Origin of the sequence: Hymenobacter amundsenii (genome assembly GCF_002204745.1) — a bacterium.
Lineage (GTDB): Bacteria > Bacteroidota > Bacteroidia > Cytophagales > Hymenobacteraceae > Hymenobacter > Hymenobacter amundsenii.
On sequence record NZ_NIRR01000009.1, the window covers coordinates 57,672 to 115,342 of the forward strand.

Annotated in this window: 37 protein-coding genes (2 of these 37 cut by a window edge); 13 read left to right on the forward strand and 24 right to left on the reverse strand. The window is 60.8% G+C overall.

Annotated elements, in window-relative coordinates:
• The 18 genes from CDA63_RS21070 to CDA63_RS07825 all read right to left on the reverse strand — a co-directional run.
• Window positions 1–389 carry the 5' end (the start) of an aldehyde dehydrogenase family protein gene (locus CDA63_RS21070; RefSeq protein WP_199797512.1) on the reverse strand. Its footprint begins 1,429 nt before the window's first position, so the window shows 389 of its 1,818 coding nt (coding positions 1–389); the start codon lies at window positions 387–389; the stop codon falls past the left edge of the window.
• A 339-nt stretch (window positions 390–728) separates the two neighbouring features.
• Window positions 729–2,087, reverse strand: coding sequence for an MFS transporter (locus tag CDA63_RS07750; RefSeq protein WP_088463880.1), 1,359 nt, complete (start codon window positions 2,085–2,087; stop codon window positions 729–731).
• Between the two features lie 57 nt (window positions 2,088–2,144).
• The gene (locus CDA63_RS07755) at window positions 2,145–2,798 is read right to left on the reverse strand and encodes a beta/alpha barrel domain-containing protein (RefSeq protein WP_088463881.1); all 654 of its coding nucleotides are present in this window, start codon (window positions 2,796–2,798) and stop codon (window positions 2,145–2,147) included.
• A 116-nt stretch (window positions 2,799–2,914) separates the two neighbouring features.
• Window positions 2,915–3,925 carry a sugar kinase gene (locus CDA63_RS07760; RefSeq protein ID WP_088463882.1) on the reverse strand — a complete coding sequence of 337 codons (1,011 nt, stop codon included), beginning with the start codon at window positions 3,923–3,925 and terminating at the stop codon, window positions 2,915–2,917.
• Window positions 3,926–4,022: 97 nt separating this feature from the next.
• Window positions 4,023–5,459 carry a glucuronate isomerase gene (gene uxaC, locus CDA63_RS07765; protein ID WP_088463883.1) on the reverse strand — a complete coding sequence of 479 codons (1,437 nt, stop codon included), beginning with the start codon at window positions 5,457–5,459 and terminating at the stop codon, window positions 4,023–4,025.
• A gap of 339 nt (window positions 5,460–5,798) precedes the next feature.
• Window positions 5,799–6,629 (reverse strand): 5-dehydro-4-deoxy-D-glucuronate isomerase, encoded by an 831-nt coding sequence (kduI, locus tag CDA63_RS07770; RefSeq protein WP_088463884.1) that lies wholly within the window; start codon window positions 6,627–6,629, stop codon window positions 5,799–5,801.
• 116 nt (window positions 6,630–6,745) lie between these two features.
• A complete protein-coding gene (locus CDA63_RS07775) occupies window positions 6,746–7,966 on the reverse strand; it encodes a DUF4861 domain-containing protein (protein WP_242434601.1) in 1,221 nt (406 codons plus the stop codon).
• A 32-nt stretch (window positions 7,967–7,998) separates the two neighbouring features.
• Window positions 7,999–9,261 carry a glycoside hydrolase family 88 protein gene (locus CDA63_RS07780; RefSeq protein ID WP_242434602.1) on the reverse strand — a complete coding sequence of 421 codons (1,263 nt, stop codon included), beginning with the start codon at window positions 9,259–9,261 and terminating at the stop codon, window positions 7,999–8,001.
• A 69-nt stretch (window positions 9,262–9,330) separates the two neighbouring features.
• Complete coding sequence (locus CDA63_RS21310; RefSeq protein ID WP_242434603.1) at window positions 9,331–9,477, reverse strand: hypothetical protein; 147 nt, start codon at window positions 9,475–9,477, stop codon at window positions 9,331–9,333.
• A gap of 15 nt (window positions 9,478–9,492) precedes the next feature.
• Window positions 9,493–10,536 (reverse strand): alginate lyase family protein, encoded by a 1,044-nt coding sequence (locus tag CDA63_RS07785; protein ID WP_242434604.1) that lies wholly within the window; start codon window positions 10,534–10,536, stop codon window positions 9,493–9,495.
• The gene (locus tag CDA63_RS07790; protein WP_088463886.1) at window positions 10,530–10,823 is read right to left on the reverse strand and encodes a hypothetical protein; all 294 of its coding nucleotides are present in this window, start codon (window positions 10,821–10,823) and stop codon (window positions 10,530–10,532) included. The genes CDA63_RS07785 and CDA63_RS07790 overlap by 7 nt, the downstream gene beginning before the upstream one ends.
• A gap of 165 nt (window positions 10,824–10,988) precedes the next feature.
• Window positions 10,989–13,436, reverse strand: a complete 2,448-nt coding sequence (locus CDA63_RS07795; RefSeq protein WP_242434605.1) for a glycoside hydrolase family 2 TIM barrel-domain containing protein — start codon at window positions 13,434–13,436, stop codon at window positions 10,989–10,991.
• A gap of 120 nt (window positions 13,437–13,556) precedes the next feature.
• On the reverse strand, window positions 13,557–16,211 hold the full coding sequence (locus CDA63_RS07800) for a glycoside hydrolase family 2 TIM barrel-domain containing protein (RefSeq protein ID WP_242434606.1): 2,655 nt from the start codon (window positions 16,209–16,211) through the stop codon (window positions 13,557–13,559).
• A gap of 77 nt (window positions 16,212–16,288) precedes the next feature.
• A complete protein-coding gene (uxuA, locus tag CDA63_RS07805) occupies window positions 16,289–17,476 on the reverse strand; it encodes a mannonate dehydratase (RefSeq protein WP_242434607.1) in 1,188 nt (395 codons plus the stop codon).
• A gap of 8 nt (window positions 17,477–17,484) precedes the next feature.
• Entirely contained in the window at window positions 17,485–18,300 is an 816-nt protein-coding gene (locus CDA63_RS07810; RefSeq protein WP_088463889.1) for an SDR family oxidoreductase, read from the reverse strand.
• Between the two features lie 121 nt (window positions 18,301–18,421).
• On the reverse strand, window positions 18,422–19,606 hold the full coding sequence (locus tag CDA63_RS07815; protein WP_088463890.1) for an alginate lyase family protein: 1,185 nt from the start codon (window positions 19,604–19,606) through the stop codon (window positions 18,422–18,424).
• Window positions 19,606–21,030: a RagB/SusD family nutrient uptake outer membrane protein gene (locus tag CDA63_RS07820; RefSeq protein ID WP_088463891.1), complete on the reverse strand. Its 1,425-nt coding sequence runs from the start codon at window positions 21,028–21,030 to the stop codon at window positions 19,606–19,608. The genes CDA63_RS07815 and CDA63_RS07820 overlap by 1 nt, the downstream gene beginning before the upstream one ends.
• A 54-nt stretch (window positions 21,031–21,084) precedes the next feature.
• The gene (locus CDA63_RS07825; protein ID WP_088463892.1) at window positions 21,085–24,156 is read right to left on the reverse strand and encodes a SusC/RagA family TonB-linked outer membrane protein; all 3,072 of its coding nucleotides are present in this window, start codon (window positions 24,154–24,156) and stop codon (window positions 21,085–21,087) included.
• A 277-nt stretch (window positions 24,157–24,433) separates the two neighbouring features.
• On the opposite strand from CDA63_RS07825, the gene CDA63_RS07830 reads away from it, so the two are divergent.
• Window positions 24,434–25,447 carry a LacI family DNA-binding transcriptional regulator gene (locus CDA63_RS07830; RefSeq protein WP_088463893.1) on the forward strand — a complete coding sequence of 338 codons (1,014 nt, stop codon included), beginning with the start codon at window positions 24,434–24,436 and terminating at the stop codon, window positions 25,445–25,447.
• Between the two features lie 1,297 nt (window positions 25,448–26,744).
• On the opposite strand, the gene CDA63_RS07840 is transcribed toward CDA63_RS07830, so the two are convergent.
• Entirely contained in the window at window positions 26,745–29,156 is a 2,412-nt protein-coding gene (locus CDA63_RS07840) for a glycoside hydrolase family 3 C-terminal domain-containing protein (protein ID WP_088463894.1), read from the reverse strand.
• 596 nt (window positions 29,157–29,752) lie between these two features.
• Between CDA63_RS07840 and CDA63_RS07845 the strand changes: the two genes are divergently transcribed.
• The 3 genes from CDA63_RS07845 to CDA63_RS07855 all read left to right on the forward strand — a co-directional run bounded on the left by CDA63_RS07845 (window position 29,753) and on the right by CDA63_RS07855 (window position 37,237).
• Window positions 29,753–33,529 (forward strand): carbohydrate-binding protein, encoded by a 3,777-nt coding sequence (locus tag CDA63_RS07845; RefSeq protein WP_088463895.1) that lies wholly within the window; start codon window positions 29,753–29,755, stop codon window positions 33,527–33,529.
• A gap of 149 nt (window positions 33,530–33,678) precedes the next feature.
• Window positions 33,679–34,665: a T9SS type A sorting domain-containing protein gene (locus tag CDA63_RS07850; RefSeq protein WP_165768234.1), complete on the forward strand. Its 987-nt coding sequence runs from the start codon at window positions 33,679–33,681 to the stop codon at window positions 34,663–34,665.
• Between the two features lie 331 nt (window positions 34,666–34,996).
• Window positions 34,997–37,237 carry an RICIN domain-containing protein gene (locus CDA63_RS07855; RefSeq protein WP_088463897.1) on the forward strand — a complete coding sequence of 747 codons (2,241 nt, stop codon included), beginning with the start codon at window positions 34,997–34,999 and terminating at the stop codon, window positions 37,235–37,237.
• 212 nt (window positions 37,238–37,449) lie between these two features.
• On the opposite strand, the gene CDA63_RS07860 is transcribed toward CDA63_RS07855, so the two are convergent.
• A complete protein-coding gene (locus CDA63_RS07860; protein WP_165768235.1) occupies window positions 37,450–37,635 on the reverse strand; it encodes a LacI family DNA-binding transcriptional regulator in 186 nt (61 codons plus the stop codon).
• A 329-nt stretch (window positions 37,636–37,964) separates the two neighbouring features.
• Here CDA63_RS07860 and CDA63_RS07865 point away from each other — a divergent pair, with 329 nt between their 5' ends.
• The 6 genes from CDA63_RS07865 to CDA63_RS07890 all read left to right on the forward strand — a co-directional run bounded on the left by CDA63_RS07865 (window position 37,965) and on the right by CDA63_RS07890 (window position 50,481).
• Complete coding sequence (locus CDA63_RS07865; protein WP_088463899.1) at window positions 37,965–41,186, forward strand: SusC/RagA family TonB-linked outer membrane protein; 3,222 nt, start codon at window positions 37,965–37,967, stop codon at window positions 41,184–41,186.
• Between the two features lie 75 nt (window positions 41,187–41,261).
• The gene (locus CDA63_RS07870) at window positions 41,262–42,767 is read left to right on the forward strand and encodes a RagB/SusD family nutrient uptake outer membrane protein (protein ID WP_088463900.1); all 1,506 of its coding nucleotides are present in this window, start codon (window positions 41,262–41,264) and stop codon (window positions 42,765–42,767) included.
• Between the two features lie 111 nt (window positions 42,768–42,878).
• Entirely contained in the window at window positions 42,879–44,750 is a 1,872-nt protein-coding gene (locus tag CDA63_RS07875; protein ID WP_088463901.1) for a glycoside hydrolase family 2 protein, read from the forward strand.
• A 134-nt stretch (window positions 44,751–44,884) separates the two neighbouring features.
• Complete coding sequence (locus CDA63_RS07880; RefSeq protein WP_126546776.1) at window positions 44,885–46,315, forward strand: agarase; 1,431 nt, start codon at window positions 44,885–44,887, stop codon at window positions 46,313–46,315.
• A gap of 319 nt (window positions 46,316–46,634) precedes the next feature.
• Window positions 46,635–48,902 carry a glycoside hydrolase family 3 N-terminal domain-containing protein gene (locus tag CDA63_RS07885; protein ID WP_088463902.1) on the forward strand — a complete coding sequence of 756 codons (2,268 nt, stop codon included), beginning with the start codon at window positions 46,635–46,637 and terminating at the stop codon, window positions 48,900–48,902.
• An 862-nt stretch (window positions 48,903–49,764) separates the two neighbouring features.
• Entirely contained in the window at window positions 49,765–50,481 is a 717-nt protein-coding gene (locus CDA63_RS07890) for a hypothetical protein (protein ID WP_088463903.1), read from the forward strand.
• A 213-nt stretch (window positions 50,482–50,694) separates the two neighbouring features.
• Here the strand turns inward: CDA63_RS07890 and CDA63_RS07895 are convergent, their stop codons facing one another.
• The 4 genes from CDA63_RS07895 to CDA63_RS07910 all read right to left on the reverse strand — a co-directional run bounded on the left by CDA63_RS07895 (window position 50,695) and on the right by CDA63_RS07910 (window position 53,706).
• Entirely contained in the window at window positions 50,695–51,072 is a 378-nt protein-coding gene (locus tag CDA63_RS07895) for a hypothetical protein (protein ID WP_088463904.1), read from the reverse strand.
• Window positions 51,073–51,207: 135 nt separating this feature from the next.
• Window positions 51,208–51,828 (reverse strand): 16S rRNA (guanine(527)-N(7))-methyltransferase RsmG, encoded by a 621-nt coding sequence (gene rsmG, locus CDA63_RS07900; RefSeq protein WP_088463905.1) that lies wholly within the window; start codon window positions 51,826–51,828, stop codon window positions 51,208–51,210.
• A gap of 160 nt (window positions 51,829–51,988) precedes the next feature.
• Window positions 51,989–52,603 (reverse strand): RNA polymerase sigma factor, encoded by a 615-nt coding sequence (locus tag CDA63_RS07905; protein WP_088463906.1) that lies wholly within the window; start codon window positions 52,601–52,603, stop codon window positions 51,989–51,991.
• On the reverse strand, window positions 52,594–53,706 hold the full coding sequence (locus CDA63_RS07910) for a glycosyltransferase (RefSeq protein WP_165768236.1): 1,113 nt from the start codon (window positions 53,704–53,706) through the stop codon (window positions 52,594–52,596). The genes CDA63_RS07905 and CDA63_RS07910 overlap by 10 nt, the downstream gene beginning before the upstream one ends.
• Window positions 53,707–53,851: 145 nt before the next feature.
• Between CDA63_RS07910 and tgt the strand changes: the two genes are divergently transcribed.
• The 3 genes from tgt to CDA63_RS07925 form a co-directional block, all read left to right on the forward strand.
• Window positions 53,852–54,982 (forward strand): tRNA guanosine(34) transglycosylase Tgt, encoded by a 1,131-nt coding sequence (gene tgt, locus CDA63_RS07915; RefSeq protein ID WP_088463907.1) that lies wholly within the window; start codon window positions 53,852–53,854, stop codon window positions 54,980–54,982.
• A 686-nt stretch (window positions 54,983–55,668) separates the two neighbouring features.
• Complete coding sequence (locus tag CDA63_RS07920) at window positions 55,669–56,745, forward strand: LptF/LptG family permease (RefSeq protein ID WP_088463908.1); 1,077 nt, start codon at window positions 55,669–55,671, stop codon at window positions 56,743–56,745.
• 179 nt (window positions 56,746–56,924) lie between these two features.
• Window positions 56,925–57,671 carry the 5' portion of a DMT family transporter gene (locus CDA63_RS07925; protein WP_088463909.1) on the forward strand. The gene runs 177 nt beyond the window's last position, so the window shows 747 of its 924 coding nt (coding positions 1–747); it begins with the start codon at window positions 56,925–56,927; the stop codon falls past the right edge of the window.

The window sequence follows — 57,671 nt, forward strand, 5'->3', positions numbered from 1 at the left end:
ATAGGGTAGTTCCAGGAGGCAATGTTGCTGACGAGGCCCAGCGGGGTGCGCTTGCCGAGCATGCCCTCGATATTATCCACGTACCACTGCACGCCGTCAAGGGCGCGGTCGATGTCGGTGAAGCCCAGCTTGTAGGTTTTACCGATTTCCCACATCAGCAGCTTGCCCACCAGCTCCACGTGGGGCTGCAGCTGAGTCAGACAGTCCTGCACCCGGCGCTTGCGCTCATCCAGGTCCACGTTGGCCCAGGCGGCGGCCTCCTTTTTGGCGGCTTTCACGGCCCGCAGTGCCGTGGCCTCATCGAGCATCGGCAGGCTGCCGATCGAGCTGCCATCAATGGGCGAAACGAAGTCGCGGGGCGTGCCCGATTCCTGCCAGCGGCCTTCCATGAGGTTCAGGAAGCCCTGGCCATCGGCCGTGAAAATTTCGGGCGCGGCGGCTTTGAGTTGAGCCAGCAGGTGGCTGAATTAGACTTGGGAAGAAACGATTTTGGCCATGAGGGGAGCAGAGGTTGGATGGCGAAAGGAAGCACCCGAAACCGCAGCTCCGGGCCAATAAGGTACGCGGTTACGACCAGCCTGCGCCGGCCGGCTTATGCCTGCCGGGCGATAGGCACTCTGTTCAGCTTACGCCCTCCCCGCCCCTGCGCTGGTTTGCGCGCTGGCACTGGTAATTCACCTCGCCCGTGAGCCGGCGGCGGTAGTGCACGGGACAGTTGCGGCCCAACCCTACCCGACCATTGGGGCGTCGTCGAGGCGGATTTTTTCCATGCGGGGGGCGAAAAGCTGCATCAGGGCCCAGGCCAGCAGGTAAGCACCGCCGCAAATCCAGAACATGATGTAGTAGGCGTGGTCGAGCTGGCCGATGCTTTCGTAGTACACGAACATGCGCTTTTGCACCAGGGCCGAGAGCAGGATGCCGCCCAGGCCGCCGGCCATGCCGCCGATGCCCGTCACGGAGGCCACGGCGCGGTTCGGGAACATGTCCGACACGGTGGTGAAGATATTGGCGCTCCAGGCCTGGTGGGCGGCGGCGGCAATGCCAATCACGAGCACGGCCAGCCACATGTTGATCTGGCCGAGCTGCTGGGCAAACACAATCGGGAACACGCAGAAAGCAATGAGCAGCATGCTGATTTTGCGGGCCCGGAAGGGCTGCATGCCGTTTTTGATGAGGCGGAGCGGAATCCAGCCCCCGCCAACGCTGCCGATGCTCGACAGGATGTAGACCACGGCTACGGGCAGCGACACCTGGGTGCCCGTGAGGCCGTACTGCTTGTTGAGGAAGTCGGGCAACCAGAACAGGTAGAACCACCAGATGGGGTCGGTGAGGAACTTGCCGAAGATGAAGGCGTAAGTCTGGCGGTAAGTCAGCAGCTTAAACCACGATACTTTGGGCTGCACTTCGAGGCCGGCCGTGGCTGGGTCTTCATCTTGAGTGATGTAGTCGAACTCCGATTTGGTGAGCCGGGCGTGGCGGGCGGGCACTTCGTACACCACCATCCAGAGGGCCAGCCACACGAACCCCAGCGCCCCGGTAATCACAAAGGCCCACTTCCAGCCGATGGATTCGGCAATAAACGGCACGGTGAGCGGGGCGATAATGGCCCCCACGTTGGAGCCCGAGTTGAAGATGCCGGTGGCCAGGGCCCGCTCCTTCTGCGGAAACCACTCGGCGGTAGTTTTAATGGCGGCCGGAAAGTTGCCGGCCTCCGTGATGCCCAACGCGGCCCGCGCCACCGAAAAACCCATTGTGCTGCTCACAAACGCGTGCCCAATAGCAGCTAGGCTCCACAGAAACGTCGACAGCGCGTAGCCGATTTTGGTGCCCAGCTTATCGATGAGCCGGCCCGCCCCCAGCATGCCCACCGAATACGCCACTTTAAAGGCAATTTCGATGTCGGCGTAGTCGCCGGCGTTCCAATTGAAGACCGTTTCGAGGTAGGGCTTGAGCAGCGAAATAACGGCCCGGTCGAGGTAGTTGACGGTGGTGGCGAAAAACACCAGCGAGCAAATCGTCCAGCGGTAGCGGCCCATGGTGGTGGCCGCCGACCCAGGTGGCGATATAGCGGAAGCAGTCTGTGACATCAGCAGCGGGAATTCGGGGTGGGAAATACGGGGACGGAGTAGCCGTGAGACAGTGGGCTAGCTGGGTTGGGGCGGCACGAACGTGAGCAGCTCGGCGGTGAGCTGGCGCAGATGGGCGGGGTCGTCTTTTTTGAAGAGCTGGGAGCCCAGGCCCACTACGTTCACACCCGCCCCGAACCACTCGGCCAGGCTGGCCTGGGTGGGTTCCACGCCGCCCGTCACCATCAGGGGCACGGTGGGCATGGGGCCGCGCAGGCTCCGGATGAAGCCCGGCCCCAACACGTTGCCGGGGAATATTTTCACGATAGCCGCGCCCAGCTGGGTGGCCTCGTACACCTCGCGCACCGTCATGCAGCCCGGCAGCCAGGGCGCGCCGTGACGGCGGCAGACCTCGGCCACTTCGGCCGTCAGGCAGGGCTGCACCACGAAGTCGGCGCCGGCAGCCAGGAACCGCTCGGCATCGGCAGCCGTGTAAATGGTGCCGATGCCCAGCAGCATCTCGGGGCAATTCGCGCGCACAAACGTCACCAGCTCCTCAAACACACCGAAGGCCTGGGCCCCGCGGTTGGTAAACTCGAACACGCGCAGTCCACCCTCGTAGCAAGCCTGCACCACGCGCTGGGCGTAAGCCGCCTCGGCGTGGTAGAACACGGGCACCACGGGGTAGCGTAGCACGATTTCGAGAATATGGTCAGCGGAGAAACGAGGCATTTTTTTAAGCTATTAGCTGACAGCTGCTAGCTGTTAGCTTTTTGTGGGGTAGTGCGGCTGATGAGCAACGCTGGGGCTTTCAGCGCGAAAGATCTATTAGCTAACAGCTCAAAAAATCAGCGTAGCAGCCGGCCGAAGGTATTGCCGGCCAGGATGTGGTCGACTTCGGCGGCACTTACTAAGTTGATGTCGCCGGCAATGGTGTGCTTAAGGGCCGAGGCGGCCGTGGCGAAGCCCAAGGCATCGGGCAGTGGCCGGCCGCTGAGCTGGGCGTAGATGAAGCCCGACAGGAAGGAGTCGCCCCCGCCGATGCGGTCCACCACGGGGTTGATGTCGAAGAAGTCCGTCTCATGGTAGCGGCCCTCGGCGTAGGCGATGCCCTTGATGCGCTCGTGGGAAGCGCTCTGCGTCTGGCGGCGGGTGGCAATGACCTGCTTGATGGTGGGGAAGCGCTGCATCAGCTGCTCACTCATCGATACGAAGCTGTTTTCCGCCCCTTCCTCCGGCCGGATGCCGAACAGGTCCTCGGCGTCGCCCTCGGTGCACACCACCAGGTCGCAGCCGGCCACTAGCGCGGGCATCACGTCCTGGGCGCGCTGGCCGTACTGCCACAGGTTGCGGCGGTAGTTGACGTCGGCCGAAACGGTGAGGCCCAGGCGGCGGGCGGCGGCAATGGCCTGGCGGGCGGCTTCGGCCGCCGAAGCCGAAACGGCGGGCGTAATACCGGTCCAGTGCAGCCATTGGGCATTTTGCAGAATCTGGTCCCAGGCAAACCACTCGGGCTGCAAATGGGCAAAGGCCGACTCGTAGCGGTCGTACACGATGCGGCTGGCGCGCAGGGCCGCCCCCACTTCCAGAAAATACAGCCCCAGCCGCTGGCCCCGGAACACGCAATGGCTCATATCAACGCCGTGGCTCCGGAAGTGCTGGACTGCGGCCTCGCCCACAGCATTATCGGGAAAGCAGCCTACGTGCGCCGCGGGTAGGCCCAGGTGGACCAGCGCCGCCGCGACGTTAGCCTCGCCCCCGCCGTAGGTAACGTCCAGCGAGCCGGCCTGCGAGAGGCGCTGGTGCAGCGGCGGCGAAAGGCGCAGCATGATTTCACCAAACGTGACAACTTGTTTCATAGCGGGGCAGGATTCGGGGGTGACGGAACGGGGAGCGGGGGCCGGGAAGGTTGAGCTTCCCTCCTATTCGGGCGGCAGCGTTGGCGTTGCGGTTGCCTTACATGGCCGCCGCTGCTTGGGGCGCGGCCACCTTCTCGAAGCCGAAGTAGGCCTCGGCGTTGTAGTAGCAGATGTTCTGAACGATGCTGCCCAGCAGGTCCAGGTCGGCGGGCAGCTCGCCGTTTTCCACGTCGGTGCCAAAAAGGTTGCAGAGCACGCGGCGGAAATACTCGTGGCGCGGGAACGAGAGGAAGCTGCGCGAATCGGTGAGCATGCCCACAAAGCGGCTCAGCAGGCCCATGTTGCTCAGGGCGTTGAGCTGCTTTTCCATGCCGTCCTTCTGGTCGAGAAACCACCAGCCGGAACCGAACTGCACCTTGCCCGCCACCGAGCCGTCGTTGAAGTTGCCCACCATGGTGGCCATGAGCTCGTTATCGGCGGGGTTGAGGTTGTAGAGGATGGTTTTGGTTAGCTTGTCCTGCTCGTCGAGGCGGTTGAGGAAGCGCGACAATGCCTGGCCCTGCGAAAAGTCGCCGATGGAATCCCAGCCCGTATCGGGGCCGAGCTGGCGCAGCATGCGGGCGTTGTTGTTGCGCAGCGCCCCGAGGTGGTACTGCTGGGTCCAACCCTTTTCCCAGTCCATTTCAGCCAGCAGCACCAGCAGCGCCGACTTAAGCGTCACCACTTCCTCGCTCGTCAGTTCCTGCCCGCCGCGCACCTGGGCAAACAACTCCTGCACCTGAGCCGGGGTGTAGTCGGCGGCATAAATCTGCTCCAGGCCGTGGTCGGAAAGGCGGCAGCCGAGGGCCGCGAAGTAATCGTGGCGGGTGCGCAGGGCCGTTTCCAGGTCGGCGTAGGTGCGGATGTCCACGGCGGCCGCGGTGCCGAGCTTATCGAGGTAGGCGTTGTAAGTGGCGGCGTCTTCCACGGCCATCGCCTTATCGGGCCGGAAGGTGGGTAGCACCTGCACCTCGCAGCCGCTGGCGGCCAGGGCGCGGTGGTACTCCAACGAGTCGGTGGGGTCGTCGGTGGTGCAGAGCGTTTTCACCTGCATCCTGCGCAGCAGGCTTTGCACCGAATACTCGGGCGTTTGCAGCAACGCATTGCACTGCTCGTAGATGCGGCGGGCACTTTCGGCGTTCAGCAGCTCGGTGATGCCGAAGTAGCGCTGCAACTCCAGGTGGGTCCAGTGGTAGAGCGGGTTGCGCACGGTCTGGGGCACGGTTTCGGCCCACTTCTCGAACTTCTCCCAGTCGGAGGCATCGCCGGTGATGTAGCGTTCGGGCACGCCGTTGGTGCGCATGGCGCGCCACTTGTAATGGTCGCCGTTGAGCCAGACCTGGGTGATGGTCTCAAACTGCCGGTTCTCGGCAATCTGGTCGGGCAGCAGGTGGTTGTGGTAGTCGATGAGGGGCATGGGCGCCGCGTACTCGTGGTAGAGCGTGCGGGCCGTGGCCGTCTGGAGCAGGAAATCCTCGTTGAGAAAGGGCTTCATAATCAGCAGCGGGTAAAAATGGGTGGGCTCCCCGGGGGAAGATGGTAAGCAAGCGGTGACCACAACTGACCGTAAGTAGGGGCTTTCAACGCTAAAATCCCGGTTTTTTCACGCAAACGTTCCCGGTAAACGGGGCTGGTGCGGATGGTGGGTGGCGGCCTGAGCCGATGAAAGAACGGCTCAGGCCGGGCAGGCTGCGCAGCAAGCCGAGCCGGAGCGAAGTGGAAGCACGCGGCCGCTTGGTTGCAACGCCAACCAAGCGGCCGCGTGGCCATTGCAGTAGCAATGCTTTGGGTCCGGGCCGTTCTCCCAGTTGCACGAAATTCTCCGGTCTCTCGCCTACCGCAAGTCAGTAATGGCCACGGCATCCATGTCGGTGTACTCGCGGTTTTCGCCGGCCATGCCCCAGATAAAGGCGTAGCTGCCGGTGCCGCAGCCGGTATGGATAGACCAGGGCGGCGAGAGGATGGCCTGCTCGTTGCTCACCCACAGCGGGCGGGTTTTCTGGGGCTCGCCCATCAGGTGCAGCACCCGCTGGCCCTCGGCCAGGTTGAAATACAAGTAGGCTTCCATCCGTCGGTCGTGCACGTGGGCCGGCATAGTATTCCAGACGCTGCCGGGCTTGAGTTGGGTGAGGCCCATCACGAGCTGGCAGCTCTGGATGCCCTCGGCATAAATGTATTTGTTGATGGTGCGCTGGTTGGCGGCTTCCAGCGTGCCCATTTCCACCGGCGTGGCTTCGGCGCGCGTCATGCGCCGCGTGGGGTGGGCGTGGTGGGCCGGGGCCGAAAGAAGGTAGTATTTGGCCGGCTGGCTGGCGTTGTGGCTCACGAATTCCACCCGCTGGCTACCCATCCCAACGTAAAGGCAATCCTGGTGGTCGAGCTCGTAGGTTTCCCCATCAACGAGTATCTGGCCCGGCCCACCGATATTAAGCGCGCCCAGCTCCCGGCGCTCCAGGAAATATTCAGCCTTCAGGCTGGCGGGGCAAGGCAGCGGCAGCGGTGCGGCGCCCGGCTGGGCTCCGCCCACGATCATGCGGTCGTAGTGGGTGTAGGTCAATACCACGTCGCCGGCCACGAACAGGGTTTCAATCAGGAAATTTTCGCGCAGCTCGGCAGTAGACAGTCCCGCCGTTTCGCGGGGGCTGATGGCATATCGTTGGGTCATATTACTGGTTTTTAGATTTTGGTGAGTGGTTTTTGGCGGTTTGCATTTCGGCTTCTGGTACTCTCTTTTTCACTGTTGAGCCAAAAACCATAAACAAGCAACCAAAAGCCAATGCGTTATTTCACCCGCACTTCCAGCGGCGAGGCCAGGCGCTGGGCGAAGTCACGGAGGTAGTTATCCCAGGCGGCGGGGGTGGCAAACTGGCCGCTTTTGGTCCAGCCGAAGCCGGCGTAGTACACCAGCCGGCCGTTGGTGGGCGTGGCCATCACCAGCAGGTGGCTCTGCTCCTTGGCCCGGCTGCGGTGGTCCTGCCAGCTTTGCACGGCCTGCGGGTCGAGCACAATGCCGGTGCCCAGCTGCGAGTCGTCCATCGGCTCCCAGTACCGGAACCAGCCCTGCTTGGGCGCGGCCTTCACGTCGCCCTGCACCCCTTTGGGCTCGGCGTGCAGGGTGGTGCCAATGGTGAAATTGGGCAGCGGCCGGTTGGCGCTGAGCTGCTCCTCGAAACGAGTGAGGTTGCTGCCCAAATCCAGGCTGATGATTTTCTTTTCCTGCACCGTGCGGCCGTTGGCCGACCAGGGCGCGTAGCTCAACTCGAACAGCGTGCGGATGGGGCCGGTGGCCAGGCGCTTGTAGCCGGTGAAATTGCGCGAGACGTACAGCGAGTCGTTTTCCCAGACGCCCGTGCCGCCGAAGCCCCGGCTATTGCCCACATGATAGGGGTCGTAGCCCTCACCCCGGTCCACGTGGTAGTAGCGGTTGTCGGCGGGGTAGCCGCCGTACCATTTATCGATGACGGGGTACGGCACGCGCTTAAGCCAGCAGTCCATGCCGCTGGTGAGCGTGCCGCCCTTTTCCCCGGCTACCACCATGCGCTCGGCTTCGGGCCCGTAGGTGCGGAAAGCTACCCGGTCGTTTTCCCAGGCGTAGTCGTCGGTGCGCTCGGGGGCGAAGCGCGAGTAGGTGGTCAGCTCGGTTTTGGGCTGCTGCGCGGCACCGTCGGGCTGGCACAGCATTGTAAACGTGCGGGTGCCGCCGGCCGCACTGGCCACTTGGAACAGCAGCTCATCCACGGTGCCGTTGCCATCGGTATCCACGGTTTGACTGACGATGAACTGCCCGGTCTGGTTGTCGCGCACCAGCAGGTTTTCGGCCCCGTACCTGGCCAGCAGCGCCTGCAACTGGCCGGCCGGGATGCTTACCGTTTCAGCTGGGCGGGCGAGGGCCAGGGGGTTGCGCACGGTTACCGTGAGCGAGTCGGCCGCCCCGGCAGCGGTGGGCTGTGAACCGGCGCAGGAACTCAGCAGCGCACCGCCAGCCACCAACGGGCCCACCATCCTCAAAACAAGCAAAGAGCAACGCATTCGGATTAGGGTTTAGATTTGGCACCCACGACCCGCGCCCCAGCTACCACCTCGCGGCCGGCGGCCAAGTGCTGCTGGCGCACCAGGGCCTCCATGAAGTAGTAATCGGCGTAGCTCAAGGGCACGTCGATTTCGCTGCCTGCCGGTTTCGAGCCGGTGCTGTGCAGCAGCAGGAAGCCGTGGTTGGTACCGGCCGGAGCCGCATAGTTTTGGGCGAGACTGGCCAGGGTTTTATCGGCCTGCGCGCGGTAGGCAGCTCCCTGCTGGCTGTACGTGCTCAGTTCGTACAGTGCCGAGGCCATAACGGCCCCGGCCGAGGCGTCGCGGGGCTCGTTGGGAATGTTGGGAGCGTTGAAATCCCAGTACGGCACACCGTCGGCGGGCAGGTTGGGGTGGCGGAGCAGGTAGTCGGCCACGCGCTCGGCCTGGGCCAGGTAAGCGGGGTTGCCGGTTTCGCGGTAGCACATGGTGTAGCCGTACAAGGCCCAGCCCTGCCCCCGCGCCCACGCCGACTCGGGCGCGGCGCCCTGGTGGGTGGTGCGCGTGACCACCGCCCCGTTCGCCGGGCTGTAGTCGACCACGTGGTAGGTGCTGTAATCGGGGCGAAAGTGGTTGCGTAGGGTGGTGTTGGCGTGCTGAACGGCAATTTTGTAGAACGACGAGTCGCCCGAGAGCCGGGTAGCCGCGAACAGCAGTTCCAGGTTCAGCATGTTGTCGATAATCACCGGGAAGCCCCACACATCCTGGTGGTGGTCCCAGGAGCGAATGGCCCCGATTACCGGATTGAAGCGGGTGCTCAGCGTGCGGGCCGACGCCAGCAGCACTTCCTTGTAAGCCGGGTCCTGGGTGTAGCGGTAACCGGTGCCGAAGCTGCAGTACACCTTGAAACCCATGTCGTGGGTGGTGCCATTGGTTTTTTCGCCTTCGATGTTGGCCGTGTAGGCGCGGGCCGGGGCCTGCCAGCTGGCGTGGCCGGTGGCCTCACTCAGCAACCAGAGGTAGCCGGGGAAAAAGCCGCTGGTCCAGTCGCGGGCCGGCACCAGCACCAGGTTGCCCTGGGCATCGAGAGTGCGCGGCGACACCAGCGGCGGCTTGCCGGCCGGCGCGGGCCGACTGGCTTGGGCAGCCGGCACCTCGCGCAGCAGTAGCGTAGCCTGCGTTTCGGCCAGGCTTAGGGTGCTGCGCATCGCCGGAACCGGCTTGGTGGCCTGGCAGCCCGCCAGCAGCGGCAGGCTGGAAATCAAGTAAAGAGCACGGCGAAAATTCACGTAGTCAGACTGCTTATGGTGGAGAGGTAACCGCCGCGCGGGGGGGCCTTCAGTTCGGGTTGGCGAGTATCAGTTCAGCCAGATAAGCGGGTGGCGCACGGGCAGGTTGCGCAGCACTTCGGGCACCTGGGGGTTGTGGTCGAGGCGCTGCCAGGTGGTCAGCCATTGGCGGTTGTCGAACCGCCCCGCCCCGAGCACCAGGCTGGGCGGGGCCACCGGCCAGTCGTTCCACTACATCACGTCGTGGGCGAAGGGCCAGGCAGCTTTGTTTTCGATGTAGGGATACAGGAATTCGATGCCGCGCCGGATGCCCCGGCCATCGGGCGTCTGGTAGGCCCAAAGGTCGTCGGTGGGGGTGCTCAGGATGGCACAGAGCGTGGTCATGGCGTCGAGGTTGAACAGGGAGTAGCCGTAGGGTTTGGTGCGCTTGGTTTCAAGCGGGAAGCTGCCATCGAGCGCCATTTGGGTGGGCATCAGCACGGTTTTATAGCGTTTCCGGCAGAAGTCGAGCAGCTCCTGGTTGCCGGTGAGGCGGGCGAAGGCGGCCACCTGCATGGTCCAGCAGGTGCCGTGGTTGTTGGCCGCCTTCATCTCATCGAGGCCGTATTGGTGGGTTGTGAGCCAGGTGAGGTAGCTACCGAACCACTGCTTGATGGCGGCCAGCTCGGGCCCACACTGGAACCCCGCCGCCCCCGCCGCCTCGAACACCCGTACACCCTGGGCCACTTCCAGCAGCTGAATCGTATCAATTACCCCGATGCCGCGCCCCATAAACCGCCCCGAAATGGCCTGCGAATACAGCAGCGAGGGGTTCATGAGGGTGGCCGGGTCGAGGAACCAGGCCCGCAGGTGCAGCAGCGCGTGGCGGGCGTACCGCTCGTCGTGGGTGAGCTGGTAGGCCGAGGCCAGCGCCCCGATCAGGCGGCTGAACCGGATCATGGCCCGGCGGTGGGCCACGAAGTTGGCGGGGTTGGTCTGGCCATCGCGCTGCACGTAGGGGCCGCCGGGGTTGGCCGGGTCGGGCCACCAATAGTCGCCTTCGGAGAAGAAATCGTGGGGGCCCCCGGCGCTACGAACCGCTACGCTGTCGGTTACCGTGCGCGGCGCTTCTCGCAGGGCTAGGTTGGCCTCGGCCAGCACCTGGGCCCGCAGTGTGCGCGTCACCAGTTGCTTTAGCGGCCCCGATTGGTTGGTGCTGACCGGAATCTTGCTTGCGCAACCAGTGGCGAGCACACCATTCAGCAGGCAGCAAAATAGGGTCAGCGTTTTCAACATAGGGGGTTGTTAATAATCGGCGCAGGGTGGTTAATGATGTACTTCGTGATTTTGGCGAAGCTCATCGCGTTGGACTGCTTCGCCGCCAGCGCCAAAATTTCCTGGCTGTTCACCACGCCCGACTGCCGGAACGCCGTCGGCGGAGGGGTAGGGCTTAGTGGAAGAATTGGCGCAATACGCTGCTGGCACTCCGCGGTAGTTGGCAGCACGCTGGCCGCGAGGCCCGTGCGCAGCAGCGCAGGCAGGAAGGCAAACAGAGACCTAGCACTGGTGGGAAAAGCGAACAAAACGAGCTGACAAGGCAGCCAGTGCCACCGGATTAAGGCTCCTGCCACGCTTAAATGTAGGCCTCCTCGCCCCCGATACCCTGCAAACGGCCGGGTTTATTTACGGAATCGTTTGCAGGGTTTGGCCTTGCGCAACCCGCGTGTGGCTCCCTTCCCTTAGCCTCTCTACAACGCCAGCACTGCCGTGGGCAAACCGGGCGACTGCACGGCCACCGTGGTCTGCCCGGGCGTGGCTTCGAGGCGGATAATGGCCCGGCCGTTGTACGCCTGCACCTTGCTGGAGCCGCTGCTGGTGCCCAAATCGTCGTGCAGGCGGCCTTCGCCGGCCAGCGAGAAACGCAGCCAGTTGGCGGCGTCGAGGCAGGGCACGCCTTGGGCGTCGAACAGCTGGGCCTCCACGGTTACCAGACCGTTGGCGTCGGCGGTTTTGGTGAGCGTGAGGCGGGCGGGGGCAGTCCACTTTTCGGTTTGGTAGCGGAAGCTAATCTGGTCCTCGACTCGCTGCTTGCCCTGGTAAGCCACTACCCGCACCTGGTTGGCTCCGGTTGCGAACGGTACCCGCCAGTGCAGTCCGGCAGCCGGGAAGTCTTGGCTGGCGCGGGTTTTCAGGCCGTAGCTTTTGCCGTTCACAAACAGCTCGGCCCGCTCGCAGTTGGAGTACACTTTCACCAGCTTCAGCTCGCTTTCCTCACCCCAGCGCACCGGCCACGAGTGCCCGTATATGTGGGCCATCGGAACGGTCGTCCAGTACGACTGAAACACGTAGTACGCCTCCTTGGGCGTGAAATCGCGCTCCACCACGCCTTTCTGGTTCATGTAGGGAACGGGGTTGTCGGGCCGCACCGGGGTCGAGAAATCCTTGAACGGCCAGTAGGCCGCGCCGCTGAGCCAGGGCATAGTTTCCTGCTCCTTGAGGTGCCAATCCACGAGGTTGCAGAGGTAGGTTTCGCTCCAGTCGCCGTCCTTCGATACGCGGGCGCTGCCGCCAAATAGCGAGGCATCGCCCGAGCGCTCATCAGCGCCTTGGCCGGCGGCTATTTTGGCCAGCGCGTTGTCGGGGTTTTCGGAGTGCCGGCCGGCGTGGCTGTCGCCGCCCCATTCTACGTGCAGGAAGCGTTTTACCTGCTTGAATTCTTCCTCCGTGACGGCCTTGTAGTCGGTATAGATGCCGCGGTACCAACCGGCCCAAATCGAGGGCGAATACACGTCGGGAATGTCCTTGGCAAAGTCGCAGCGGCGGATGGCGGTGTAGCGGCTGGCGTCGAGCTGGTGGGCCAAATCGTTCAGATCCGTCATGAAGGCGCGAATCTTCTGCTTGTCGAACTCGGGGAAGTCGTTGGGCCAGTCGTTCTCGTTGCCCAGCCCCCAGATGATAACGGCCGGGTGGTTGTAGTGCTGCTGCACCATATGGGTCATCATGCGCTTGGCCTGGGCCTGGTACACCGGCCCGCCCAGTCCGCCCCGGCACCACGGAATCTCCTCCCACACCACAATGCCCAGCGAGTCGCACAGGTTCAGCACAATGCGCGACTGTTGGTAATGGCCCAACCGGATAAAGTTGACACCCATCTGCTTCATCAGCCGCATTTCCTGACGAATCATCGGCTCGGTCATGGCGGCGGCTACCCCGGCATGGTCCTCGTGGCGGTGGGTGCCGCGCAGCAGCAACCGCTGCCCGTTGAGCTTGAATGGTCCTTTCTCTACGAACTCTATGTGCCGGAACCCGACCAGCGCGGTCTGGTGCCAAGCCTGCTTGCCCTCCCCCACCGTCACTTCCACGGCGTACTGGCGCGGGGCTTCGGGCGACCATAGCTGGGGCTTTTTCACGGTGAAATCAGTTACGGCTACCTCGCCGGCCGCCGCGCGCACCGAGCCGCGGTACTGGCCCACGGCCTTGCCCCGCGGGTCGAGCAGCCGCACAGTTACCGGCGCGGCCGTACCCGCGGGTACAATAGCCGGAAAGGCTATTTTCAGGCTCAGCGCACCGGTTTTACCGGCGGCATCGGTTACGGCATGGGCCATGAGCCGCTCGGCATACAGAGCGGGCTCGTAGGTCAGGTTGAGGTAGCGGTAGAGGCCCCCGTAGATATTGAAATCCGACAAATCCGACGGTATCATCTCCAGGTCGCGGGAGTTGTCGCAGCGGATGCTAAGCGGAATTTTACCCTTGAACTGCTTTTGGTAGGCCTCAGTCTTTTGAAAATCGGCCACGGCCTCGGTGATGTCCACCGTCCACTCGTCGTAGCCGCCCACGTGGGAGCCCACTTTGGTGGTATGAATGTACACCTCGGTTTTCTGGCCCGCGCCCTCGAAGTGCAGCAGCGTGCGGCCGCCCGCGTAGGGGTTTTGCACCGCCAACTGGGTACGGTACCAGCCGGGGCCCTGGTAGTAGTTCACGTCGGGGTCCACGGCATCAAGGGCGTTGAAGCAATGGGGCAGCGTAACAGGCGTCCAGAGCGGCACGGTTTCAGGCGAGCCCGCCACGGCGGGCCGCACCGCCTCCCAAATGCCGCCTAAATCGCCGCGTACATACTCCCAGCCAGTGTTGAGGCGCGTTTGCTGCTGAGCGCTGGCTGGGCGGCTACCGAGGCAGCAGACTACCAGCAGCAGCAAGCATTGGAGGAATTGGCAAGGAAATAAAGGTTTTCTCATGTTAAATATCAGAATGTCCTGCCGCGCAGTCCGCAGCACGCTCCTGCTTAAATTTGTTACTGCTTGCTGGTGCTGAACTTATTAGTCTATCCGCTTTACCTGGATGCCATTGAGTACGGCTTCACCTGTCGTGGCTTTAAAATCTAAGGTGATGCCTTGGCCACGCCGTACGTTCACCTGCAGCTTGAAGCTGGTGGCCTGCAGCGGTACCAAGTACTGGTCGGGGCCCAGCCTAGACAAGGTACGCTGGCCGTTCAGCCATACATCGAAGCGGCGGGCAGTGGGGGCCGGGGCCACCGGGCCATCGTTTTTGGCCAAGTTGTACACCAGCTGCTCAGCGGGCGGGGCGACTTCCAACTCCGCAAAGTACAGCGTGACTTCGTACTGCCCGGCCGGCACGTCCAGGCGAAACTGCGTGAGTCCCACGCGCTGGGTTTCAAATAGGGCATCGTAGTCCGTGCCCTGGATGTTGCGGTCGGAGCCGTAGGGCAGGCGCTTGCTGGGCAGCACGTAGGGATGGCCGCCCACGTAGCCCCAGCCGCCGGGCGTGTACGGCTGCTCGGGCAGCCATACCTGATGCAGCCGGGCATCGGAGAAGTAGCGCTGGTCCCCGAGGCTCACATTCAGCTCGGTAAAGGGCAGTTTTTTCGACTCCAGAATGGTTGGAATAAGCTGGAACTCGATGTCGGCCTGGTCAGTAATGGCCTGGCCGGCGGCCCGTGCCGTGAGCTGGTTCAGGCCCGCGCCGAACGGGACGCTGAACCGCGCCACGCCGCTTTGCACGGCGCGAGTGCCCAGCGTTTGCCCGTTCAGGAGCAGCTCCACGGTGGGTTGGTTGCTGTACACCTCCACCGGCTGGCGGCAATGCAGCGAATCGGCACTGGTCGCGCTACCGGCGCGCAGATTCCAGGCGCGGGAGCCAATTTTCACGAAGGGCGCCTGCCGCAGCCGGGCCTGGTAGAACAGGTAGGCGTCTTTGGGCTGCCGGTCGGCCGTGAGCAGGCTTTTGTTGTTGATATGGGGCACCGCTTCTTCCCGACTTTCGGAACTGAATTCGGCCAGGTTCCACACGGCACTGCCCGCCACGAAGGGCCGGCTCAGGATGTGCTGGAGGTAAAACTGGTGGTAGCTGTTGGCGTACTCCGTCGTCTTGTCGAAGCGCAACGGCTGGAACGAGTGCAGCCGGGCATCGGCATCGGCCCCGTACTCGGTTACCAGCATGGGCTTGTCGGGCAACTCGCGCCGGTGGCGGTCCAGGAAGGCGGGCAAACCCTCTAAATCGGGCGAATACCAGCCGGGGTAGAGGTTCCAGCCCACTATCATCGGGATGTTGGTCAGCCCCGCCTGCTGGTAGAGGTCGAAGGCCCCGTGGTTGACGAGCATGGTGTAGCGGCTCGGGTCTTCGCGCCGGGTCAGGGCGTCGAGCTCCCGGGCCAGCGCGGCCACGCGGCCGATATACGCCTGGCCAGCCGCGTTGTCCTTGGTCAGGCCGGTGGGCAGGCGCAGCAGCACCTCATTCATATAGGCCCAGATAATAACAGAAGGATGGTTGAAGTTCTGGCGCACCATCTCGGTCTGCATGGTTTTGCAATGCTCGAAAAAGGCCGGCGAGTCCGTAATGGCGTTCACCACCGGAATTTCGACCGAAGCCAAGATGCCCAGCCGGTCGCAGGCCGCCAGCACGGCGGGGTCCTGCGGGTAGTGCGAAACGCGCAGAAAATTGCCGCCCATCTGCTTCAGCAACTGCACGTCCTGCTCGGCCAGAGCATCAGGCAGGGCGTTGCCCAGGCCGGGAAAATCCTGGTGGCGGTTGGTGCCGATGAGCTTCAGCGGCTGCCCATTGAGGAAAAAACCCGTGGCCGCATCAAAACGAAACCAGCGCAAGCCCAGCGGGCTGCTCACCGCATCGAGCGCCTGCTCCTGCCCGGCCTCGCGCACCGTGGCCGTAACGTGGTACAGGTAGGGGTCGGCAGGCGACCAGAGGTGGGGCTGGCGCAGCTTGTCGAAGGTGTGGCGCACGCCTAGCTTCTGCCCGGCGGCCAGGGTGTGACTGCTACGCTGCCGGGCCACCACCTGCCCTTCGCGGTCGGTCAGCTCGGTTAGCACCGTCAGCCGGCGGGGGGCCGATGTTTCATTAACGACGGTCCCCTTCACCTCTACGGTGGCACTTGCCGCCGATACGGCGGGCATATGCACGAACAGGCCGCTGGAAGCGTAATCAGCCAGTTCAAAATGGACCGGATTGGCAGCCAGCAGGTACACGTCGCGGTACAGCCCACCGAAGAAGGTGAAGTCGGCCGATAGCGGGGGCAAGTCGGGATTGTGGCGGTTATCGACTTTAACAACTACCTCGTTGGTTGCCCCCTCACCAAAGCGCAGCCACCGGCTGATGGGGAAGCGGAAGGCCGTGTAGCCGCCAGCGTGCTGCCCGGCTAACTGCCCGTTCACGTACACCTCGGCTTCCTGGCCGGCACCCTCGAAGTGCAGGTAAACGCGGCGGTTCTGCCAGTCGGCCGGTACGTGCAAGGCTTTCTTGTACCAGCCGGCGCCGCGGTAGTAGCCGGGCTCATCGTCGAGCACGTCGGCCGCATTCCAGGTGTGGGGCACAGATACTTTCTCCCAACCGGTGGCCCCGCCCGGCGCCCGGGCGTAGTCGGTGCCATTGGCTTTGCGAAACAGCCAGTTGGAATTGATGGACTGTTGCTGCCGCTCCTGGGCCGTCGCCGGCCTGGCCAACAGCAACAGCAGCCCAACGCAAAGCCCAACGACTACGCACAGTCGGCGCCAGCAGCAGAATTCTACCGGTTCAGCCATCAAAATAAGTTCGTGCGAAGGCCTAGCTCCAGCCCCCGCAACTCGGCAAGGCCCCGCAGGCGCCCGATAGCGGAGTAGCCGGGGTTGGTTTGCTGGTGCAGGTCGTTGAGCATCTGGTGGCCGTGGTCGGGCCGCATGGGCAGGCGCGCCTGCCGTTGGTCCATTACGGTCAGCAGTTCACGCATCACGGCCGGCATATCCACGTCGCCTTCCAGGTGGTTGTCCTCGTAGAAGTCGCCTGCGGCGTTGCGGCGGGTGCTGCGCAGGTGCACGAAATGGATGCGGTCGGCGAACTGGCGCACCATGCCGGGCAGGTCGTTATCGGGCCGCACCCCAAACGAGCCAGTGCAGAAGCACAGGCCGTTGCTGGGCGAAGGCACGGCCGCGAATAGGGCCGCCACGTCGTCAGCGGTGCTCAGCACCCGTGGCAACCCCAGAATCGGGTACGGTGGGTCGTCGGGGTGGATGACCAGCCGGATGCCGCCTGCTTCCGCCACCGGCGCAATGGCCGCCACGAACGCTACCAGGTGCCGCCGCAGCTGGGCCGCGTCGATGGTGCGGTACGCATCCAGGGCCTGCTGAAACTGGACCAGCGTGAAGCTTTCCTCGCTTCCGGGCAGGCCCGCGATGATGTTGCGCTGGAGCTGCTGCTGCTCTTCGGGGCTCATATCGGCCAGCCGCTGCCGGGCCGCCGCCAGCTCGGCGGGCGCGTACTCCTGGGCGGCGCCGGGCCGCCGCAGCACCAGCGCATCGAAGGCCACGAAGGCGGCGCGCTCGAAGCGCAGGGCCCGCGCGCCGTCGGGCAGCTCGTAGCTCAGGTCGGTGCGGGTCCAGTCGAGCACCGGCATGAAGTTGTAGGTCACGGTTTCGATGCCGCAGGCCGCTAGGTTCCGCAACGAATCCTGGTAGTTGGCCACGTACTGCTCGTAGCCGGGTGCCTGGGTTTTGATGCTCTCGTGCACCGGCACGCTTTCCACCACGCTCCAGCGCAGGCCGGCCGCCGCAATTTCGGCCTGCCGGGACTGGATTTCGGCTACCGGCCACACCGCGCCGTTGGGCAAATGGTGCAGCGCCGTTACCACGCCCGTGCAGCCCGCCTGCCGGATATCGGCCAGCGAAACCGGGTCGGCGGGCCCGAACCAGCGCATAGTTTGCTCGAGGCCGCAAACTTGTTTTTGCTGTGTCATGCGCCTAGTTAAACGCCGCCAAAAATCGAGAAGCCACCATCCACGCAAATCATGGAGCCGGTGACGAAGCGGGAGGCGTCGCTGAGCAGCCACACCAGGGCCCCTTGCAGCTCCTCGGGCTGGCCGAAGCGCTGGAAAGGCGTCTGGCGGATGACTTTGCCGCCGCGCTCGGTAAAGGTGCCGTCGGGGTTGGTGAGCAGATCGCGGTTTTGCTCGGTGAGGAAGAAGCCGGGGGCCAGCGCGTTCATGCGGAGCTTGTCGGCATAGCGGTTGGCCATTTCCACCGCAAACCACTGGTTGTAGCAATCGACGGCGGCCTTGCCCATGTTGTAGCCCAGCACCTTCGTAATGGCCCGCTTCGAGTTCATGGAGGAGATATTGACGATGCTGCCGTTGCCCGATTCGGCCAGCAGCGGCCCGAACACCTGGGTCGGCAGCACGGTGCCCCACAAGTTGAGGTCCATCACCCGCTTCATGCCCTCAATGTTCATATCGAACACGTCGGCCTCGGGGTCGAGCACGCCGTCGGGGGCATTACCGCCGGCCCCGTTCACGAGGCCATCGAGGTGGCCGAAGGTGGTGCGCACCAATTCGGCGGCGGCCCGCAGCTGGGTTTCGTCGAGCACATCGGCCACCAGGGCCAGGGCCCGGCCGCCCTGTTCGGTAATGGCGCGGGCGCGCTGCTCGGCCACTTCGGCGTTGCGGCCCAGAATGCCCACGGCCCCGCCGGCGGCCACGATGCCCGCGATAAAGGCTTCGCCCAGAATGCCCGTGCCGCCGGTTACCACGATTACTTTATCCCGGAGAGAAAACTGTTCCGTCATCTTCAGTTGAGTAGTTGTATTGATTTTGATGGTTGCTTACTGGTTTTTGAGTGGGAGGTTATTGTTGCCGGCCAGACGCAGCAAATGCCTTTGGCCTTAACCGAGCCTTCAAAACCGCGCATCATAAGCTCCAGGGCAAGCGAACTTCGGCTGGATACCGGGCGAAAACCTGCGCCACCGGCAAGGCAGGGTAGTACGAGCAAACCCGGTCGTAGATGGCCAGGATGGTGCGGTTACTGGGTGGCGCTACGTCGGGCTTCTCGGGCTGGCGCTGGCCCAGTAAGTAGGGTGCAAACCAGGCCACGGCCGGCCCTACCCCGCTCCCATCGGGCGTGCGGTAGTGCCAGAGGTCGAGGCCCAGCGGTTGGGCCAGAATAGCCAGCTTCACCCAGCCTTCCAGATTCATGGAGGTGTAATTCCAGGGCCGGGTGCGCTCCAACTCCAGCGGCTGGGCGCCGTCGGGGGCAAATTGCACGCCGATGCGGGGCAGCGTTTGGGTCTGAAGCGTGGTGCGGGCCAGCGCCTCATCCCCCGTAAACCGGGCAAAGTCCACGACTTGCAGGTCGTAGAAAGTCCCGTGATTATTCTCGCTGCCCCGCTCCTGCAGCCCGATGGGGCTGGTAGTCAGCCAAACGGTAAACTGTCGGAACCAACCGCGCAGCCCCTCGGTCAGCTTATCATCGGCGGCTTGGCTGCCGTGCAACAAAGCCAGCGCGTCGGGAATGTCGGTGAGGTGGCGGGTTTCGATGATGCCGAAGCCCCGGCCCGGCGCGGTACCCGGAATGCCCTGCCCATAGTTCAGGTTGGGGTTCATGCGGGTGGCGGGGTCCAGAAAAAACGCCCGCAGCAGCCGGGCCGCCTGCGCGGCGTAGGCTTCCTTCCCACTGAAATAATACGCCAATCCTAGCAGCCGCGCCGCTTGGCATACCTGGCCCAACCGGGCCGCATCGTGCATGTTGGCCGACTCCGGATTCCGGAGCCCGTCCTTACGCAGGTAGGGCTTGCCATCGGGCTTGCTGGGGTCGGCCCACCAGTATGGCGCCTGCGAGAGATAATCGTGCTTGTCGCCGCTGGGCGGCAGTTGGGGTTTGCTAGTGATGGGGTCGGGGGCCTTGGTCAGCGCCTGGTCGGCCTCGGCCAGCAGGGCTTTCACGGCCCCGGCTTCCGCCGGCCGGCCCTGGCGGTAGGCGGTTTTATAGGCTGCCAGCGCGGCACTATCGAGCAGCAGCAGCCGGGGCGGGCGAGCTGCCGCGGTGGCGGTCAGAGTAGCCAGCAGCCCCGCCAACAACAGGAGCAACCCACGCATCAGAAGCCGGGGTTCTGCACAATGTTCGGGTTCAGGGCTATTTCGGCCTGCGGAATTGGGTAGAGCAGGTAATTGTCGGGCACCACGCGGTTTAGCACAGCTTTCTCTACCTGTTGCAGCCGGTTCAGGCGTAGCAGGTCGTTGCGGCGGTGGCCTTCTTGCACGAGTTCCCAGGCCCGTTCCTGCACCAGCAGATCGACGAACGCGGCCTTCGAGCTGGCTGTGGTAGGCAGCGGCGCAACGCCAGCGCGGGCGCGCACCTTGTTAATGCCTTGGTACTTGGTGGCGTCGCCGGCGTTAAGGTTATTGAGCGCTTCGGATTGCAACAACAACACGTCGGCGTAGCGTAGAATCAACCAGTTCACGCGCGAGTCGTTACCAATACGCTTGTCGTCGCGAAACTTGTTGAAGTAGTACTGCGACAGGGTGGCCGTACCAGCCTTGTTGGTCAGGTTCCAGTCCTTGCGCACATCGCCCGCCTTGTAGGACTTCACGAACTCGTCGGTGGCAGCAAACGAGCCGAAGCCGCCCGAAGCGGGAGCCAGATACTGCCGCACGATAATGTTGCCTGTGTTGGGAGGCAGATCGAACTGCACGGAGAAGATGTGCTCGGGTCCGTTTTCCTTATCGGGCGTAAAGGCGTCGCCGTAAGTGGGCAACAGGCTGTAGAGGCCCGAGTTGATAACGCGGTTGGCAGCGGCCAGTGCCTCCTGGTTGTCGCTGGCCTGAGCCTCGGGTAGGCTGGCGCGCGTCAGATACACCTTGGCTAGCAGCGCCGCCGCTGCCCCACTCGACACCCGCCCCTTGCTGGTGGCCGGAATCTTGTTCTCGGCGAAGGTATTGGCTTCGGCAAATTTCAGGTCTTCAATAATCTGGTTGTACACCTCGGCTACGGGCGTGCGGGCGCGGCGCAAATCGTCGTTGGGACCCTTGATAGGTGCCAGAACCAAGGGCACGGCCCCGAAACTGCGCACCAAGTCGAAATACCCCATTGCCCGGATAAAGCGGGCGTTGCCCACGATATTATTCTTGCTCACCTCATCCATTTTGATGGCCGGCACCTTCTCAATCACGTCGTTGGCCCGGCTGATCATCAGGTAGTTGTTCGTCCACCAAAACGAGATTTCGCCGTTGTTGGGCGTGTACGTGAATCGGTTCAGCTCGGCCCGGTCGCCGGTGGTAGCGCCTACTACTTCCAGGTACTCGGCCGGTATCTCCCCAATCAGCCAAGCCGTACGCCCGAACAAGCGCTGCTGCTGCATAATGGAAAATGCGCCGTTGAGGCCCGCAATGGCGTCGCCTTCATTCTGGTAAAAGTTGGTGGCCGTGAGAAAGTCGTAGGGTTTCTCCTCCAGGAATTTCTCGCAGGAGGAGACCAGCAGACTGAGGGAAAAAAGGCTGAGAAGAAGGATCTTCTTTTTCATGACAATCAGATAATAAGAAACAGAGTGGGAAGGGGGCCAGCCGGCTGTCGGCCGCTAGAAGCCAATGCGGACGCCGGCAATGAACATGCGCGAGGTAGGAAAGGAATTGTAGTCGGTGTTCAAGCTCAGGTTGGAGGCCCCGAAGGAGTTAACTTCCGGGTCGAAGCCCGAATACTTGGTGATGGTAACTAGGTTCTGGGCCGTCACGTACACGCTGGCTCCCTTCACGCTGTTCTGGAAGCGGACCGGCACCGGCACGGTGTAGGCCAGGGTTACTGTTTTTAGGCGCACGAAGCTGCCATCCTCCACCACGTCGCTGGTGATGCCGGTGTTGCGGCGCAGCACGCTGTTGGCCTTCGGAATGGTGTTGCTGGTGCCGGGCCCGGTCCAGCGGTCGAGCACGGCCTTTACCTTGTTGGGGGCCACAAAGCCCGATTCGAGCTCGTAGCGGTTCAGGTTCAGCACGTCAGCGCCCTCGACGCCCTGGATAAACAGCGTCAGCGTCAGCGGGCCGTAGCTCAGGTTGTTAGTCACGCCGTAGATAAACTTGGGCTGGGCCTGGCCCACAATCTGGCGGTCGTTGCCATCAATCTTGTTATCGCCGTTCAGGTCGGCGTAGCGCGGGTCGCCGGGGCGCACATTGGTCGTGATGCCGCTGGCGTCGATTTCCTGCTGCGTCTGCCAGATGCCCAGAAACTGGTAGCCGTAGAAGGCCCCAATGGGCTCGCCCACGCGCAGCACGCCGGTGTTGCCGGTAGCGCCCGGAAACACGCTGGAGCTCGACTCCCCCACGAACCGCTGGTACTCGCCAGCCAGGTCCAGAATTTTGTTGCGGTTGAGCGAGAAGTTCAGGTTGGTGTTCCAGCCAAACTTGCCCGCGTCTACGTTTACCGTGTTCAGGCCCAGTTCGAAGCCCTTGTTCTGCACGCTGCCCGCGTTCTGCAGAATGCTACTGAAGCCCGTGGTGGGTGGTACCGACACTTGCAGCAGCAGGTCGGTGGTTTTCTTGTAGTAGTAGTCCATGGTTAGGGCCAGCCGGTTTTTCAGAATGGCCACGTCGAGGCCCACGTTGGTCGTGGCCGTCGACTCCCAACTAAAATCGGGGTTGAACAGGTTGGAGGCAGCCAGCCCTACCAAGCGGGTGCTGCCGGCGGTATAGGCATTCAGGCCGTAGCGGGCCAGCGACTGGTAAGAGCCGATTTCCTGGTTGCCGGTCACGCCGTAGCTGGCACGCACCTTTAGGTCGCTGAACACTGGCAGCTCCTTCATGAAGCGCTCATCGATGATGCGGTAGGCCACGGCCGCCGACGGGAAGTAGCCCCACTTGTTGTTGGCCCCGAAGCGTGAAGAGGCGTCGGCGCGCATTGTGAAGGTGAACAGGTACTTTTCGAAGAGGCGGTAGTTGAGCCGCCCGAAATAGGAGGTGAGCGTGTTGGCACTGCGGTTGGAGCTAGGCGTGAGCAGGTTGGCCCCGATGCCCAGGTCGTCGACGCCCAGGGCATCGGTAAACAGGTTGGTAACGGCCGAGCTGAAACCCTCGTTGTTGAACTTCTGGAAGGTGAGGCCGCCCACCACATTCAGCGCGTTGTTGGGGTTGAACTGACGGTCGTAGGTTAGCGTATTTTCGTTCAGCCAGCTGTAATTGTTGGCCGAGCCCTTAAAGGCGAAACCGTTGGTATTCTGCCCCTGAAACACGGTGGAGGGGATGTACTGGTTTACCTGGTTGTTGTACAGGTCGGTGCCGCCGGCAATGCGCAGTTTCAGGCCTGGAATAATTTCGTAGATGCCGGCCACGTTCAGCAGGCCACGCAACGTGGTCTGCTCATTGGTCACCTGCTCGGCGTAGGCCACTGGGTTGCCCCCGATTTCTACGTAGGGCTGGGGCTGGTTATCGAGGGTGTAATTGCCGTTGGCGTCGCGCACGGGTACGGCCGGATTAAAGCGCAACGCGTCGAGCACCGTGCCGCCTTGGCTGCCGCCATTGGTGTTCACGTTGGCACGCTGTTGCTGAGTACGGGCCAGCTGGCTCGTAAAATTGACACTGATCTTGTTGCTCACCTTGCGGTCGAGGTTCAGGCGTACCGTACCGCGCTGAAAGCCCGAGTTGATGATGATGCCCTCCTGATCAAAGTAGTTGAAGCTCAGGTTATAGCGCGTATCGGTGGTACCGCCGTTGAAGCCCAACTGGTAATTACCCACGCGGGCTGTGCGGAAAATCTCTTTCTGCCAGTCGGTGCCCTCACCCAGGGTAGCAATCTGCTCGGGCGTGTAGGGCAGCGCCCGTTGAGCGGTGTTCTCCTGGTTGTTCAGCGTCTGCACGTCGTTGAGGTAGGTGGCGAACTCGCGGGCGTTGAGCAGCTCGTAGGGGTTGCGCACCTTGCTGATGCCGGTGTAGGACTCGAAATTAACCGTGTTCTGGCCGGCAGTGCCCTTCTTGGTCGTGATGATTACGACCCCGTTGGCCCCCCTGGAGCCGTAGATGGCCGTCGCCGAGGCATCCTTGAGCACCTCCACGCTCTCAATGTCGCTGGGATTGATCGAGTTCAGGTCGCCGGCCCCGGGAAAGCCATCGACCACGAACAGGGGCTGGTTGCCGGAGTTGATGGAGTTAGTACCCCGGATGCGAATCGACACCCCACCGCCGGGCTCGGCGTTGGTTTGCGTCACCTGCACGCCACTTACCCGGCCCTGCAGAATCTGCTCGGGGCGAGTAATGGGCGTCTCGGCAATCTGCTCGGCCGAAATGGATGCCACCGAACCCGTGATGTCGCGCTTACGCTGGGTGCCGTAGCCCACTACCACCACATCATTAAGGGTAGTGGTTTGTTCAGCAAGCTGAACAGTAACCGGCGCGGAGCCGGTTACCGGGACCTCCTGGCTCTGGAAGCCGACATAGGAAAATACCAGCACGGGGTTCTCCACCGTCGTGTTTACTACGAACGTTCCATCGCTATTGGTGCTGGCTCCTTCGGTCGTGCCTTTCACGATGACCGTTACGCCAGGCAGGCCCGTTCGGTCGGTAGCACTCACTACCCGGCCGGTTAGCTGCCGGCTCTGAGTTTGGGCCTGGGCCGTGAGGGCCCCAAGCGTAACGAGTGGAACCAGTAGCAACGTAGATGTGCGCATAGGATGTGGGAGTTAGATGGGAAACTGGTCAGCCAATTACCGGAATCAGGCGGCGTAAATGCGGCGTTTGCCGGGATTTATTCACGGAAACGATTCCGCAACGGGGTCACAATGGCACTCACCTTATCCCGATTGCATTTTTCTAATTGCCAGTTCAGTTATCCGGCCCCAAACTGCCTGGTTGCGAGCCCGCCAGCCGGGGCCAGTTGCCGCCGTTGGGTGAGCCCTCACCCACCACGCTACTCATCCGGAAAAAAATGCCTAATTTCCGTTTCCTATGAGCTCCGTCAACCTCAAGCAACTAGCCCAGGCCCTCGATTTGTCCGTCTCCACGGTTTCGCGGGCCCTCAACGACAGCTACGAAATCAGTGCCGCCACCAAGGAGAAAGTGCAACTGCTGGCCACCCAACTCGGCTACCAGCCTAACCCCTACGCCAGTAGTCTGCGCCGGCAACAGAGTAGAACGATAGGCGTTATCATTCCGGAGGTAGCCAACAACTTCTTCTCGCTGGCCATTAACGGCATCGAGGAGGTAGCCCGACAGAATGGCTACCACGTACTTATCTATCTCACCCACGAAACCTTTGCCCAAGAACAAACTATCGTCCAGCACCTGGCCAACGGTCGGGTCGATGGTATCCTCATCTCGGTATCGGGCGAAACCCAGGACGCGGCCCATTTCGCCAAACTGCGCGAGCTAAACCTGCCCACCGTATTTTTTGACCGGGTGTGCGAGGAAGTGGCCACGGCCAAAATCACGACCGACGATTACGACAGCGGCTATCGTGCGACCCGTCATTTGCTTGACATGGGCTGCCGGCGCATTATGCACCTCACTCTGGCCCACCATCTTTCCATTGGCCAGAAGCGCATGCGCGGCTACCTCGACGCCCTGCGCGACGCCGACCTGCCCTTCGATGATACCCTGCTGATTCGCGGCGGCCCCAACGCGGCCCAGAACACGGCCCACGTGCGGCAGCTGCTGGAACAGGACGCCCACATCGACGGAATCTTTGCTTCGGTCGAAAGCCTGGCTATTGCCGGCTACCGGGCCTGCCATCAGGCTGGCCGGCGCATCCCTAACGACGTGAAAATCATCGGCTTTTCCAACCTCGAAATGGCTGATCTGCTCGATCCACCCCTTACCACCATCCGGCAGCCAGCTTACGCCATCGGCAAAGAGGCCGCCACCCTCCTGTTCCGGGCCCTGCTGAAGAATCAACCCATTCTGGCTAGCCAGAGCTTGGAGTTGAAATCGGAACTGGTGGTGCGCGCCTCCACGGGCGGCTAAGGCTACTAGCATCATTCAGGTGCTGGGTCGCCACTCGGAACTGCACATAGCGGCTATTCATCGGGTCGATGACAAAGTGGACAGCGAACTTTCCCCAGTCCAAACTTAGCACCAAGTGCAAGTGCCATAAAACGGTGAATTAAGTAGTTGTGCTCGTTTAGATAGCGTGCGGTAATTGTGCCCTTGGTCCTTATCCCAAAAGCGGTTACAGTTTCAGTCAACGTTCACTTACTTGTATAGCCCCAACATGAGGAAGTCGGATCTTAAATCCAGCTAACGGCGCTTTTCCGCCACTGGGTGCAGACAAATTCATTTGGCGTGAGGCCGTGTAAGATCTTTAGCCGTTTGGCGTGGTTGCAGGCCAGCAAAAAGGCTTGGAGGTGTTTGTTGAGTTCATGCGTCGTCTGATAGTAGAAGCGCTGGACGTTGGCCTTTTTGATCCTACGATTCATGCATTCGACCTAACTATTAGTACATGGGTGGGCCGGCTTCGTAAGAAAATACTAGATGCCATGTAAGTGGCAGACGCAGCCAAAACTGTGCTCGCCTGGTAACAACGGATGCACTTGCGACCCAGACTGAACGCCGTTGTCTGTCAAAACCTTGTGTACTATATAGTGCAGCTTATCAGGTACACAACCTAGAAACTCAGCGGCCACGACGCACTTGGCATGTGAATCGAGTTTGGCAAACGCTACTCCGCTGGTCCGGTCGATGGTCACAAACACATCCTGCTGGCCTTCCTGGCTACGTACTTCTGCAAACCGATGGGCAGATAGCCAATGAGGCAGTACTAGAATTTCTTTTTAGGCTGACTTTGACCCTCCGCAGGTAGCAGCAAGCGGTTGATGCCGTACTGCTGCAGACAGCGATATAGCATCGAGCGCGAGAGTTAAGGCATAGTGGCCTGCCAAGCATACAGCCAATCGTCGAAGGGCAATGGGGTGTGTTTTCTGGACGCCAAAATGATTGCCTCTTGCGCGAGCGTCAGCACGGTAGAGCAGAATACCAGCCCCATAGCCGCATCCATTGTCATCATGCATTTGCGCCACTTAGCGACTGTTTTGGGTTTAATACCGTGGCGGCTGACTTATCCTTATAGGCTTTCCTGACTACGTTGGCCAGCGGCCCGTATTGCCGAAGTTGTGCGGGCGCTGCCGTGGAGCACTTTGCCAATAAGTGAGTAAAAAATCTAAAGCTTAAAGTTTTAATTCTATATAAAATACAATTACTAAGCAACAAATAATACCCCTATTGTTGCAAATGTTCATGTCACCTCATCATTCCGGCTGTTGGCTTATTTGACCATAATTTCGAATGATTCCTTCGCTCGGATATCGGTCGAGGAGCTGCCGATGAGTACCTCAAACCGGCCCGGCTCCACCACGCGGTTCATGCTTCGGTCGAGCAGGGCCAGATCGTCGGGGCGCAGGGTGAAGCGGACGGTCTTCTTCTCGCCGGGTTTTAGAGCCACGCGTTCGAAACCGCGCAGCTGGCTGTCGTAGGTGACGACGCTGCTGAGCACGTCGCGCAGGTAGAGTTGCACCACTTCATCGCCCGCCACGGGGCCGGTGTTGGCCACGTCCACTGCTACTTCAATTAGGGCCTGGGGGGCGGCCTGGCGGGGCGACACCTGCAGGTTGGAATAGGCGAAGGTGGTGTAGCTCAGGCCGAAGCCGAAGGGATAGAGCGGGCCGTTGGCGCTGGTGCGGCCGCCGCCATTGGGGTCGCCGGCGCTGGGCTGGCCGGCCTGCGAGCCGGGCTTGAAGGGGAAGTTGAACTCAATCTGGCCGGTGCTTTTGGGAAAGGTTATGGGGAGCTTGCCGCCGGGGTTATAGTCGCCGAACAGAGCCTCGGCCACGGCCCGCCCGCCCGAGGGCCCCGGGAACCAGGCCTCCAGGATGGCGGGCACGTTGCGGTCGGCCCAGTTGATGGTGAGCGGCTGGCCGTTGATGAGCACCAGCACCACCGGCTTGCCCGTGGCGTGCAGGGCTTCGAGCAGCTGCTGCTGGCGGCCGGGCAGTTCCAGCGAAGTGCGCGAGAGGCTTTCACCCACGGCTTTATCGGTTTCGCCCAGCACGGCCACAATCACGTCGGCGTCGCGGGCCTTGGCCACAGCCTGCGCGATGCCCACCTGCTCGGCTGCGGTCAGGGGCGTGGGCACCAGTTCCGTGTCGGGCCAGCCAGGCGAAAGGGCCACGCAGCCCTGCTCGTACTGCACGGTGAGGCCCGGCCCGGCAGCGGCCTGCAGCCCCTGGAGTACGGTGGTCACGGGGTTGTTCGAGGGCCCGTAGCGGCTGATGGCATGGCTGGCTTCGGCTGCCAGCGGACCGGTAACCAGGATGTTTTTCAGTTGGCTTTTTCGCAGTGGCAGCAGGCCCTTGTCGTTTTTCAGCAGCACCAACGACTCCCTATTGAGCTGCAGCGCGAAGGCGTCGTCGGCGGGGGTGTGCACGATTTTGTCGGCCCGTTGCGGGTCAGCCACGTAGGGCTGGTCGAAGAGGCCGAGGCGGAACTTCACGCTCAGCACCTCGCGCACCCGCTGGTCGAGGGTGGCGGTAGAAAGGCGGCCGCTGTTCACCAGCGTGCGCACGTTGGTGATGTACTCGGCGGGGCTGTAGAAGTTGGTCCACACGTTCAGGCCGGCTTCCATCGCCTGCCGGGTGCCGTCTTGGAAGTCGGTGGCCACGCGGTGCTTTTCGTGCAGAAACTCCACCGCCCGGCTGTCCGACACCACGTAGCCGTCGAAGCCGTACTGCTGGCGCAGCAGCTCGGTGAGGAAGTAGTGGCTGCCGCTGATGGGCAGGCCGTCCCAGTCGTTGTAGCTGCTCATCACGCCCAGCGGGTGGGCCTCCTGAATTACGCGCCGGAACGGGTAGAGGAAGATGTCGTGCAGCTCGCGCGGGGCCACGTGCGGGTCGGTGCGGGCGTTGCCGTCGCGCCCACCTTTGGGCACGCTGTACACGGCGTAGTGCTTGAGTGTGGAAGCCACGCCCTGGCTCTGCACGCCCAGCACCATTTGCTTGCCCAGCTCGGCGATGAGGAAGGGGTCTTCGCCATAGCACTCCACCACCCGTCCCCAGCGTGGGTCGCGGGCAGGGTCTAGGATAGGCACGTACACGTTGGTGTAGCCCAGGGCTTTGGCTTCGCGGCCCACGGTTTCGCCGGCCTGGCGCACCAGCGCCCGGTTCCAGGTACTCCCCGTGCCGATGGGCGCGGGCAACGGCGTGGCGCGGTCGTGGCACAGCCCGTGAATGCCTTCGTTGGTAAAGTCGACGGGAATGCCCAGCCGCGTTTCTTCCACGAACCAGTGCTGGATGGTGTTGATGGCCGCCGCGTGCCGGCTGAACGGGTACGAGTACTTGGTCAGGGCCTTGGGGGTTTCGCGGAGGCTATTCAGCTCCTCGTCGATGTTGGCGATGCCGTCTTTCCAGATTTCGTTTTTCCAGCCGGGCGTGGGCATCTCGTCCTTCAGCACCCGCCCGTAGCCGTAGAGCGTGGCCAGTTGGCAGGATTTTTCAGCCAGCGTCATCTGCCCAATAAGGTCATCGAGGCGCTTTTCCAGCGGCTGCGCTACATCCTCGAACACGTCGCGCCGGCCGTTTTTATTAAAGTCCGTCCAGCCTTTGTGATAGATACTCTTTTGCGCCTGCGCCGTCAAGCCGGTGGCTAGAGCCCCAAATAGTAACCCAAGAGTACGGATGTGCATGGCAGGAACGACCAACTGGCTGACGAGGGGAAGTTGGCCCGCAAGTACACGAAAGCGGGCGGCACTGGAAAGGCTTGGTTGGCTGCCCGCCACCCTTTTTTACGCAAACGTTTACGCCAGGGCGGCGCGTGCTTGCTGGTGGGGATTCCACAATGAAACCCGGAGCGGAATGAGGTATGCTTTCCTGCTCACCAGCAATACCCAAGCCCTTCGTGGATACCGCTTCGTCAGGAGTTCGCCCAAGTGGTGCGCCAGGGTACTATTTGGGTGCGGAGGTCCTCTGGCGATAGGATAAACAGGTGATTTTTCCGCAAACGTTTTCGTAGATAAATACGGTATCATCCTAGTCTTCAGGCAAAAATGAACGATATCTTTAGCCAACCACCCTCCTCCCCCAATCCCGTTGCCCATGTGCTGGGGTACCCGTCGCTTAGCGGGCCGTGGGGCTGAGCGGCCCGGTTAGCCGCTGCTGCTCTCCAATTTATCCTACCTGACTGCTGCCCGTTTCCGGGTAGCCCAGCGCGCCACTGCCTGCTCGCACCAAGCGCTTGGTGCTGATCCGTTCCGAATAATCTCTACCAATCCCATTCCGACCCATGAAGAAACTACTACTATTTCTGCTGCTCAGCGGCCTGACGCTGGCGGCTGGCCACGGCCAGGCCATTTCGCCCTACCTCACGGGCCAGAACGCCTGGCTGCCCACGGCCCTAGGCACGCAGGTGTTCAACGGGCAGCTCGACAAGCTCTGGCCGCTGGTGCAGCAATCGAAGGTGAAGATGGTTCGCATCGGGGGCAACGGCGTGAACTCCAACCTGGTGACCAATCAGCAATATATCGCCCTGATCGACTCCGTCCGGAAAATTGGGGCCGAGCCAATGGTGCAGGTCTCGGAAGGACGCGGCCGGTTTACGGCCGCGCAGGCGGCGCAAGTCGTGAATCACGTGAACATCACGATGGGCCGCAACATCAAGTACTGGATTATTGGCAACGAGCCCGATCTGAACAACGCCTCGCACCCTAACCCAACCCCCGTGGCGGGCGTGGAAACCTACATTAAAGCCTTTGCTTCGGCCATGAAGGCCGTGGACCCTTCCATTCTGATAGTGGGGCCGGAAAATGCTTCCTACAACAGCTACTACCCCGCGCTGGTGGGGGGGGCCAACGACGTGACCGGCAAAGACGCCAACGGCCGCTATTACATCGACATCATTTCCTTCCACACCTACCCCTTTGCCGGCACCCAGACGCGGGCCCAGGTAATAAACTCGCCCCAGAACCTGGCCAATACGGTGACCAACCTGCTGGGTTTGATGGCTAACGCCAACACCCTGCACAACCGCACCGGTCCTGAGGCCCTGCGCTGGGCCCTTACCGAATTCAACGTCGACTACGCTAACCCCACTGCCAATACGGTGGAGGGCGTGGGCGTGCATTCCTTTCTCAATGGTCAGTACTGGGCCGAAGTGTTTGGGGTGGGCATGAAGTACGAGGGCGTGTCGATGCAGCCGTGGTCCATCCACGAGGGCGGTGGGGCCCGGGGCGCGGGCGATTTAGGGTACATCGATGGCGGTACCGTTTCGACGTTTAAGCCCCGCTCGGCTTTCTGGCACGAGATGCTGGTGTCGGAAAACCTGCACGGTACCAACCTTAACGCCACCGACAACCAGGCCCTGGTGAAAGTGCTCAGCAGCACCGATAACGGTACCACGGCCGTGATGGTGCTCAACGAAAGCGACGCCACGGACTACGATTTCACGGTGCAGCTGAATGCGGCCGCGGCGCCCGGCGCGGCGGTCCTGCGAATCAACGTACCAGCCAATATCAACAACGCTTACAACGATAAAATCTTCGCGCAATCGACGCTGGTACTGCTGTTCAATAGCCAGGGTGCCCTCACGAGGAAGATTGTGTACTCGCTGCAGCACGCGCAGAACACCTTACCCCCCACCTACCTAAAACCCGGCCAAACCGTGACCCTGGCCGCGTTTTCGGCCGATAAAACCCTGACCTGCGTGGCGCCGGAAGCCGTAACCTATACGGCTTCGGTGCAGGGTGATTTCACGACGCTCGACTGGAATTTCGGGGCCGGGGCAACGCCCGCTACGGCCACCGGCAAGGGCCCTTTCACCGTGACCTACACCACGGCTGGGGCCAAAGACGTGACAATGACGCTGGTGAACCCCGACACGACCATTGTGGTGAGCAAGCCGGGCTACGTGCAAGTGAGCTCCTGCGTCCGCACGCCGTTTTTGGGCAGCCCGGTCGCGTTGCCGGGCGTGGTGAAGGCCGTGGAATACGACTTTGGTGGCCAGGGCGCGGCCTACAACGACTCGGACGTAATCAACCAGGGCTTCGTGCGCGATAACACGGTACCCCGGGGCGATGAGGCCGTAGACACCGAGAACGGGGACGGCGGTACCGGCAACATCGGCTACACGGCCCCCGGCGAATGGGTAAAGTATTCGGTGAACGTGCTGCGCAGCGGCCTGTACAAAGTCACGGCGCGGGTGGCGTCGGGCACGGCGACGGGCGGCGTGCTGCGGTTGTCGTTGAACGACGTGGACAAGACCGGCTCGGTGACCGTGGCCAATACGGGCGGCTTCGGCACCTATCAGGACCTGGTTATTAATAACGTGTACCTCGAAGCGTCGCCGAATGCGGTTCTCAAACTGGACATCGTGGGCAGCGGTTTCAACTTCTCGAAGCTCACGTTTGAGGAGCAGCCCGCGGCCGGCATCGTCGTGAACCGGATTTACAACGCCACCAATGAGGGCACCGGGCAGTCGGACGCCGTGGAGCTGTTGGTAGTGAAGGACCACCAGGACATCCGGGGGCTGATTATCAAGGATTTTGAAGCCAACCTGACAACTGACGTAGGCGGCAAATACCAGTTCAGCGACCAGCCGCTCTGGAAAGACCTGCGCATTGGCACCACCATTGTGCTGCGCAAGCTGGCCGCCAACATTGTCGGGTACACCCAGGACCTGGACCCCGCCGATTTCAAGCTGGATCTGGCCCTGGAAAACCCCACGTACCTGCGCTTCGTGGGCCTGGCCGGGCACACCTTCAACCTGACCAGCACCGATATGGTGCTGTTGAAAACGGGCGACCCGAACGGCGTGGCCAACGCAGTGCACGCCTTCGCCTCCAACACCGGCACCAACCCGGCGCTGTACGCGGCCGTCACCGGTCCCAAACTGGCCTCGACGCTGGGCAACGGCGGCGGCACGTTCCAGTACCCGCTCAGCACCACCCAAACTACGGCCGACTATGATGGCGCGAAAGCTGCCGCTTCTACCTCGGTCAGCTTTAACTGGGGCGACGGTTTTGGGGCAAATAACATTGCCTACATCGCGGCGCTGCGGGCATCCGTCGCGCCGCCGGCCGGCACCGTGGTGCCCGGGGCCATCGTGGTGAACCGGGTGTACAACGGCAGCAACGATGGCGACGGCCGCTTTGATGCCATGGAGCTGCTCGTAACCCAGGACCACCTGGACATCCGCAACCTGCTGGTGAAGGATTTCGAATCGAACATCACCGCCGACAACGGCGGCAAGTACCGCTTCAACAACACGGATTTCTGGCAGGACCTGCGCGCCGGCACCACCATCGTGCTGCGCAAGCTGGCCGGTCCGGCGGGCTACGCCCAGGACGTTGACGCCTCGGATTTTACCATCGATTTGCTGCTGGAAAATGCCACTTACCTGACCAGCGAGTCGGCCGGCAACGTGTTCAACATCACCCAGACCGACATGGTGGTGATTAAGACGGGCGGGGCCGCCGGGGTGGCCGGGGCCATCCATGCGTTTGCCACCCGCGGCGGTGGCAGCGGCGGCACGCCCTCCGCCCTTTACACCTCCGTGACCAGCCCCAAGCTGGTTTCGCCCAACACCGACGCGGGCGGCGACCCCAGTTCGTTTCATTATCCCCTGAACCCCGACCAGCAGCTAAGCGACTACAACGGCGCGAAAAGTGAAATCTATAGGGGCACCATTCGCAACTGGGGCTACGGCTTCGGGCCCGGCAACGAGCGGTACATCCAGTCCTTGCGCAATGCCCTGCTGCCGGCACCCACCGCGCTGGTGGCCACGGCCTCAGCCAACGCCATTGCCCTTACCTGGGCCGATAACGCCACCAATGAAACCGGGTTCGAGGTGGCTCGCTCACTAGATGGCGTGACCTATGCACTGGTGGCCACGCTGGCCCCTAATACCACTGCTTTCTCCGACCCCTGCCTGCGCTACGCCACCCGCTACTACTACAAAGTGCGGACCACCGGCGAGGGCCTGTTTTCCAGCTACGCGGCTGCCAGTACCAGCACAACCACCCGGCCGTTCCTGAGCTGCCCACGCTCAAGGCCGAGTGCAGTCTGACCGCCACGACTCCCACTGCGCCTGATGATTGCGGCGGCACCGTTACGGCTACCACCACCGACCCGACTAGTTACAGTGCTCAGGGCATCTACACCATCACCTGGCGCTTTGCCTACGGCGACGGCAGCACCGCCACCGCCACCCAAGCCGTGGAAGTACGTGACCTGACCGCGCCCACCGTCCGCACGCAGAACATCAGCGTAACGCTGGATGCAGCCGGCCGCGCCACAGTTACCGCCGCCGCCATCGACAACGGCTCGACGGACGCCTGCGGCGTGCAAACGCTCACGCTGGATAAAATTAGTTTCGACTGCTCGGATATCGGTGCCAACCCCGTGGTGCTGACCGTAACCGACGTGAACGGCAACCGGGCTTCGGCGGCGGCTACCGTCACGGTAATCGGGGCCACGCCGGTACCGACCATTGTAGTTGCCAAAACGAGCACGACGTTCACCGGCCTCGACGCGACCACCATTGCCCTCGGCTACGGTGCGCAAAGCGTCGTGCTCACGGCCTCGAACGGCACCTCGGCAGCGGCGGCAACCACTTACGCATGGTCGCCGGCGGCGGGCCTGAGCAACTCGCAGGCTGCTAACCCGGTTTTTGTGCCCACTACCGCTGGCACCTACACCTTTGCCGTGCGGGCCACCAACGAGTTCGGCTGCGCGGCCAGCGCGTCGGTGACCATCACGGTACTGGACGCGCGTTGCGGCAATAACAACGACAAGGTGCTGGTGTGCCACAAGGGCAAGACGCTGTGCGTTGCTGCCAGCGCCGTGCCCGCACAACTGGCACAACCGGGCAATACGCTGGCCGCTTGTGGGCCGGTACTTACGAATTCGGATACAAACGCACTGGTCGGTTCCGGCCAGTCGGCCACGGTTTTCGAAACATTTCCTAACCCGGTAACTACCCGCGCGGTAGTGCATTTCCAGTCCGCCGCTACGGCCGCTGCCCAGGTGCAGGTGTTCAACGCGCTGGGCCAGGTGGTAGCCACGCTCTATGACGCGGTAGCTCAGGCCGGCCGAGACTACGAAGTAACGTTGGAGGCCGCCACCCTGCCCGCCGGCATCTACACCTGCCGCCTGCTCACGAATGGCACCGTGGCAACCAAGCGGCTGGTGGTGGTAAAGTAGACCAGATGCGGGCCGGGAACTCCCGGCCCACACCTAGCTTTTTGTTTGAATTAGAAGCGGCCAGTTCGGCAGCCGGTAGCACCATCAGACCACATGATGAGCCGACCAGCCGCCGAACTGGCCTTTTTTATTCTCAGGCGGCGAGCCGGCTGAATACCAGCAGTAGGCGACACCCGCGAAGCGCGATGCCAGGGTATCTGTGGATATCCGTTGCGACGGGTACTGCCGTCGGTGGCGTGCCGGACCTTCGCCCCGCCCAAAATGCGCCTGGGCGGCTTACGTGCCGACCAACTCCTTCCCCGAATCTATTTCCATCCAACCCGACTTCCACATGAAAACACACGATTCTACCCGTCCTATCTGCTGCCCGGCCCCACGGCTGGTCGCGGCCCCCACACCGCGTGCCGCGCGATGGAAAGCGCTATTCTTTTTCTGCCTGATACTGGCCGCCACGCGTCTCCCAGCCTCAGCCCAGGCCATCTCCTCGCAGTTTTTCGGCATCAACTACTGGAACATTAAAAAGGACTCCGACGCCATAACCAACCCTAACACCGCCCTGACCAACGACCTGCGCAAGGCCGACTTGCGCTGGATACGCATCGGCGGGGCCCGGTTCGATGACGACGTACTCTGGCAAAACCCGGCCAGCTACGTGGAGGCCATCAACTACGCGCGCAGCCTCGGGGCCGAGCCCATCGTGCAGGTGCCCATTAAGCTGACCAAAACCCAGCTTTCCAGCTTCGTATCCTACTTCGCCAGTAAAAACATCACGATTACGTACTGGGCCATTGGCAACGAGCAGGACCCGGCCAACGACCCCACTACACCCGACTACAACGAGCCGCTAAAATGGTCGTCGGGCGACTATGTGAACAAATACGGCTACACCTACGACTCGTGGCTTCTGCAGTACAAGGCGCTGGCCATCCGGCTGAAGAACGACTTGCCCAACTGCAAGCTGATAGGCCCGGATTTCCGGCTTTTCTACCCCGAAGTGATGAATGACTTCTACGCCAAGTTTCTCAACGACGTGGGCACGGCATCTTACTTCAACGCCGCCACCAACGTGCGGCGGCCCCTGCTCGACCACTTCGTTTTTCATTTTTACGCCGACAAAACGGAAACCCAGCTCAACACCACGTTTGACCTGCTGGAAACGCTGGTGGGCAACACCACCGCCAACCGCTCGGCCAACGGCTTTGCCCCGCTCACCATCGGCGTGACCGAGGTGAACGCCACCAACACCAACGACGGCACCACCCTGGCCCGTGCCGACGACTTCCGGGCCGGCCAGTTCGTGGCCCTGATGGCCAAGAAAACCATGCAGCAGGGCGGCCTGTGCTTCATTCCGTGGAGCATTTTTGAGAGCGGTGGCCTCGGCACTAAAGACGACTACTCGCTCTACGCCACCGACGGCTCGACCAGCGCGCTCCGGCGGCGCTCCACCATGTGGCACCTAGCAATGCTCAGCAACTACCGCCAGGCCAACCTGATGAACGGCTCGAAAAACGACCCCAACAACAATAACGTGGTGTTTGTGGCCATGCGCGGCCCCAACGGCTACACCGTGATGATAATGAACACGACCGGCGGCACGGCCACCACCACCGGCACCACCTACAGCTACCGCGCCTCGCTCGACAACGTGCAGCGCGGCCCCGAAACCGTGCGCATTGCTCTGGAAGGCTACGCCGGCGTCACGAAGCAGCTGGCGGGCTCCATCGGGCCGGGCACTACCGACCTGTATAACCTCGACGCCGACGGCAATTTGCTGGCCAAGCTGTCTTACAGCCAGGGCACGGCGGCTCCGCAGCAGCAGCTGGCGTTTAATTTCGTGAGCAAAAGCTCGGTGGCGGTAGGCAAGCAGGGCTTTGCGCGGCCCACGGGCGGCTCGGCCACGGCCAACGTGACGCAGTACATGGGCAGCGCCACGGGTGTCAGCTCGACCAACTGGCTGCTCAAGCCCGCCGAACCCGGCTACTACTTCGTGGTGAACCAGTACACCGACCTCGCCCTGCGCCCTGAAGGGGCTACCGACGCCGAGCGCATCCAGGAAAACCGGCCCATCAGCCAGGAGGCCCTGAACGAAACCAGCCTGGGCCAGGACTACCTGCAGTGGCGCATCAGCTACACCGGCAGCGGCGGCTACTACCGCTTCCAGAACAAGCGCAGCGGCAAGTACCTCAACGTGAAAGGCGGCGGCACCACGGCGGATATTCCGCTGGTGCAGTACACCTACTTCGCCGACTACCTCTCCGAGCAGTGGCGGTTCGACGAGGTGGACGTGACGGAGCCCGTGCAAGCCCGCGGCGTGGTGCTGGCGGCCAGCATCGCGCCAGCCGCGGCACCGAGCCTGAGCGCCTACCCCAACCCCGCCACCGGCACCCTCTACCTGACCCTGAACGCTGATGCCGGCCAGGCTACCCTGCGCGACCTGACGGGCCGGGTCTGCCTCGCGCAAGCCGTGGGCCGCACCGGTCAGCTCAATATTCGGGGGCTGACTGAGGGCATTTACTACCTCACCGTTACCACTGCCACCGGCTCGCATCACCAGAAAATCGTGAAGGAATAAACCCCTTGGGAAAGCGAAAAGGCTCGGGCTTGGCCTGACTTGTCCTTTACTTAAAACTTAAAAGCCCTTCCCGCCATGTGCTCGGAAGGGCTTTTTTGCGCGGTTGGTTTTATAGTAGGTCGCTGTTTAAGCGGCGTCAGCTAGCTAAAACGAGCCTCGATACTATCTACGAGGGGCCGAAAAAGAATGGGGCAAGGACATGGAGTTCCTGGTCACGTTGGGAGCAGGTCTATGGTCTTGCTGATGTTGCGCCCCAGGCTGCTAGCATAGGCATTGACCTGATAGTTGAGCCGGGTAGCCAGGGGTTGCGCGCGCTCCTTGGTTTGGATTGAAACTTCGTAGCTGTCCTGCAATGCTCTGGAAACCGTGGCGATGGTTATGTTGAGTTCCTGGGCCAACGATTTCAGGGTAACGGGCGTGATGGAAACAAAACAGTCGAGCTGAGAAAAGAGAAACAGCCGGTGATGGGCCGGAGGTTAGTTGTCAGGATACAAAGTAGCCCGAAGGGGATGCGAAATGGTATTCAAGACCGAAAACGTTTGCGTAAATAAAGCCTTGTCTTTCCAGAAAATAGCAAGTAATAATCTAGTACTTCGCCGAGTAGTCGAGGTCTGAAAAGGCTTGTTTTTTTTCTGTACGACTTGTTTTAACAGATCGGCCGTGACTACACGGATCAGGTGTTGCGCTGGCCGGTCGCGTTCCTTTATCATCCCCACCCACCCACCATATGATGGTTCGTTTACGACTTGATATTCGGCCTTGTCTGCGGCCGCTGATACTGCTTCCGGCCCTGGGCCTGGGTGTTAGTCTCCAACTGGCCGCCGCGCCCCTCACGACAGTCAGCCCGCGCGCCGTCCGGGCCGATATCACTATTACCGGCCGCGTGGTGGATGAAAACGGCGCGGGCCTGCCCGGCGTCAACATCAATGTAAAAGGTACCACCATTGGCACCCAGACCAACGGGGACGGCCAGTATTCCCTCTCGACCCCCAGCGACGCGACCCTGATTTTTAGCTTTGTGGGCTACCTGCCCAAGGAGGAGCCGGTGCGGGGCCGCACGGCTATCAATACCGCCCTCGCACCCGATACCAAAACCCTCAATGAAGTAGTGGTGGTGGGCTATGGCGTGCAGGAGAAGAAAATGCTGGCTACGTCCATCGCCACGATTTCGGCCAAGCAGGTAGAACTACTGCCGGTAGCTTCGCCCTCGGAGGCCCTGGTAGGCTTGGTGGCCGGAGCCCAGATTACGGAGCCCTCGGGCGAGCCGGGCGCGGGCGCGGTCATCCGCATTCGGGGGCTGGGCTCGATTTCGGCCGGCAACAACCCGCTGTACGTCGTGGACGGCTACCCGCTCAACAACCCCGACAGCTACTTCCAGATTCCGCCCGCCGACATCCAGAGCATCCAGGTGCTCAAGGATGCGGCGGCTTCTGCCATCTACGGCTCGCGCGGCGGCAATGGCATTGTGATTGTGACTACCAAGCGCGGCAACACCGATGGCAGCACCCGCTTCAACTTCACGGCCAACACGGGCATTCAGCAGGTAGCCAAGCGCCTGGACCTGCTCAACCGCGACCAGTTTCTGGAGTACTTCAAGGAGTCGTACACCAACGCCAACCGCGCGTTTACCGCCCCCATGGTAGCCCTGTTTGCCCAGGACCAAAACAGCTTACCCGACACCGACTGGCAGGACGAAATTTTCCAGAACGGCGTGCAGCAGCAGTACAATTTGAGCGCCAGCGGCGGTAATGATAAGTCCCGCTTCTACATCTCGGGCGGCTACTTCAAGCAGAACGGCGTAGTGCGGGGCTCGGCTTTCGAGCGGTTTTCGCTGCGCGCCAACTACGACGCTCAGCTGAGCCCGAAGCTGAAGCTGGGCCTGAGCCTGGCACCCAACTTCAGCCGCACCGACGTGGTACCCACCTCGGGCAGCTACAACGGTGGCAGCATTACGGGCGGCGGGCCGGCCGGTGAAACCGGTGCCGTCACGGCGGCCATCATCATGCCACCCATCATCCCGGTGCGCCTGCCCAACGGCGACTACGCCGGCATCCGGACCGGTAGCAACCAGGCCATCACCAACCCCGGCGACCTGCTGAGCCCAGTGGCCCCGCTGGATCTCTACCAAGACCGCAATAACGCCGTGCGTGCCCTGGGCATTACGTTTCTTGATTTTGAGGTGATAAAGGGCCTGCACCTGCGCACCAACCTCGGCGCCGAACTGATAAACTCCCGCCGGGCTATCTACGTGCCGGCCACGCTGAGCACGGCTAGCAATCAAACCGCTAACCTCTCAAACCCCATCCTCAACAACGTGGATGCCCGGCGCCTGAACAGCACCAACATGAACTGGCTGTGGGAGAACACGGCTACTTACAACCGCACCTTCGGCATAAACCATAGCGCAACCGTGCTGGCTGGCTACGCGGCCCAGTACAACACCGCCGAAGGCAACACCGTGCAGGGCCAGAGCGGCACCTACACCAACACCAATATCCAGTATCCGACCGCCGCCGGCCAAGTGTTTGGCACCGGACTTTTCAACAATGAAAATGCGTTGACGTCGGTGTTTGGCCGCCTCGACTACGCCTTCAAGGACCGCTACATTCTGACCGCCGCGCTGCGCACGGACGGCTCGTCGCGCTTCGGCCCCGACAACCGTTATGCCACATTCCCCTCGGTAGCCCTGGCGTGGCGCGCGGCCGAAGAAGGGTTTATGCAGCAGTTTGACGCTATCAGTGAACTGAAGCTGCGCGCCAGCTACGGCGTGACTGGCAACAACAATATCGGCGACTACAACTACCAAGCCTACCAAGCCGGGGCCAATTACGTGTTTGGCACCGGCACTGGCACCCGCGTGTTCGGCTTCTCGCCCAACGGCGTGGCCATCCGCGACTTGGGCTGGGAGACCAACAAGCAGGTGGATGCCGGCTTCGACCTGGGCCTGTTCCGCGACCGTATCTACCTGACCGTGGCGGCCTACCAGCGCAATACCACCGACCTGCTGCTGAACCGCAACATTCCGGCGCTGCTGGGTTTTTCGTCGCGGGCCCTAGCCAACGTGGGCGAGGTACGCAACCGCGGCCTGGAGTTTCAGCTGAACACGGCCAACGTGCAGGGTAAAGACTTTACCTGGAGCACGGCCGCCAACCTATCTTTCAACCGCAACAAGGTACTTGCCTTGTCGGGCACCAACGAGCAGATTCGATTCGACGCGGTGTTTGGCTACGCCAGCTCTATTCGGGTGGTGCCGGGCCAGCCGCTGGGCGTGTTCTACGGTTACCAGCAGGAAGGTATTTACCTCAACCAGGCCGACATCGACAGCAGCCCGAAATGGACCGGTAGTTCGACCGTTATCCGGCCCGGCGACTTCAAGTTCAAAGACGTAGACGGCGACGGTCAAATCAACTCGTCCGATATTGGCGTCATCGGCAACCCGTTCCCGAACTTCACCTTCGGCCTGCAAAACACCTTCGGCTATAAGGCCTTCTCGCTGGCCGTGACGCTGCAAGGCTCGCAGGGCAACGATGTGCTCTACGGGGCCGACCGCTACGTAGTGAACGGGCAGGGGGGCACCAACGGCCGCACCAACCTACTGGACCGCTGGCGCTCACCCGAAAACCCCGGCGACGGCAAAACGCCCCTGGCCACCGTCAACGGTTCGCTCAAAACCGTGTTCAACTCCTACTACGTGCACGATGCCTCATTTCTGCGCGTGCGCAACGTAACGCTACGCTACCAAGTGCCCGCCCAACTGGTGAAACGCGCCAGCTTGCAGAGCTTGGGCATCTACACCAGCATCCAAAATCTGTACACGTTTACCAAATACTTCGGCTACAACCCCGAAGCCAACAACTACGGCAATACCACTTCGCCCACCTATGGCGTCGACCAAGGGGCCTATCCGATGGCCCGCACCATTACGCTGGGCGTGCAGCTGGGCTTCTAAACTGACCGGCTACGGCGGTCCGGCCGGGTGCTGCCGGACCGCCAATTGAACCCACTTCCTAGATTCATCCCCACCATGACTTTCAATAAATTTTTCGCGGGTGCTGCCTGCGCTACCCTGCTGGGCCTGGCCACGTTGGGTACCACCTCGTGCAGCAAGGACTTCATCGACCTCAACGACCCCACGCGCCTGCCCACCTCCGAGGGCTACACCGACTCGCTGAGCATCGTGACTGGCGTAACGGCCGCGTACTCTTCGCTGCAAGACATCTATGGCAACGGCAGCAACCGGGGCCTATTCGTCTACGCCGAAATTCCGTCCGATAACAGCTTTGCCCTGACTTCGGGCGAGTTGCTTAACGAGTTCAACGATTTCAGCCTTTCCAGCATCAACCCGCGCCTGCAGAGCCAGTGGCTGGTAACCTATCGTGCCATTGCCCGCTGCAACGTCATTCTCAGCCGGGCCGGCAGCGTGCGGCTCACCGACGCCACCCGCAACCGTTTTTATGGGGAAGTACGGTTCATTCGGGCGTTGGCCTACTTCAACGCCGTGCAAATCTGGGGCGATGTTCCACTGGTAACCAGCGAGATTACCTCCATTGCCAATGCCTACGAGTTCGGGCGTACTGCTAAGGCCCAAGTCTATGCCCAAATCGAGGAAGACCTCACCTTTGCTGAAGCCAACCTGCCCGTCGCCCAAACCGGTGCCAACCTGGGCCGGGCCACCAAGGGTGCGGCCCAGGGCCTGCTGGGCAAAGTATTGCTGACTCAGAAGAAATACGCCGACGCCGCTGTTGCCCTAAAAAAGGTCATCGACGGTAATAATTACGCGTTGCAAGCCACCTACGCCAACATCTTTTTGACTACCAACGAGATGAATAGCGAAATTCTGGCCGCAGCGCGCTATACCAAGGGTGGCCTGGGTATTGGCAGCTATTTCAGCACGTGGTTTATGCCGGTGCTGCCGGCGGCCGTGGCCCTCACTATAAATGGCAACGTGGGCACCGGCCAGCAGTATAATTCGGTTGACCCCGACCTGGTGGCGGCCTTCGCGGCCAGTGGGGCCAGCGACGTGCGGGCCGCCGCCTCATTCGGGGCTTCCACTGTCGCGAACGTAACGCAGTATTACACCAAGAAGTACAGCGACTTGCCCACCAGCGCCTTTGACGCCGAGAACGACTGGATTATTCTGCGCTACGCCGATGTGCTGCTGATGTATGCCGAAGCGGTAAACGAGCAAAGCGGCCCCAGCACGCCGGCCCTTGATGCGGTGAACCGCGTGATCCGCCGCTCGCGCAACCTGCCCGTAGCCACCGCTGCCCCGGCCGTGGACCTGCCCGCCACCATTAGCCAAGCCAACCTGCGTACCCGCATCGAGCTGGAACGCCGTCTGGAGCTCAACTTCGAAGGTCACCGCTGGTTCGACTTGGTGCGCACCGACCGCGCCATTCCGGTGATGAATGCGTTCTTCGCCCGTACCGCCTCAACTACCCGCATCGACCAGCACAACCTGGTATTCCCCCTGCCGATTCAGGAAATCCAGACCAACCCGATTCTGACCCAGAACCCTGGCTATAACTAAGAAATTAGTGAGTGGGGAGTACGCGACGGCACCCGTTGACCTCTGCAAGGGCTGGGTGTTGTTGCCTCTCTCCCGCACCATTCCGCCTTGTCATCGCCTCATCCTTTCATCATGCCTCATTCCTATTCGCTAAACATGCTGCTGGCGGCTCTGCTGAGCTGCTTTAGCATCTTCAGCAACCAGCCGGCCCAAGCCCAGACCAGCCTGATTCAGAATGCCCCGGCCCGCCGCGTGCTCAGCCTCAACGGCAGCTGGAACTACATCATCGACCCCTACGAAAACGGGTTTTATGACTACCGCCGCGAGGCATTCGATAAGTCGGCCAGCGGCAAAGGCGGTTATTACGACAACCAGAAGCCCAGCAATTCGCAGGAGCCCGAGCTAATTGAGTACGACTTCGACCACTCGGCCGTCATGCAGATTCCGGGCGACTGGAACTCGCAGGATGCCAAGCTGCTGTATTACGAAGGCACCGTATGGTTTAAGAAGGATTTCAAGCTGAAGCCCACGGCCGGGAAGCGGTATTTCCTGTATTTCGGGGCGATAAACTACGAGGCGCACATTTACCTGAACGGCAAGAAGCTGGGCATGCACAAGGGCGGCTTTACGCCGGTTCAGCTGGAAATTACCGACAAGCTGAGCGCCAGCGGCGACAATTTCGTGGTGGTGAAGGCCGACAACACCCGCCACGCCGAGGAAGTCCCGACCATCAACACCGACTGGTGGAACTACGGCGGCATCACTCGCGACGTGTACATCGCCGAAACGCCCGCCACCTTCATCGTGGATTACAAGGTGCAGCTGGCCAAAAACGACCCGGCCAACCTGGCCGGCTACGTGCAGCTCGACGGGGCCGAAAAAGCCGGCCAGACGGTGACCCTGAACATCGCCGAAGCCGGTTTGAAACAGACCCTGAAAACCGACGCCGACGGCCGCGCCACCTTCCGGCTGCGCGCCAAAAAGCTGAAGCTCTGGTCGCCCCTGAGCCCCAAGCTCTACGCCGTGACGCTGACCAACGGCGCGGAAACGGTACAGGATAAAATTGGCTTCCGCACCATTCAAACCCAGGGCCAGGATATTCTGCTGAACGGCAAATCCATCTTCCTGCGCGGCATTTCTATCCATGATGAAAACCCGCTGATTCCGGGCCGGGCGCGCGGCGAAGGCGACCTGCGCATGCTGCTTACCTGGGCCAAGGAGCTGGGCTGCAACTATGTGCGCCTGGCCCACTATCCGCACAACGAAATCATGCTGAAGCTGGCCGACGAAATGGGCCTGCTGGTGTGGGCCGAAGTGCCGGTGTACTGGACTATTGCCTGGGAAAACCCCACCACCTACCAAAATGCCGAACAGCAGCTCTCGGACCTGATTTCGATGGGTAAAAACCGGGCCAGCGTGATGGTGTGGTCCATTGGCAACGAAACGCCGCTCGGCGACGCGCGCCTGAAGTTCATGAGCCGCCTGGCCACCAAGGCCCGCGCCCTCGACGACACCCGCCTCATTGCCGCCGCCCTGGAGCTGCACCGCACCCCCGACAACGTGGTGCACGTGGACGACCCCCTAGGCGAGTACCTCGACCTGGCCAGTTTCAACGAGTACGCCGGCTGGTACTGGGGTGGTAAGCCGAGCGAAATCACCAAGTATACCTTCGACATCAAGTACAACAAGCCGGTAGTTATCAGCGAGCTGGGCGGCAGTGCTCTGGCCGGCTATCACGGCGACGCCGAAACCCGCTGGAGCGAGGAGTATCAGGAGGCGCTCTACATCAACCAAATCAAGATGCTGAGTACCATCAAAGGCCTGCGCGGCCTCACTCCCTGGATTCTGGTGGACTTCCGCGCCACCCGCCGCCAGCACCCGGTGTATCAGAACGGGTTCAACCGTAAGGGCCTGATTTCGAACACCGGGCAGAAGAAAAAGGCATTTTATGTGCTGCAGGAATATTACCGGCAGCAGGCGGCTAAGTACGATACAGGGAAATGATAACATTCACCTCCCTCCCCAGTCCCCTCCCCTCCGGGAGAGAGGATGCGTTCAACGACTTCAACCACTTGCGTCTGGCGTCCCCTCTCCCGGAGGATTCTACGCATCAAGCGGAAAAGGTGCCCGGGAGTGGGGTGATCCGCCTGCTGACAGCCTCCGTCTTCCTACTCAGCCTTACCGTCCAAGCCCAGTCCCGCGACAGCGCCGAATACGCACTGCGCGTAGCCGCCAAAAAGACCATCAACAACTCCACCGTCGATGGCAAAGCGGGCTTCGCGGAGTATAAGAACTACCCCACGCGCACTATTGCCACCCTGCAAAACTTCACCCCGACCGAAACCAGGCTGGATAAGTACGGCGGACGGCTCGACAAGAAAACCAAGGCCACCGGCTATTTCCACGTTGAGAAAATAGCCGGCCGCTGGTGGGCCGTGGACCCCAATGGCTATTACTACCTGCACAATGCCCCCAACGATGTGCAGCCCGGCGGCTCCCAACGCACCCAACAGGCGCTGAAAACTAAATACGGCAACCGCGCCGGCTGGATGGCGGCCACCCGCAAATTCCTGCTGGCAAATGGCTTCAACGGCACCGGCGCGTGGTCGGCCACCCCGGAGATTCAGGCGGAAAATGCGAAGGCCGATAAGCCACTGGCTTACACCATCAACCTGGATTTTATGAGTAAATACGGGGACAAGCGCGGCGGCACCTACGTGCAACCCGGCCACAAAGGCTACCCCAACGACGTTATTTTTGCCTTTGATCCCGGCTTTCCGGAGTTCGTGGAGGAGCAGGCGAAAAAGTTGGTCAGCAACAGGAAAGACAAAAACCTCTTCGGCTATTTTTCCGATAACGAGATGCCGCTGCTGCGCAAAAACCTCGACGGTTACCTGACGCTGCCCGTGACTGAGCCCGGCTACGTGGCGGCCAAAAAGTGGGCGGACGAGCGCAGCATCACTCTCGAAACCATCACCGACCAGAACCGGCAGGATTTCCTGGCCTTCGCCGCCGACCGCTACTTCGGCATCGTGGCCACGGCCCTCAAAAAATACGACCCCAACCATATGTACTTGGGCTGCCGCTTCCACGGCGCCCAGCGCTACTACCCGGAACTGATGAAGGTGGCGGGCAAGTATCTGGATGCCATCAGCATTAACTACTACAACAACTGGACGCCCGAAAAGAACTGGATGGCTGACTGGGAGCAGGTTTCGGGCAAGCCGTTTATCGTGACGGAGTGGTACGTGAAGGGTGAGGACGCGCCCGGCCTGGCCAACACCGCCGGGGCCGGCTGGGTAGTGAAGACCCAGGCCGACCGGGGCCGGTTCTACCAGAATTTCACGCTCGGCCTGCTCGAATCGAAGAATTGCGTAGGCTGGCACTGGTTTAAATACCAAGACAACGACCCCACCCTCGTAGGCGCCGAGCCCTCGAACACCAACGCCAACAAGGGCATCGTCGACAACACCCTGGAGCCTTACCCGGCGCTGCTCGAACAGATGCGTGAGTTGAATTTCCAGATGTATCATCTGGCCGACTTCTTCGATAATCGGCCGCCGATGTAAAGAAGCACTGTTCCGCGTCTTGGCGTTAAGCTTCCTCATGGAAGGAGTGGCGCCGCGCCGTTCGGTTATCAATGCCCAATGAAGATGTTCAACGACAAGACGCGAAATGCTGCGTCTTCACGACAAAAACCAGTGCTTACCTGGCGGCTGCCGGCCGCTTTCGGAGTCCGAAAAACAGCTGCCCCGATTGGAATCGCGCCTCACGAAAATGGTGGGAATGTAGTACTGAGGCCCCGGTCGGGGCGGCTTTGGCCTGTGGCCGCCAAAATGCACAAACCCTGTTTATCAGCCATCCGCTTGGCTTTGCTCCTGCATCCGCATGAACTCTTCTTTTCCTAAGCACCTGCTGGCGCTGCTGTTTCTGAGCCTGTTGCCCGGTCCGGCTGCCTGGGCCCAAAAGAAAAACCCGGCCTCTATCGCTACCAGCACCCCCGACGTGGAGCGACGCGTGGTCGAACTACTCGCTCGGATGACGCTGGAAGAGAAAGTGGGCCAGCTCAACCAGTATTCCGGCCGCGAGGTAACCGGCCCGGCCAGCGACCGGAAGAATACGCTGCTGGCCAGCATCCGCGCGGGGCAAGTGGGCTCGATGCTGAACGTGAAGGGCGTGAAGGATACCCGCGAAATTCAGGCCGAAGCCCTGAAATCACGCCTCAAAATCCCGCTATTATTCAGCCTCGACGTCATTCACGGCTACCAGACCACCTTCCCGATTCCGCTGGGTGAAGCCGCTTCCTGGGATTTGGAAGCCATCCGGCTGGGCGCACATGTGGCGGCCCGGGAAGCTGCCGCGTCCGGCATTCACTGGACGTTCGCGCCGATGGTGGACATTGGCCGCGACCCGCGCTGGGGCCGCGTGATGGAAGGCGCGGGCGAAGACACCTACCTGGGTTCGCTGATTGCGAAGGCCCGGGTGCTGGGTTTTCAGGGCGAGAAACTGGGCGGCACCGATGCCGTGATGGCCTGCGCCAAGCACTTTGCCGCTTACGGCGCGGCTATTGCCGGCCGCGACTACAACGCCGTGGATATGAGCCCGCAGCAATTGTGGGAAGTTTACCTGCCGCCCTTTAAAGCCGCCGCCGATGCGGGCGTGGCTACATTCATGAACTCTTTTAATGCCCTGAACGGCATTCCGGCCACCGGCAGCGCCTATTTGCAGCGCGACATTCTGAAGGGCCAGTGGCAGTACCCCGGCTTCGTGGTGAGCGACTGGGGCTCCATCGGCGAACTAGTCAACTGGGGCTATGCGGCCGACAAGACTGCCGCTGCCCAAAAGGCCATCACGGCTGGCTCCGACATGGACATGGAGAGCGACGCGTATCACAAAAACCTGGCGCAACTGGTACAAACCGGCCAGGTGAAAATTGACCTCGTGGATGATGCAGTGCGCCGCGTCCTACGCAAGAAGTTTGAGCTTGGGCTCTTCGATGATGCCTACCGATTCTCGGACGAGCAGCGCGAAAAGCAGGTGCTGAGCGACCCACAAAACCGCGCCGCCGCCCGCCGGATGGCCCAAAAATCTTTCGTGCTGCTCAAAAACGAAAACGCTACCCTTCCTCTCACCAAACCGCTTCGCCGCGTGGCTCTCATTGGCCCGTTGGCCAAGGCCAAGCGCGACCTCAACGGCAGTTGGACCGTGGACACCGACACCACGCGCATCACGTCGCTTTACGAGGGCCTGCGCCAGCGGGCCGGCAAAACTACCGAGCTGCTCTATGCCAAAGGCTGCGAAATAACGGGCGATAGTCGTGCTGGCTTCGAGCAGGCCATAGCCACAGCCAAAAACGCCGACCTCATTCTGCTCACCGTGGGCGAGGCGTGGGACATGAGCGGCGAGGCCAAGTCGCGCACCGACATCCACATGCCCGGGGCGCAGGAAGAGCTGTTCCAGGCCCTCAAGGCTACCGGCAAGCCCGTGGCCGTGGTAGTTTTTGGCGGCCGGCCACTTATTTTCGACACCATAGCGGAGCAGGCCGATGCCATCCTCTACGCCTGGTGGCCCGGCTCGGAAGGCGGAACCGCCCTGGCCGACGTGCTTTACGGCGACTACAACCCCGCCGGCAAGTTGCCCATCACCTTCCCCCGTAGCATGGGCCAGATTCCTATTGCCTATAGCCAGCAGTACAGTACCGGCCGCCCTATTACCCGCCCCGGCGAAATCCGCTACAAATCAGCCTATATCGACGCGCCCAATACGCCGCGCTACGCCTTTGGCTACGGCCTGAGCTATACCACGTTCAACTATTCCGACCTGAAAATCAGCCGCCCGCAAATGCGGACTGGCGAATCGGTGCAGGTAAGTTTCACACTCACCAACACGGGTAATGTGGCCGGCGAGGAAGTGACTCAATTCTACCTCCGCGACCCGGTGGCTTCCGTGGTGCGGCCCCTCAAAGAGCTGAAGGATTTCCGCAAAATCAGCCTCCGGTCCGGCGAAAGCAAAACCGTGACTTTTACCATCGATAAAGATAAACTGGCTTTCTACAACTCAAAACTAGAATGGGTGGCCGAGCCTGGCAAGTTCAATTTTATGGTTGGCAGTGCCTCGGATGATATTCGTCTGGAAGGATCCATGGAACTATTGTAAGGGCGGGGCTGAGGTAGTTCAGCTTAACCTGGCGGGGCTGGTTTAGAGATGGAGGCCAGCAGAAGGACGTATATTTCTTCTTTTATGGCAACTAAAACCAACGGGACGCCGCCCGACAAAAGCCGTTAATACGGTGATACTTTCAAGGACGAGATGCTGTGCCTGGCGTCTGAAGGCCGCAGCTATTGGGCCGCGGCCCAATAGCTGGGCATTATCTAAACTGCGCTACCGCTGGCAGCAGGCTCAAGTAATCGTCGAGGCTAGTAGTGCAGCTGTGGTCCGCAACCCGCAGGTATGCGGACCACAGCTGCACTATTGAGCGTCTAGCGCCGCAGGAGCTCGAAGTAATAAATAAGCCTTTGTCATCTTCGGTCAGCCAACCTTGCGAGCCCCTACCAGCGCCGCCAGCAGATGGCACTGGCCGAGACAGGCTAACAGGTAGACGGGCGCCAAGCATTTACCCACCACAGCCAACGTTACGACACGTGCCAGCCTACGCCATCGAGAAAAAGGCCGCCACCCTCCTACTTCCGGGCTCTGCTGAAGAATCAACCCATTCTGGCTGCCCAGACTCTAGAGCTAAAATCGGAACTAGTGGTGCGCGCCTCCACGGGCGGCTGAGGCGCCGGACATTATGTAGCGGCCGGAACCGCACATGGCAGCTTTTTACTAAACTGAGAACTGAGCGACCTGTAAATCGTTGCCAGGCCAGATTCAGCACCAACGGCACGTACTATGAAACGGTGATCTAGCTAACTGTGCTTTTTGGGATAGGGTACGATAACGGGCCCTTATCGCACCTTATTTAAGCCAACTTTTAATATAATTGCACTCACTTATCCGACCATTTAAAACCTGATTTATGAATGCTATTCAAAAGATATTACTGCTCTGTCTGTTACTCAGCGTTTCGCCTTTCTTCTTGCAAGCCCAGTCCTTATTTCGAGAGGGAGAGATTATCTATCAAGCAGATACTGTGCGCCGGCTCGAAAGACACCCGGCAGTCTATATTGCGACTCAACTCGTCGTGTACCGAAAAGCAGATGCCACCCGCTTAGAAGTGTGGAAGACGAACTACTGGAATCCGGCCGATACGCAGAAGGAAATTCATGTGCGCAATCTCACAGGTACCTATACCTGGATAGAATTCTCGGATAGCACGTTTGCTGCATCTAGCAAGTTGGTTATGTTTGTTAGCTATGAGGAAGAAAACCAGCTACAACGCAAGCAGGTGCTTACCCGGTTGAACAGACGGCATCAGCCGAAACAAATCTTAGAAAGTGTTCAATGGTTAGGCTTGCCGGCTGAACGAATCACTTTAGCGAAAGGGACAGACAATGAATCAGAAGCAGTAGTAACAAAGGCAATCGACTTGTCATTAGGGTCCATCTTTCCTTCCATTCTGACTCTGTCTGGTACGCCTTTGCAGTTCACCAACGGGGATGGAAGCTGGTTAACTCATTATTCTGCTAAGACCCTTAATTCTCGACCCATACCGGACCAGTTATTTGTAGTGGATCCTAGCCTAAAAGTGATGAACTTAACGGAATCAAGACAGATGATTTCTGACTTTGATTAGGCATAGGCACTTATCAGATTGCATTTTACTCATGCCAGAGTCTTCCCATTTGGCGCAGGAATTCCTGATTTCATCCCTTAACATAAAAGCAATTATACGCGACATCACGGAATCAGTGCGGTCGTACCCTCTCGCTCCCAAAAGTCTGATTGTAGTACTTTGACGGGAGCAGCGCTTCAAAGAGGCATCTGCGAAACGCTTTTGAAGAACGTACTACAAGGAACCTCCCATCTTGATGATGCTTAGCTCTAGGCTAAGAAAATCACTGCAAACGCGTTTTAGATCTTGAAAGCCGATATCACAGATGATGGTATCCAAGTGGTCCAAGCCTCTAAAGAAAGTGTGCCCTTGAGCTGTGGTGATAGACATATGCACCACCTTCTCTGGTAGCTCATGTACCTCCGTCATGGCCAAAAGCCGCTCACGATTGGCAGATGTAATGCATACATGCCAATAAGCTTCGTGGCTATGAAGTAAGTCCGGCTCAAGCACGCGTGGCAGTTCCTCCCACGAGTCTTTCGAAAGGCGCCATAAGGAGCCTTGGGGCGATTGGCGCAGGACGGCGATTAAAAATTCGGTTTCTACTTCCATCGGGCACAGGTAGAAATATGAAAGTACTGACCTCATTCAATGAAATGCAAGCCATCTACAACGTATGAATTGGCGCGTAACATTACTTAAACGGTCATTTATAAAACGCTACAGGCGTCGGAGCACTAGTAAACCCTACGCCGGCACTACCACTACTTTTTTTGTCTCGAAAAACTCTTCCGCAAAGAATTCGCTCAAATCTGTTACTTGGGTTTTGAGGCCCGATTCGGCAATCTCTTCGGTCAGGTCGCCGCCTTTGAGGTAGTAGAGGCCGCTGCCGGGGGCGGCTTCGGCGTGGGGCTTGTAGCGGTGGGCAATCCAGGTGTGGAAGGTGGCCAAGCGGGCCACGGCGCGGCTTACGATGTAGTCGTACTTGGGGCGCAGCTGCTCGGCCCGGATTTGTTCGGCCGTGACGTTGGGCAAGTGCAGGGCGTGGGCCATTTCCTGCACGGCCTTAATCTTTTTGCCGATGCTGTCAACGAGGTGAAACTTCACCTCCGGGAACAGGATGGCCAGTGGCAGGCCTGGCAGTCCCCCGCCCGTCCCCACATCGAGCACCGACGAGCCGGGCGCGAACTCCACCACCCGGGCAATGCCGAGCGAGTGAAGCAGGTGGCGCTCGGCGAAGTTATCCATGTCGGAGCGGGCTACCAGGTTGAGGCGCTCGTTCCAGCCCCGAAACTCGGTTTCGAGCTGCCCGAACTGCTGGCGCTGGTGGTCGGTGAGGTGGGGGAAGTAATGGTCGAGCAGGGACATAAGGGGAGAGTGAAATGGCGATGCAATAGAACGTCATTCAGAGCGAAGCGAAGAATCTCGCGGGCGGTCGTTGCAGTAGTAACAATACCATTGCAATGACCGCCCGCGAGATTCTTCACTTCGCTCTGAATGACGTTGTGTAGGATACTCAGCTCCTAAGCTAGATAATTTCTTTCTTGCCTTTCACCATGTCATAGAGCAGCTCGCGGGCGCGGTGGAGCTGGGCTTTCACGGTGCCCAAGGGTGCCTTGAGCTCGGTGGCAATTTCCTCGTAGCTCAACTCATCGAAGTAGCGCAGCGTTACGAGGCGCTGGTACTTATCGGGCAGCCGCGACACGACGTGCTGCATGATTTCGATTTTCTGGTTCTTGATGGTCGTCTCCTGCGGGTTCAGGTTTTGGTCGCGGAAGTCGATGGTAATTTCGTCGCCGTTATCAATTTTGATGGCCGAGTCAATCGACATCGTCTTGATCTTATTCTTGCGAATAAAATCGATGCAGTTATTGGTGGCGATGCGGAACAGCCAGGTGCTGAAGGCGTACTCGGGGTTGAATTTGTGCAGGTTCTTGAACGCCTTGGCGAAGGCCTCAATCGTGAGGTCGTCGGCATCGTCGGTGTTGCGCACCATTTTAAGCACGACGTGGTAAACCGGCTTTTTGTAGATCTGCATCAGCTCGGCGTACGCTTTTTCGTCGTTGTTCTCCACGGCGGCCCGAATCAGCTTGAAGTCGTGCTTGGCCTTGGCGGAGAACTGTTTTTCCTGATTTACTTCCATCGGAGCGAGCGGTTGAGGAATAAGGAGATTCCCAGGGCGAGGTAATAAAAGAAATACGCGGCGTCGAGAGCTGGCAGCCAGCCAGCGGGCAATTGCCCTTCGAGCCTACGGTCGAGTTGTTGGTAAACGCCAACAACAAGGCCGGTTCGTAGCAGGAACAAAGTAGTCAAAGGTACCCAATCGGCGCGAGAAAACAGCAGGCCGAGTGCCACACCGTAGAACAACAAGTTGGCCCCCACGAACAGTCCGAGGCGTATCCGGTCGGCCAGCCGGTACTGCCGGCCGGCCGATAAATGGCGGCGCTTCTGCCGCCACCACGCGCCCCAGGTAGCCTCGGCCACGCTGAGCGTGTGGGCGGCTGGCTCGGCCACTACGGCCGCCCGGGCCCCGGCCGCCACCACGTCCTGCACCAGCAGGTCGTCGTCGCCGCTGAGCGTGCGGATGTGGGAGGCAAAGCCCTTCACCGACCGAAAGGCCGCGCTGGTGTAGCCCAGGTTGCGCCCCACCCCCATATAGGGCTGGCCGCGCCACGCGAACGACAGAAACTGCGCCCCGGTCAGCAATGTTTCAAACCGAATCAGTTTATTTAGAAACCCAGGCTCGGCCCCATAAGCCGAATACCCGAGCACCAGTTCGGCGGGCCCGGCAAAGCCCCGTTGCATAAGCCTGACCCACTGATTGGTAGCCGGCACGCAGTCGGCATCGGTAAAGAGCAGGCGCTCGTGGCGGGCGGCTTTAATGCCCAGCGTGAGGGCGTATTTTTTGGGTGCGAGGCCGGCCGGCGTGTGCGTTACCGCCACCAGGTGCACCCGCGGAAACTGCCGGGCCAATTGCTGGGTGTCGTCGGTCGAGCGGTCGTCGATGAGGATAATTTCGAGCAGTTCGGCGGGGTAGTCCTGGGCCAACAGCAGGGGCAGCAGGCGCGCCAGGTTGGCCTGCTCGTTGTGGGCGCACACCAGCACGGAAACGGGCGCGTCGTCGGGGCCGGCAGCTGGCTCGGGGGCGCGGCGGGCGAAGGGCCAGAAGTAGTAGGCCGCGTAGAAGCACTGCACCAGCAGGGCCGCCAGCAACAGCCAGATGGCCGGAGAAAAAGAAAACGACAAGGGGCAGCAGGGATTTCGAGCGGTAAAAGTAGGCATTCGGAGTACCTTTGTGGTTTGAAAGCTGCAAGCCACAAGCTGCCAGCCGCAAGCTTTGCCTTGTAGCCCTCCACTTGTAGCTTGTGGCTTGCCGCTTGCAGCTTTCTCCATGACCTTCGACTTACTCGCGACCGACCCGCACTCCAAAGCCCGCGCCGGGGTGGTGCACACCGACCACGGCTCGATAGAAACGCCCATTTTTATGCCCGTGGGCACGGCTGGCACCGTGAAAGCCGTGCAGCAGCGCGACCTGAAGGACGACATCAAGGCCCAGATTATCCTCGGCAATACCTACCACCTCTACCTGCGCCCGGGCCTGGAAGTCATCAGCAAAGCCGGCGGCCTGCACAAGTTCAACGGCTGGGACGGCCCCATTCTCACCGATTCGGGCGGCTACCAGGTGTATTCGCTGAGTGGCACGCGCAAAATCAAGGAGGAGGGCGTGAAATTCCGCTCCCATATTGATGGCTCGCAGCACTTGTTCTCGCCCGAGGGCGTCATGGATATCCAGCGCACCATCGGGGCCGACATCATCATGGCCTTCGACGAGTGCACGCCCTGGCCCTGCGAGTACGACTACGCCGCCCGCTCGCTCGACATGACGCACCGCTGGTTGAAGCGCTGCATCGCCCGCTTCGACAGCACCGAGGGCCACTACGGCTATTCCCAGACGCTGTTCCCGATTGTGCAGGGCTCCACGTTCAAGGATTTACGCGTGAAGTCGGCCGAGTTTGTGGCCGAGCAGGGGCGCGAGGGCAACGCCATCGGGGGCCTGAGCGTGGGCGAGCCGGCCGAACTGATGTACGAAATGACCGAGCTGGTCTGCGACATTCTGCCTCCCGACAAGCCCCGCTACCTGATGGGCGTGGGCACGCCGGCCAATATTCTGGAAAATATTGCGTTGGGCGTAGATATGTTCGACTGCGTGATGCCGACCCGTAACGCCCGCAACGGCATGCTGTTCACCACCCAGGGCATCATGAACATTGCCGCCCGCAAGTGGGCCGACGACTTCGAGCCGATTGACGCGGAGCTGGGCGGCTATGTAAGCACGTTTTATTCGCGCAGCTACGTGCGTCACCTCTTCCACAGCAAGGAAATGCTCGGCCCCCAAGTGGCCTCCATCCACAACCTCACCTTCTACCTCTGGCTGGTAAAGCAGGCCCGCGAGCAAATCCTGGCCGGCACGTTCCGGGAGTGGAAAGAGGTGATGGTAAAAAAGCTGATGACGCGCTTGTAAGCTGGTTCTAAATTATGCAGTCTGCCGCTACCCGCTTGTTACGTGTCCTTTTATGGCTACTGCTAATTGGTTTACCAGTCTTGTACTGCTTGCTGTTCATAGCCTTTGATTTCAGCATATCCTTCGGACTACTTAATTATGGCGCTGAATATAGCAGTACAGAAACCATAACAATTCCAGGCACTTCGGCTGCTAGTGCATCAGGTATTTGGCAGTATTATCTGGGAAAGATATTTCTTTATTTTGTCTGGTTATGTCCATTCTGGATTTCTATCATTTTCAGTTCGATCTGCCTGTTTACGGGATTATTCTTTAATCAAATCAGTGGTTTTCGCTTTCTGCTTTCAACTTCTAATTCTACCAAAAATTTATCTACACAGTTATTTTTCATTCTATTGATAACGTATATTTTGGGAACGGTATTTCATTTTGCTAGTACCCCATTATTGAATGATCAGAGTTACAGTTTTTCTAGATCTGAATACTGGTGGCCTTTCTATTCATCAGAAGGCTGGACTATATATCCTCCGCTTAGCACAATTCCGTCAATGCTTCCTCCGGCCGAAGCAGCGTGCTTTAAACTTGGTTCTTTACTAACGCTACTGTTCGCTCGTCACATACTTCTGCACCGCACCAACTCCTCACAATAGCTTGATTGACCTCCATAATAGAAATGAATCATTCCATTGAAGATTCTCGATAAGTATATCATCACGAAGTTTCTCACCGCGTTTTTCTTCACGGTGGTGATGCTCGTGTCGGTCATCTGCGTGATTGACTTCACGGAGAAAAACGACGATTTTATTCAGCACGACCTCGGGGCCTGGCAGATTGTATCGGAGTACTACGTGAACCTGTTTCCGTACTTCGCCAACCTACTCTCCCCCATCACGGTGTTTATTGCGGTGGTATTCGTAACGGCCCAGTTGGCCTCGCGCACCGAAGTGGTGGCCATGTTGGCCTCGGGCATCAGCTTCAAGCGGTTTCTGCTGCCTTATATCATGGGCAGCGCCATTCTCGGGGGCCTCACGATGGCCATGACGGGCTGGCTGATTCCGATAGCCAACAAAACGCGGGTCGAGTTCGAGAAAAAGTACATCAAGAACCCCTACCGGTTCAGCGGGCGCAACGTGCACATCAAAATCGGGCCCCAGGATTACGCCTTCATGGAGAGCTACGACAATGTGAACAACGTGGGCTATAAGTTCGCGCTTGAAACCATCGATGGGCAGCTGCTCAAGCGCCGCCTCACGGCCGAGTCCATCAGCTGGGACTCGACCAAGCAGGCCTGGCACCTCACGCCCCAACTGCGGCGCACCTTCAACGGCGAGAAGGAAACCCTCAAATCCCTGCCCGCCCGCGACACCACCCTCAACCTGTTCCCCCGCGACTTCGCCAGCACCTACCGCCTGGCCGAAACCCTGACGCTGCCCGAACTTAACCGCTACATCAACCAGAAAATAGCCCGCGGCGCCGACGACACCCAAGTGTACCTGAGCGAGAAGAACGAACGGTTTGCTTACCCCTACGCCATGTTTATTCTCACGGTGATTGGCGTGATTATGAGCGCCCGCAAGAGTCGCGCTGGTGTGGGCGGGCAAATTGCGCTGGGCTTCGTGCTGGCCTTCGTGTTCATCATCTTCGTCATTCTGAGCCGCAACCTGGCCGCCGTGGGCACCCTCTCGCCCCTGCTGGCCGCCTGGGTCCCGAGCATCGTGTTCACCATTATCGGCGGCGTGCTGTATCGGGTGATACCGCAGTAGGCGAGAAGAGCACGTCATTCAGAGCAGCGAAGAATCTCACGTGCTGATGCTGAGTTTCCATTGTAACGTCAGCATCAGCACGTGAGATTCTTCGCTGCGCTCTGAATGACGTGCTCTTCTCGCCTTTCCCGCTCGAACGTCAAACTCACTAGTTCACTACCTCATCAGTTCACCTTCCTGTGAAAGACTATTTACGCCTGCATTTTATCGTATTGCTCTGGGGCTTCACGGCCATTCTGGGCAAGCTGATTTCGGTACCGCCGGTGGAGCTGGTATTCTGGCGGACGGGGCTGGCCAGCGTGGGGCTGCTGGGGCTGCTGGTGGTCCGGCGGCGGCCTTGGCGCATTCCTACGGCCGACGTGCTGCGGCTGCTGGGCGTGGGCGCGCTGGTGGCCGTGCACTGGATTACGTTCTTTCTGGCCGCCCGCCTCTCCTCGGTGAGCGTGAGCCTGGCGGGCATGGCCACGCTGGCCCTCTGGACCTCGCTGCTCGAGCCGCTGGTGCTCTGGCGCAAGGTGCGCGGCTACGAGGTGGCGCTGGGTTTGCTCACGATGGTAGGTCTTTACGTGGTGTCGCAGGCCGAGCTGGATCAGTTGCTGGGCCTGGGCGTGGCTATTATTTCGGCGGGCTTGTCGGCGCTGTTCAGCGTGCTCAACTCCAAGCTCGTGAAGCAGCACCCACCCCTGCGGCTCACGCTCTATGAAATGCTGGGTGCCTGCCTGAGCATCGCGCTGTTTTTCCCGGTCTATAGCCGCTACTTCACGGCCGGTAAGGGCCTGCAACTGGCGCTTTCGGGCTACGACTGGTTGTGGCTGGCGCTGCTGGCCGGCGTGTGCACGGTGTACGCCTTCTCGGCCTCGGTGGAGTTGATGAAGCGCATTTCGGCCTTCGTGGTCAACCTTACCATCAACCTGGAGCCGGTGTAC

Coding starts and splice junctions, on each gene's coding strand:
- CDA63_RS07750 (WP_088463880.1), bottom strand. CDS start 2,087: ATGTCACAGACTGCTTCCGCTATATCGCCACCTGGGTCGGCGGCCACC.
- CDA63_RS07755 (WP_088463881.1), bottom strand. CDS start 2,798: ATGCCTCGTTTCTCCGCTGACCATATTCTCGAAATCGTGCTACGCTAC.
- CDA63_RS07760 (WP_088463882.1), bottom strand. CDS start 3,925: ATGAAACAAGTTGTCACGTTTGGTGAAATCATGCTGCGCCTTTCGCCG.
- uxaC (WP_088463883.1), bottom strand. CDS start 5,459: ATGAAGCCCTTTCTCAACGAGGATTTCCTGCTCCAGACGGCCACGGCC.
- kduI (WP_088463884.1), bottom strand. CDS start 6,629: ATGACCCAACGATATGCCATCAGCCCCCGCGAAACGGCGGGACTGTCT.
- CDA63_RS07775 (WP_242434601.1), bottom strand. CDS start 7,966: ATGGTGGGCCCGTTGGTGGCTGGCGGTGCGCTGCTGAGTTCCTGCGCC.
- CDA63_RS07785 (WP_242434604.1), bottom strand. CDS start 10,536: ATGTTGAAAACGCTGACCCTATTTTGCTGCCTGCTGAATGGTGTGCTC.
- uxuA (WP_242434607.1), bottom strand. CDS start 17,476: ATGACACAGCAAAAACAAGTTTGCGGCCTCGAGCAAACTATGCGCTGG.
- CDA63_RS07810 (WP_088463889.1), bottom strand. CDS start 18,300: ATGACGGAACAGTTTTCTCTCCGGGATAAAGTAATCGTGGTAACCGGC.
- CDA63_RS07815 (WP_088463890.1), bottom strand. CDS start 19,606: ATGCGTGGGTTGCTCCTGTTGTTGGCGGGGCTGCTGGCTACTCTGACC.
- CDA63_RS07820 (WP_088463891.1), bottom strand. CDS start 21,030: ATGAAAAAGAAGATCCTTCTTCTCAGCCTTTTTTCCCTCAGTCTGCTG.
- CDA63_RS07825 (WP_088463892.1), bottom strand. CDS start 24,156: ATGCGCACATCTACGTTGCTACTGGTTCCACTCGTTACGCTTGGGGCC.
- CDA63_RS07830 (WP_088463893.1), top strand. CDS start 24,434: ATGAGCTCCGTCAACCTCAAGCAACTAGCCCAGGCCCTCGATTTGTCC.
- CDA63_RS07840 (WP_088463894.1), bottom strand. CDS start 29,156: ATGCACATCCGTACTCTTGGGTTACTATTTGGGGCTCTAGCCACCGGC.
- CDA63_RS07845 (WP_088463895.1), top strand. CDS start 29,753: ATGAAGAAACTACTACTATTTCTGCTGCTCAGCGGCCTGACGCTGGCG.
- CDA63_RS07855 (WP_088463897.1), top strand. CDS start 34,997: ATGAAAACACACGATTCTACCCGTCCTATCTGCTGCCCGGCCCCACGG.
- CDA63_RS07865 (WP_088463899.1), top strand. CDS start 37,965: ATGATGGTTCGTTTACGACTTGATATTCGGCCTTGTCTGCGGCCGCTG.
- CDA63_RS07870 (WP_088463900.1), top strand. CDS start 41,262: ATGACTTTCAATAAATTTTTCGCGGGTGCTGCCTGCGCTACCCTGCTG.
- CDA63_RS07875 (WP_088463901.1), top strand. CDS start 42,879: ATGCCTCATTCCTATTCGCTAAACATGCTGCTGGCGGCTCTGCTGAGC.
- CDA63_RS07885 (WP_088463902.1), top strand. CDS start 46,635: ATGAACTCTTCTTTTCCTAAGCACCTGCTGGCGCTGCTGTTTCTGAGC.
- CDA63_RS07890 (WP_088463903.1), top strand. CDS start 49,765: ATGAATGCTATTCAAAAGATATTACTGCTCTGTCTGTTACTCAGCGTT.
- CDA63_RS07895 (WP_088463904.1), bottom strand. CDS start 51,072: ATGGAAGTAGAAACCGAATTTTTAATCGCCGTCCTGCGCCAATCGCCC.
- rsmG (WP_088463905.1), bottom strand. CDS start 51,828: ATGTCCCTGCTCGACCATTACTTCCCCCACCTCACCGACCACCAGCGC.
- CDA63_RS07905 (WP_088463906.1), bottom strand. CDS start 52,603: ATGGAAGTAAATCAGGAAAAACAGTTCTCCGCCAAGGCCAAGCACGAC.
- tgt (WP_088463907.1), top strand. CDS start 53,852: ATGACCTTCGACTTACTCGCGACCGACCCGCACTCCAAAGCCCGCGCC.